Here is a 52,927-nt window from a genome sequence, read left to right on the forward strand (position 1 = left end):
CAAGTCGGGCTGATTTTTTCTGCCTTCGGCTGGACCTACGCCGCCATGCAAATCCCGGGTGGCTGGCTGGTAGACCGGGTGCCGCCGCGCATTCTCTACACGGCCGCCCTGCTGCTGTGGTCGATTGCCACCGTGATGCTCGGTTTCGCCGCCAGCTTTATCGCGCTGTTCGTGCTGCGCATGGCCGTGGGCGCGTTGGAGGCGCCGGCCTATCCCATCAACAGCCGTGTTGTCACCACCTGGTTTCCCGAGCGCGAGCGCGCCACGGCTATCGGCGTCTATACCTCCGGGCAATTCGTCGGCCTGGCGTTCCTCACTCCGGTACTGGCGTGGCTGCAGCACCAGTACGGCTGGCACATGGTGTTTGTGGTGACCGGTGGCGTCGGCATCCTGTGGGCCGCAATCTGGTACGCGGTGTACCGCGAGCCCAAAGATTTCAAAGGCGCCAACGAAGCCGAAATCCAACTGATCCGCGACGGTGGTGGGCTGGTGGACATGCAGGCTAAAACCGTCAAGGCACCCTTCAACTGGACCGACCTCGGCATCGTGCTGAGCAAACGCAAGCTGTGGGGCATCTACCTGGGCCAGTTTTGCCTGAACTCCACGCTGTGGTTCTTCCTGACCTGGTTCCCGACGTACCTGGTGAAATATCGCGGCATGGACTTTATCCAGTCTGGCTTGCTGGCCTCCTTGCCGTTCCTGGCCGCGTTTGTGGGCGTGCTGTGTTCGGGGGTGTTTTCCGATTGGCTGATTCGTCGTGGGGCGTCGGTGGGCTTTGCGCGCAAGTTGCCCATCATCAGCGGGCTGCTGATTTCCACGGCGATCATCGGGGCCAACTATGTGGACTCGACGGGGTGGGTTATCGCGTTTCTGGCGGTGGCGTTTTTCGGCAATGGCCTGGCGTCGATCACCTGGTCGTTGGTGTCGACCCTGGCGCCTGCCCGTCTGCTGGGGCTGACCGGCGGGGTGTTCAACTTCATCGGCAACCTGGCGGCAATTGCCACGCCTATCGTGATTGGCTTTCTGGCCAGTGGCTCGTCATTTGCGCCGGCCATTACCTACATTGCGGTCCTGGCGCTGCTTGGCGCGCTTTCCTACATATTGCTGGTCGGCAAAGTCGAGCGGATAGAACTGTAAAGAGGGCGACCTTCGGGTCGCCCTTTTTTCGTTCTACGGCACCGACATCTCGTTGCGAAATATATTGTGCGGGTCCCAGCGCTGCTTGGTACGGCGCAAGCGGCTTTCGATCATCAGATCGGGAAAGAAGATTTTGTACCACTGGGGGTTTTTGCCGTTGGCCGGATTACCGCCTGTGTAGGTCATGTCGAGGTCGGGGTAATTGATGTAGCAGCCTTCGAACGCATTGTTGAGCGGTACGCCTTGCGCATCGGCAAACGCATTGACGTACAGCCCTCGGATCCAGTCGGCATGGGCTTGATCCGCGGCCGCGCTGTCGTCGTGCCAGTAACACTGGGGTTGCCACTTGAGGAAGGACGAACGCTGGGCGGCCGACGACTCCTTGCGCACGGGCGCGCTGGCGGCGTTGATCTGGCCGCCGAAGGACTGAATCTGGATCAGGCTTTGTGTCAGGTGGTTGTCAGGGTCCGGCCAGGTCAGGGTAGTCCAGATGGCCTGTAGTACTTGGGGGCTGAACTCACCTTTCTGATAGGCCGACTTATAGCGCCCACGCTGATTGTCTCCCGAACCATTCAAGGTTTGCTGGCACACCAGCCAATCCAGGCGCCGCGCCGCAGCCTGGGCGGATGAGACTGAGTCGATGGGGCGCCCGCCGGCTGTGCCAGGCGGCAAATGGACCACATGAAACGGCACCAGCGACTCGGTGGCAGGTAAGCCGATGGCCGTGAGCATCTTGTCGACAAAATCATCGAAGGGCGCACGGTCGTTGAGCTCACCCTCCTTGTCCACATAATGGATGCCCAAGGTGATATTGCCTGTGTGCTCGTGGCGCATTTCCAGTTTGGTCGCCAGGCCCCAGGTGTCCGGGTTGCTCTGATGACTGGCGAACCATAGCTGGTAAGCCACCAGCAGATTGTTTAGTGCATCCTGGGTCAGTACTGACCAATCCCATTCCAACACCAGCCACAGTACTTCTTTGGGGGCCGGTGGCAGGTCCTTGAAGTAATAGCTGGTGATAATGCCAAATTGACCACCCCCCGCACCGCAGCACGCGGCGAACAGGTCCAATTCGTCCTGTTGGGTGCTGTCCCTGCTGACATGGCGCGGTTCGAGCCCTTTGCCTTGGCTGTCAGGCACCAGGATGTCGACCCCGCTGAGCCAGTCACACACCAGTCCATACTTGCGCGACAGCAGCCCATAGCCGCCACCGCAAATGTGTCCGCCCAGGCCCACGCTATAGCATGAGCCGCCGGGCAAGGTTTTGTTGGCCAGCTTGTACAACGCGTCATAGGCGTCCCAGTTCTGGCCGCCGGCCTCCAGGCGAAAGCGGTAGCGAAAAGGCTGCGTGCGGCTCAGCTCGGAACCGATCTGGCCGCTGGCATCGTAGACCACTCGGTTCAGCGCGCTGATATCCAGGATCGACAGCACCTCATCTGGACTGTCGGGCATCTTGTTGGCGACAAACCCTTCGTAGCGATGACCGCCGCTGCGTACGGTGATGCGTCCATTGGGCAGGGCCAATGCCTGGGCGGCGGCGTCCATGATGTCTTGCGGGCTGCGGCAAAGGTAAATCAGGTTGGCGCCATTGGACGAAGACTGGCCCTGCACATTGCCCAAGGGCCAGCGCAGATTGAAACCCTTTTGCAGGGTTGAGTGGCGACGGTCTGAAACGGTGATGAGATCAAATGCCATGATGTACTCCTGAGAGCCAAGAATGACTTCTGATGCGGCTAACTTAACGACCGAGGGGCAAGGACTGCGGGGCTTGCGAAGGTGGTTAGACGGCAAAGGGCACGAAGTGCGTTGAAAAAAGGAGGTGGGCGACATGCCCACCTCCTTTGAAGCCTAGCGTATAAGCTGCGGTCGTTGCGCCGTGCAACTTACTTGCGTGCGTTGCGCACACCTTCCGACAGCGCCGCGCACAGGGTCAGCACGCCATCAATGGCTTGCTGGTCGTTCTTGGCCGTGGCGATGTGATCGATCAGCGCCGAACCCACTACCACCCCGTCCGCCAAGCGTGCGATGGCCGCTGCCTGGTCCGGTGTGCGGATACCAAAGCCGATGCTGATAGGCAGGTCGGTATGGCGGCGCAGGCGGGCCACGGCTTCTTCGACGTGTTCCAGGGTGGCGGCACCCGCCCCGGTGACACCGGCGACCGACACGTAATACACAAACCCGGAGCTGCCATTGAGCACGGTAGGCAGGCGCACGTCATCGGTGGTCGGCGTGGTCAGGCGGATAAAGTCGATGCCTGCGGCCTGGGCCGGGTCGCACAGCTCGCCGTTGTGCTCGGGGGGCATGTCCACCACGATCAGGCCGTCGACGCCAGCTGCCTTGGCATCGGCAATGAACTGCGACACGCCGTATTTGTGGATCGGGTTGAAATAGCCCATCAACACCAGCGGCGTGTCGTTGTTGTCCTGGCGGAACTCGCGAACCATCTGCAGGGTTTTCAACAGGTTCTGCTTGGCGGCCAGTGCGCGGATATTGGCCAGCTGGATGGCCGGGCCATCGGCCATCGGGTCGGTGAAGGGCATGCCCAGCTCGATCACATCGGCGCCGGCGGCCGGCAAGCCCTTGAGGATCGCCAGCGAGGTGTCATAGCCGGGGTCGCCAGCGGTGACGAAGGTCACCAGGGCGGCGCGATTTTGTTCTTTAAGTTGCGCAAAGCGGGTTTGCAGGCGGCTCATCAGTGTTTCTCCTGCTTGGACTGTTCCATATGGTGCATCACGGTCTGCATGTCTTTGTCGCCACGGCCCGAGAGGTTGACCACCATCAGGTGATCTTTGGGCAAGTTTGGCGCGCGCTTGAATACTTCAGCCAGGGCGTGGGCGCTTTCCAGTGCCGGAATGATCCCTTCCAGGCGGCAGCATTTGTGGAAGGCTTGCAGGGCCTCATCGTCAGTCACCGAGGTGTACTGGACGCGGCCGATGTCATGCAACCAGGCGTGTTCCGGGCCGATGCCGGGGTAGTCCAGGCCTGCGGAAATCGAGTGGGCGTCGATGATCTGGCCGTCGTCGTCCTGCAGCAGGAAGGTGCGGTTGCCGTGCAGCACGCCCGGTACGCCGCCGTTGAGGCTGGCAGCGTGCTTGCCGGTTTCGATGCCATGGCCTGCGGCTTCAACACCGATGATCTCGACGCTGGTGTCATCCAGGAATGGGTGGAACAGGCCCATGGCGTTGGAACCGCCGCCGATGCACGCCACCAGGCTGTCCGGCAGGCGGCCTTCCTGGGCTTGCAACTGGGTGCGGGTCTCCTTGCCGATCACGGCCTGGAAGTCGCGCACCATCGCCGGGTATGGGTGTGGCCCGGCCACGGTACCGATCAGGTAGAAGGTGCTGTCGACATTGGTTACCCAGTCGCGCAGGGCTTCGTTCATGGCGTCTTTGAGGGTGCCGGTGCCGGCGACCACGGGGATGACCTCGGCGCCCAGCAGCTTCATGCGGAACACGTTGGCCTGCTGGCGCTCGATGTCGGTGGTGCCCATGTAGATCACGCATTGCAGGCCAAAGCGCGCCGCCACGGTTGCGGTGGCCACGCCGTGCATGCCGGCGCCGGTTTCGGCGATGATGCGTTTCTTGCCCATGCGCCGGGCCAGCAGGATCTGGCCGATGCAGTTGTTGATCTTGTGCGCGCCGGTGTGGTTGAGCTCTTCGCGCTTGAGGTAGATCTTGGCGCCGCCGCAGAACTCGGTCAGGCGTTCGGCAAAATACAGCGGGCTTGGGCGCCCGACATAATCGCGCTGAAAGTAGGCCAATTCTTCGTTAAACGCCGGATCTACCTTCGCCGCTTCGTATTCACGGGCCAGGTCGAGAATCAACGGCATCAGGGTTTCAGCGACGTAGCGGCCGCCGAACGCACCAAACAGGCCGTTGGCGTCAGGGCCGTTGCGTAGATCGGTCTGGGACTGAGTCATGGGACGCTCCAGGAAAAATGTGTTTAAAGGCAATGACGGTCACTCTACTCGTGACGCTCTGGCCTGAAAACCGATAAGATCGCCGTAACCTGTTAGGAAAACTCACAGATGAGCCGCGACCTCCCTCCCCTCAATGCTCTGCGCGCTTTTGAAGCCACCGCTCGCCTGAACAGCGTCAGCCAGGCTGCGGAGCTATTGCACGTAACCCATGGCGCGGTCAGCCGCCAGTTGAAAGTGCTGGAGGAGCACTTGGGCGTGAGCCTGTTCGTCAAAGATGGGCGCGGCCTTAAACTCACAGATGCCGGCGTCAGGCTACGAGATGCCAGCAGCGAGGCTTTCGAGCGGTTGCGCGACGTGTGCGCCGAACTCACCCAACGCGGCGCTGACGCGCCCTTCGTTCTTGGTTGTTCAGGCAGCTTGCTGGCGCGTTGGTTTATCCCTCGGCTGGGGCGGTTGAATGCCGACTTGCCGGATTTACGCTTGCACCTGTCGGCAGGCGAAGGCGATCTGGACCCGCGCCGCCCGGGGCTGGATGCCTTGCTGGTATTCGCTGAGCCGCCGTGGCCGGCGGATATGCAGGTGTATGAGCTGGCCAGCGAGCGCATCGGCCCGGTCTTGAGCCCCCGCTTCGCCGGTTTTGAACAACTGCGTCATGCCCCAGCGTCGGATCTGCTGGAGCAACCCTTGCTGCACACCACCTCAAGACCGCAAGCCTGGCCCAGTTGGGCACGGCAACACGGCCTAGAGCCCGGCGCGCTGAAACTCGGTCAGGGGTTTGAGCATTTGTATTATCTGCTGGAAGCGGCGGTTGCCGGCTTGGGAGTGGCAATTGCGCCAGAACCGCTGGTGGCAGAGGACCTGCGAGCGGGTCGCCTGGTGGCGCCTTGGGGGTTCAGTGAAACCCCGGCGCACCTGGCGTTGTGGCTACCCAAGCGCGCCGCAGACGGGCGCGCCGGGCAGTTGGCGCAATGGCTCAAGGCTGAGCTGTTGCGTCAACCGATGTAACCGGTCAATCAGTCACCGCGTTTGCACAGCAGATAAGCCGCCAGCAGGCCCAGCGCGCCAACGGCGACACCGGCGGTCGTCCAGGGGTGCTCTTGTGCGTAGTCACGGGTGGCAGCGCTGGTTTCGCGGATTTTGACTTTGCTTTCTTCGTAGGCGTCGCTGATCAGGTGGCGAGAGTGCTTGAGGGCGTTCTCGGCATTGCTTTTCAAGGCCTTCAGCGTTTTGCGCGACTCATCGGACGCGTCGTCCTTGAGGCTCTCCAGCGATTTGAGCAGGCTCGAAATCTCGGCTTCCATGCTTTCCAGCGACGCTTTGCGTAAAGAAGTGTTGGCCATGTGGACATCTCCTGAAGTGATTGAGTGGCGTGTGTAGATACCGACTGCGCCGGTTTCAGAAAGTGCAGTAATTCTGAACTTTCGCCTCCCAACGGTCGCCTGAAGCAGTACGCACATTCACTGCTAGTCTTGATTGACGACCTAAAGGAGAAACGCCATGAGTGATCATCACACGTACAAGAAAGTCGAACTGGTTGGCTCTTCCACCACCAGCATCGAAGACGCGATCAACAATGCCCTGGCTGAAGCCAACAAAAGCATCAAGCATCTGGAGTGGTTTGAGGTGACCGAAACCCGTGGTCACATCAAAGATGGCAAGGCTGCGCACTTCCAGGTCACGCTCAAAGTGGGATTCCGCATTGCCAGTAGTTGATCGGCAGAGTTGAACTTTGCCCGCTGGCCGATTGCCATAACCTGCGCTACAAACAACGGGTGCCGACGCGATGAGCGTCGGCACGCTCTTTTTGATCAGCGCAAGGAAAGTAACGGATGAAGAAGTTTCTGTTAGCGGTAGGGTTGTTGAGCATTGCGGGTACCGCTATGGCGGCGGGCAAGCCTTGTGAAGAGCTGAAAAGCGAAATCGCAGCGAAAATCGACGCCAACGGCGCTTCGGGGTATTCGCTGGAAGTGGTGGACAAAGGTGCTACGCCAAGTGACCAGAAAGTAGTTGGCACCTGCGAAGGTGGCACCAAGGAAATTGCCTACAAGCGCGGCTAACCCCGTGCTGTATAAGCGACGCACCTGTGGCGAGGGAGCTTGCTCCCGCTGTGCTGCGTAGCGGCCCCAAAAAATGGGAGCGCTGCGCACTCCAGCGGGAGCAAGCTCCCTCGCCACAGGTCTATCGTTTGACCATTCAGCCCTTCATTACTTGTGCAAGCAGCTCGTAGGAATGAATCCGGTCTGCGTGCTCATACAGGTCACTGGTAAAAATCAGCTCATCGGCACCGGTCTGCTCGATCAACACCTCCAACTTGCCGCGAATCTTCGCCGGGCTGCCCACCATGGCCAAGCCGAGGAAGCTACCGACCGCATCTTTTTCATGGGGCAACCACAGGCCGTCCATGGTTTTTACTGGAGGGCGCTGCACCAGGCTCTGGCCGCGCATCAAAGCGAGGATGCGCTGGTACACCGAGGTGGCCAGGTAATCGGCCTGCTCATCGGTGTCGGCCGCCACCAGCGGAATGCCGAGCATCACGTAGGGCTTGTCCAGCACGGCTGAAGGCTTGAAGTGATTGCGATACACGCGAATCGCCTCATGCATCAAGCGCGGTGCGAAATGGGAGGCGAAGGCGTAAGGCAAGCCACGCTCACCGGCCAATTGTGCGCTGAACAGGCTTGAACCCAGCAGCCACACCGGCACATTGGTGCCGGTGCCCGGTACCGCGATAACCCGTTGGTCGGGCGTACGCGGGCCGAGGTAGGCCATCAGCTCGGCCACATCTTGGGGGAAGTCATCGGCACTGCCGGAGCGTTCACGGCGCAGGGCGCGGGCGGTCATCTGGTCGGAACCGGGCGCGCGCCCCAGGCCCAGGTCAATACGACCGGGGTAGAGGCTTTCCAGCGTACCGAACTGCTCGGCGATCACCAGTGGCGCGTGGTTTGGCAACATCACCCCGCCAGACCCCACTCGAATAGTCGAGGTGCCCCCTGCCAGGTAACCGAGCAGTACCGAGGTGGCCGAACTGGCGATGCCGTCCATATTGTGGTGCTCAGCTACCCAGAAACGGTGGTAGCCGAACTTCTCCACATGCTGGGCCAGGTCCAGGGAATTGCGCAGCGACTGCGCCGGGCTGCCGTTGGCGCGTACGGGCACCAGGTCGAGGGTCGAGAACTTTACGTCGGACAGCGATTTCATAAGCCTGCTTCTCCAATGGGGGCGCAGGCTTTCTAGACGAACCAAAACCTGCTGCTTCATGTGCATGTTCTATGCAATGAGGGCATATACCCGAGATTCAATAGGCGGCTCTGAAATTTCCTACTGGATTGCTAGGTTTCTCTTACGAATGAACTTTGTTTTGACGTCTATCCTCAGAACCCTTACCGACGCAAAACCACCGTTCGAGGAGAAAGCTATGAGTATCGTTAAAAAGGCATCCGCGCATTGGGAAGGCGACCTGAAGACTGGCCTGGGCTCCATTTCCACGGAAACCGGCGTGCTGCGCGAAGCGCCCTACGGCTTCAAGGCCCGCTTTGAGGGCGGCAAGGGTACCAACCCTGAAGAATTGATCGGCGCGGCTCACGCCGGCTGTTTCTCCATGGCGTTTTCCATGATTCTCGGCGACGCCGGGCTCAAGGCTGACAGCATCGACACCCAGGCCGAAGTGACTCTGGACCAGGTCGAGGGCGGCTTTGCGATTACAGCAGTGCATCTGATCCTGAAAGCCAAAATCCCAGGCGCGAGCCAGGCGCAGTTCGATGAACTGAGCAAAAAGGCCAAGGAAGGGTGCCCGGTGTCCAAGGTGCTGAATGCGACCATCACCTTGGATGCCACGCTGGTCAACTGATACAGCGGTAATCCATGTGGGAGCGGGCCTGCTCGCGAATGCGGTGGATCAGCCGATATCTTCGGTGGCTGACACTCCGTATTCGCGAGCGAGCCCGCTCCCACATGTTTAGTTCTGCGTTAAATCAGAACTCGTGTTTGCAAAATGTGGTCGAATAGCCCATGCAGCCTAGGCGCACACTCGTGCGCAGCGCATTCAGGGAGCTCCACACATGAAACGTTTTGCCTTGGCAATCATCTGCGGTGTATTGGCCACTTCGGCCGTGGCCGCGCCAAAAGATTGTGAAGAGCTCAGGAAAGAAATCGAAGTGAAGATCCAGGCCAAGGCGATTCCGTCCTACACCCTGGAAATCATCACCGCCGAAGAAGCCAAGAACCATGACGAAGCCATGATTGTCGGCTCATGCGAAAACGGCACCAAGCGCATCATCTATCAAAAGAACAACGACTGACTCAGATGCAGTTCACGCTGCGCTCTTCGGCCAATAGCTGGCGGGTTGAGTCGTACAGCCGGATGTTGGGCGTGAACGCCAGTGAGCGCCCTTCCAGCACATAGCGCTGGCCGGCCTGAAAGTTGTTGTACTGCAGCGTCATGAAGCAGGTGCGATACATCATCTGGCTGAGGCCACCCAGGCCGCCGCCGGCGGGCACTTCAAAGTCAAAGCGCACCATCAGCTCGTGAGGGCCGGGAGGCATTTGAAAAAAGCGCCCGTCGTCGAGGTTTTTCCCGTCCAGACGCTGAGCCATTACCAACTTGGAACCCGGGGTGGGCGTGGTGAAATCGACCCAGGCCTGCTGCGGGTCCACGGGGGGGATGGGGGTCGAGGCGCAAGCGCTGAGGAATACAGCGGCGACGGGAAGCAAGAGCGGGCGCATGGCAAGTACTCAACACGAGAAGAGGCTTGAGTATAAACACGCCACGCCGTGGAAAAATCCCCTGCAAGCGCGATAGTCTGGCGAACCCATCATCCAGGAGCAGTCAGTGCATGATCAGGCGTTTTCTTCCAGGGCTGATGGTTGTGCTGCTCAGCGGCTGTTCCAGTGTCAGTTATTACAGCCAGTTGGCGAGTGGCCAGTGGCACCTGTTGCGGGCCCGGGAGCCGGTTGCCGAGGTCATCGCCGACCCTGCTCGCCCGCCACTGCTGCGCGAGCATCTGGCTCAATCGCAGAAAGCTCGAACCTTTGCCAGTGAACACCTGCATCTGCCGGACAATCAAAGTTACCGGCTCTATGCCGATATTGGCCGACCCTATGTGGTCTGGAATGTCTTCGCCACGCAGGAATTTTCCCTGTCGCCACAGAACCATTGCTTTCCCATCGCCGGTTGCGTCGCCTATCGCGGCTACTACAACCAGGGCGCGGCGCGGGGCGAGGCGGCGCTGTTGCGGCAACAGGGCATGGATGTGTCGATCGGCGGCGTGGAGGCCTATTCCACCCTGGGCTGGTTCAACGACCCGATCATGAGTTCGATGATGAGCTGGGGCGATGAGCGCCTCGCCACGCTGATCTTCCATGAGCTGGCCCACCAGCGCTTCTACATGAAGGACGACACCGAGTTCAACGAGTCCTATGCCAGTTTTGTCGAGCAGGAGGGCACGCGCCAATGGCGTGCGGCGCGGGGCCTGGCGCCTGTCGGCGATGCGGCGTTGAAGCAACGCGATCAATTTATCCGGCTGATTCTCGATACCCGTAGACGCCTGGAGGCGTTGTACGCGCAGCCGTTGGCAGCGGACGCGATGCGCCGGGCCAAAGTGGCGCAATTCGAGCAGTTGCGCAGCGAATACCGGCACCTGCGCGATAGCCAATGGGAGGGTGACAAGCGTTATGACGCCTGGATCAACCAGCCCATGAACAATGCCCGCCTGTTACCGTTTGGGTTGTATGACCAATGGGTGCCGGCGTTTGCGGCGTTGTTTGCGCAGGAAGGCGGGGATTGGGTGAGGTTTTATGCGGCGGTGGAGCGGTTGGGTGGGTTGCCGGTGGAGCAGCGTAAAGCGGCGTTGAGGCAGTTGGAGACGGTTGGCCGTTAGGGCCTCTTCGCAGGCAAGCCAGCTCCCACAGTTGACCGATTTTCAACATGAGGATGCGGTCAACTGTGGGAGCTGGCTTGCCTGCGAAATCGCTCTTAAGACCTCTGCAAAAACGCCTGATGCATCTGGTCCAGCGTCTCGAAATGCCAGGTCGGTGCCTCGGCACTCAGCTCTTCAAAACTACCAAACCCATACCCCACGGCGGCCGAATCCAGCCCATTACTGCGTGCGCCGATCAGGTCATGCTTGCGATCACCGATCATCAAGGTGGTGGCCGGGTCCAGCCGTTCCTCACGCATCAAATGCGCGATCAACTCGACCTTGTTGGTACGCGTGCCGTCCAGTTCGCTGCCGTAGATCACCTTGAAGTACTTGGCAAAGTCGAAATGCCGCGCGATCTCGCGGGCAAATTCCCACGGTTTGGAGGTGGCTACGTACAGCTGGCGCCCTTGGCTGTTCAGCTCTTCCAATAACGGCATGACGCCGTCGAACACGCGGTTTTCGTACAGGCCGGTGACCTTGAAGCGCTCACGGTAGAAATTCACCGCCTCCCATGCCTTGGCCTCGTCGAAGGCGTAAAACTGCATGAACGCCTGCAGCAAGGGCGGGCCGATGAAGTGTTCGAGTTTAGTCAGGTCGGGCTCATCAATGCCCAGTTTGGCCAGGGCGTACTGGATCGAACGGGTAATGCCCTCGCGTGGGTCGGTGAGGGTGCCGTCCAGGTCGAATAGGACGGTGGGGTGATGCAGGGTCATTGATCGAATCCTTCAGCCAGGTGCAGGTCTTTGAGCTTCACGTAGTTCGCAGCGCTGTAGGTGAAAAAGGCGCGTTCTTTGTCAGTCAATGCGCGAACCTGTTTGACCGGGCTGCCCACATATAAAAAGCCGCTGTCGAGTTTCTTGCCTGGCGGCACCAGGCTGCCGGCACCGATGATCACGTCGTCTTCAACCATGGCGCCATCCATCACGATACTGCCCATGCCGATCAGGACGCGGCTACCCACGGTGCAGCCATGCAGCATGACCTTATGGGCGATGGTCACATCGTCGCCGATCAGCAACGGGAAACCTTCAGGATTGAACGGCCCGGCATGGGTAATGTGCAGCACACAGCCGTCTTGCACGCTGGTGCGCGCACCGATGCGGATGCGGTGCATGTCGCCGCGAATCACTGTCAGCGGCCAAACCGAGCTGTCAGTGCCGATTTCGACATCGCCGATCACCACCGCCGAAATATCGACAAACGCCCCGGCGCCGAGGGTTGGCGTGTGGTTCTGATAGGTGCGAAGGGTCACGATAGCCTCTCTCTCTTCTGCTGATAGCTGCGGTGGGTGTTGATTGTAATTAAGATGGCCCCATCTTTGTTCTACATGTTTCTTCAGCCAAGGTGCCCACCGTGAGCGCGAACAACCCTCTTTTGCAGTCCTACGACCTGCCGCCGTTCTCGGCGATCCGTGCCGAGCACGTGCAGCCGGCCATCGAACAGATCCTCGCCGACAACCGCGTGGCAATCGCAGAGATCCTGCAAAGCCAGGGTAAAAATCCGACGTGGGCAGGCCTGGTCCTGGCCATGGATGAACTCAATGATCGCCTTGGCGCGGCCTGGAGCCCGGTCAGCCACCTCAATGCCGTGTGCAACAGCGCCGAACTGCGCGAAGCCTACGAGGCGTGCCTGCCGGCATTGAGCGCCTACTCCACCGAAATGGGCCAGAACCGTGAGCTGTTCCAGGCCTTCGAAGCCCTGGCCAACAGCCCGGAAGCTGCCGGTTTCGATGTGGCGCAAAAAACCATTCTGGAACACTCCCTGCGTGACTTCCGCCTGTCGGGTATTGATTTGCCGCCGGAGCAGCAAAAACGCTACGCCGAGGTGCAGAGCAAGCTGTCCGAGTTGGGCAGCAAATTCTCCAACCAGTTGCTGGACGCCACCCAGGCCTGGACCAAGCACGTCACTGATGAGGCGACACTTGCCGGCCTGACTGATTCGGCCAAGGCGCAAATGGCTGCCGCCGCCCAGGCCAAGGGCCTCGACGGCTGGCTGATCACGTTGGAATTCCCCAGCTACTACGCCGTCATGACCTACGCCCAGGACCGCGCCCTGCGTGAAGAGGTGTACGCCGCCTACTGCACCCGTGCCTCGGACCAAGGCCCGAATGCCGGTCAGAACGATAACGGCCCGGTGATGGAACAGATCCTCGACCTGCGTCAGGAACTGGCCAAATTGTTGGGTTATGCATCGTTCTCCGAGCTGAGCCTGGCCACCAAGATGGCCGAATCCAGCGACCAGGTGCTGAGCTTCCTGCGCGACCTGGCCAAGCGCAGCAAGCCGTTCGCCGCCCAGGACCTGCAGCAACTCAAGGCCTACGCCGCCGAGCAAGGCTGCGCCGATCTGCAGAGCTGGGACAGCGGTTTCTACGGCGAAAAACTGCGTGAGCAGCGCTACAGCGTGTCCCAGGAAGCGCTGCGCGCCTACTTTCCCATCGACAAAGTGCTGGGCGGCCTGTTTGCCATTGTGCAGCGCCTGTACGGCATCGAGATCGCTGAGCTTAAAGGCTTCGACACCTGGCACCCGGATGTGCGCTTGTTCGAGATCAAGGAGAATGGCGAGCACGTCGGACGTTTCTTCTTCGACCTGTATGCCCGCGCCAACAAGCGTGGCGGTGCCTGGATGGACGGTGCCCGTGACCGCCGCCGTACCCTTGATGGCGTGCTGCAAAGCCCCGTCGCCAACCTGGTGTGCAACTTCACCCCGGCTGACAGCGGCAAGCCTGCCCTGCTGACCCATGATGAAGTCACCACTCTGTTCCACGAATTCGGCCACGGCCTGCATCACCTGCTCACCCGCGTGGAGCACGCCGGCGTATCCGGTATCAACGGTGTGGCGTGGGACGCGGTGGAACTGCCGAGCCAATTCATGGAGAACTGGTGCTGGGAGCCTGAAGGCCTGGCGCTGATCTCCGGCCACTACGAAACCGGCGAGCCCCTGCCCCAGGACCTGCTGGAAAAAATGCTCGCGGCGAAAAACTTCCAGTCCGGCCTGATGATGGTGCGTCAGCTGGAGTTCTCGCTGTTCGACTTTGAACTGCACGCCACCCATGGCGATGGTCGCAGCGTGGCCCAGGTACTTGAAGGCGTGCGCGATGAAGTCTCGGTCATGCGTCCACCGGCCTACAACCGCTTCCCCAACAGCTTCGCTCACATCTTCGCCGGCGGTTATGCGGCGGGTTACTACAGCTACAAATGGGCGGAAGTGCTGTCGGCGGACGCGTTCTCCAAGTTTGAGGAAGACGGCGTGCTCAACGCCCAGACCGGGCGTGCCTTCCGTGAAGCCATCCTGGCCCGTGGCGGCTCCCAGGCGCCGATGGTGCTGTTCGTCGATTTCCGCGGACGCGCGCCGTCGATTGACGCACTCTTGCGCCACAGCGGTTTGAGTGAGGACGCGGCAGCATGAGTGAAGGGCCTGTGATTACCAAAAAGCAATTTATCGCCGGGGCGGTCTGCCCGGCGTGCAGCGAGCCGGACAAGTTGAAGATGTGGACCGAAGACAGCGTGCCGCACCGCGAATGCGTGGCCTGCGGGTATACCGATACGCTGAATGATCAAGGCCTGTCGGTGCCCAAGGAATTGGGCACTAGGGTCAATACTTCCGCGTTGAAAGCGCCGGCCGATCCTAAGGTGCAAGCGGTGCAGTTCTTCCCGAACCCCAAGCTCAAGAAAGTCTAGCGCTCGTAAGCAATCTGAAAATGTGGGAGCGGGCTTGCTCGCGAAGACGGTATGTCAGTCATGGAATGATTGCCTGACCACCGCCTTCGCGAGCAAGCCCGCTCCCACTTTTTTTGCCCGCGTTTTGTCTCATATCCCAGCAGAATTGTTTCTGGGAATGATTAGCCTGCTATCATTTGTAACTGTTGATTGCCGCTGCAAGCTATCCTTTGCATCGGTTGGATCCAATGCGCCAGCTCAAAAAGACAAGCCACTCTCCAGAAGCGGCTGCCAAACCCGTGACCACATGATGAGGTGTACCCATGTCTGATCAAGATCAAGACAACCCCCGGCGTGACTTTTTACGCAAATCCTTGACCTTGATCCCGGTGGTCACGGTTGCCAGCACCGGCCTTGGCGGTTCGATGTTGATGGCCACGCCGGAACCGGCCCAGGCCGAGCCGGCCAAACCCGCGGTCAGCGACAAAGCCTACGAGCCAAGCTATTTCACGGCCGAGGAATGGGCGTTTATCAACGCCGCCGTCGAGCGCTTGATTCCCGCTGACGCCCAAGGCCCAGGTGCCCTGGAAGCTGGCGCGCCGGAATACATCGACCGCCAGATGAACACCCCTTACGCCAGTGGCGCCCTGTGGTTCATGCAAGGCCCGTTCAACGCTGATGCGGCGCCGGAGATGGGCTGGCAAAGTAAATTGGTACCCAAGGAGATCTATCGCCTCGGCATTGCTGCTACGGATGCTTGGTCGAAAGCGTTCAACGGCAAAGCTTTTGCTGCGCAAGACAGCGCTACCCGAGACGATATGCTGAGACGCCTGGAGGCTGGTGGCAGTGAAGTTGCTGCGCACTTCGACGCCGTGCCGCCCAAGATGTTCTTCAACCTTTTGCTGCAAAACACCAAGGAAGGTTTCTTCTGCGACCCTATCCACGGCGGTAATAAAGGCATGGTCGGCTGGACCATGATCGGCTTCCCCGGCGCCCGCGCCGATTTCATGGATTGGGTGGAACGCAACGAGCAATACCCCTTCCCGGCTGTTTCCATTCGCGGAGAGAGGGCGTAAACGTGGCGACCATCATGAAGAAAGTGGATGCTGTGATTGTGGGCTTCGGCTGGACGGGCGCGATCATGGCCAAAGAGCTGACAGAAGCGGGCCTCAACGTGGTAGCGCTGGAGCGCGGCCCGATGCAGGACACTTACCCAGACGGCAACTATCCCCAAGTCATCGATGAATTGACCTACAGCGTGCGTAAGAAGCTGTTCCAGGACATCTCCAAAGAAACAGTGACCATTCGCCACAGCGTGAATGACGTCGCCCTGCCCAATCGTCAGTTGGGCGCGTTCTTGCCGGGTAATGGCGTTGGTGGTGCGGGGCTGCACTGGTCGGGCGTGCATTTTCGCGTTGATCCCATCGAACTGCGCATGCGCAGCCATTACGAAGAGCGCTACGGGAAGAACTTCATTCCCAAGGACATGACCATCCAGGACTTCGGCGTCAGCTATGAAGAGCTGGAGCCGTTTTTCGACTATGCGGAAAAAGTCTTTGGCACCTCCGGCCAAGCCTGGACGGTCAAGGGCCAACTGGTCGGTGAAGGCCGTGGCGGCAACCCCTACGCGCCGGATCGCTCCAACCCGTTCCCGCTGGAGGCGCAGAAAAATACTGTCTCCGCCCAGCTGTTTCAGAAAGCGGCGACCGACGTAGGTTACAAACCATACAACCTGCCTTCGGCCAATACGTCGGGGCCGTATACCAACCCCTACGGTGCGCAGATGGGCCCGTGCAACTTCTGCGGGTTTTGCAGTGGCTACGTGTGCTACATGTACTCCAAGGCTTCGCCGAACGTGAACATCCTGCCGGCCTTGCGGCAGGTGCCCAACTTCGAGCTGCGGCCCAATTCCCACGTGCTCAAGGTCAACCTCGACAGCACCAAGAAGAAAGCCACCGGCGTGACCTACATCGACGCCCAGGGCCGCGAGTGTGAACAACCGGCTGACCTGGTGATTCTTGGCGCCTTCCAGTTCCATAACGTGCGCCTGATGCTGCTGTCCGGCATCGGCAAACCCTACGACCCGATTACCAACGAGGGTGTGGTAGGCCGCAACTTCGCCTACCAGAACATGGGCACCATCAAGGCGTTCTTCGACAAGGACACCCACACCAACAACTTTATCGGCGCGGGCGGCAATGGTGTGGCCATCGACGACTTCAACGCCGACAACTTTGACCATGGCCCCCACGGCTTCGTGGGTGGTTCGCCGATGTGGGTCAACCAGGCGGGCAGCCGGCCGATTGCCGGTACGTCCAACCCGCCGGGTACGCCGGCCTGGGGCAGTGCCTGGAAGCGCGCCACCGCCGATTATTACACCCATCAGGTCTCAATGGATTCTCACGGTGCCCATCAATCCTACCGGAGCAACTACCTGGATCTGGACCCGGTTTACCGCGATGCCTACGGCCTGCCGCTGCTGCGCATGACCTTCGACTGGCAAGAAAACGACATCAAGATGAACCGCTTCATGATGGAAAAAATGGGCAAAGTGGCCCAGGCCATGAACCCCAAGGCCATCGCCGTGCTGGGTAAAAAGGTTGGTGAGCATTTCAATACCGCCTCCTACCAGACCACCCACCTCAACGGCGGCGCGATCATGGGCACCGACCCGAAAACCAGTGCGTTGAACCGCTACTTGCAGAGCTGGGATGTGCACAACGTCTTTGTCCCTGGTGCTTCCGCTTTCCCACAAGGCTTGGGCTACAACCCGACCGGCCTGGTGGCAGCGTTGACCTATTGGTCGGCACGAGCGATTCGCGAGCAGTACCTCAAAAACCCCGGCCCACTGGTTCAGGCATAAGGAGCGATGACCATGAAAGCACTCGTTATCGCCTCCCTGGCGCTGTTCAGCAGCTGCTCGATCAGCGCCGCCGAAACCGATCTGATCAAGCAGGGTGAATACCTGGCGCGCGCCGGCGACTGTGTCGCCTGCCATACCGCCAAGGGTGGAAAGCCCTTCGCTGGCGGCCTGCCGATGGAAACGCCCATTGGCGTGATCTACTCCACCAACATCACCCCGGACAAAACCGGTCTGGGCGACTACAGCTTCGAGGATTTCGACAAGGCCGTGCGCCATGGCGTCGCCAAGAACGGTAGTACGCTTTACCCGGCGATGCCCTACCCGTCTTACGCACGTGTCAGCGACAGCGATATGCAAGCGCTGTATGCGTACTTCATGAAGGGTGTCGAACCGGTTGCCCAGGAAAACAAGGACAGCGATATTCCCTGGCCCCTGAGCATGCGTTGGCCGTTGGCGGCCTGGCGCTGGATGTTTGCCCCGGCAGTCGAGGCGCATCAGCCGCAAGCCGCTGCCGACCCGGTGATTGATCGCGGTGCCTACCTGGTGGAAGGTCTCGGACATTGCGGCGCCTGCCATACGCCGCGTGCCCTGACCATGCAGGAAAAAGCCCTGAGTGCCACTGACGGCAGCGCTTTCCTCTCTGGCAGTGCGCCGTTGGAAGGCTGGATTGCCAAAAGCCTGCGCGGCGACCACAAGGACGGCCTCGGCAGCTGGAGCGAAGAGCAACTGGTGCAGTTTCTCAAGACCGGCCGCAGTGACCGCAGTGCGGTGTTCGGCGGTATGAGCGATGTTGTCGTCCATAGCATGCAGTACATGTCGGAAGATGACCTGACCGCTATCGCGCGATACCTCAAGAGCCTGCCGGCGGTCGATCCCAAGGACCAGCCGCACCAGTACGACAAGCAGGTAGCCGAAGCGCTCTGGAAAGGTGATGACAGCAAGCCGGGCGCCTCGGTGTATATCGACAACTGCGCGGCCTGCCACCGCACCGACGGCCATGGCTATACGCGGGTATTCCCGGCGCTGGCGGGCAACCCGGTGTTGCAGACGGCAGATGCCACGTCGTTGATCAACATTGTGTTGAACGGCGGCACCTTGCCGGCCACCCATGCGGCGCCGTCAACCTTCACCATGCCGGCGTTCGCCTGGCGTCTGTCGGACCAGGAAGTGGCGGATGTGGTCAGTTTTATCCGTGGCAGCTGGGGCAACCAGGGCGCGCCGGTCAAGGCGAGCGATGTGGCGGACCTGCGCAAAAACGATCTGCACACCACCTCGGGCGATGACCTGGGGCAGGTGACGCAAAAGCACTGATAAGCTCGCTGGCCGCCCAACGGCACTGGTCAGAAACCTCGCGCCTCGATACTGTATATAAAAACAGTATCGAGGCGTTTTCATGTCTACTGCGCTGCCGCCCCGTGGCCGGGGTACGGCCACCAATCTGCATAATCGCTTTGCACCCACCGTCAGCGTGGCCGAGGACGACGGTTGGTACCAGGAAGTACCGCCGACCCAAGGCACCGAAGTGCGTATCGAAACGGCCAAGACCATCATCACGCGCAACAACTCGCCGGACTTGCCGTTTGATCGGTCCATCAACCCGTATCGTGGTTGTGAACATGGTTGCATCTACTGCTATGCGCGGCCCAGCCATGCCTATTGGGACATGTCGCCCGGGCTGGACTTTGAAACCAGATTGATTGCCAAGAGCAATGCGGCCGATGTGCTGGAACAGCAGCTGTCGAAGCCGGGCTACGTGTGTGCGCCGATCAACCTGGGCTCCAATACCGATCCGTACCAGCCAATCGAGCGCGAATACCGGATCACCCGGCAAACCCTTGAAGTACTGCTGCGCTACCGCCACCCGGTGACTATCATCACCAAGGGCTCGCTGATCCTGCGCGACCTCGACCTGCTGACCGAGTTGGCCCGCCAGCGGCTGGTGGCGGTGATGATCAGCCTTACCAGCCTGGACGACGAGCTCAAGCGCATCCTGGAACCGCGCACGGCGGCCCCCAAGGCACGGCTGCGGGCGATTCGGGTAATGCGCGACGCAGGTATCCCGGTGGGCGTGCTTTGTTCGCCAATGATCCCGATGATCAACGACAGCGAGCTGGAGAGCCTGCTTACCGAAGCTCACGCGGCCGGCGCACAAAGCGCGGCGTATATGATGCTGCGCCTGCCGTTGGAGGTGGCGCCGTTGTTCGAGGAGTGGCTGGCGGCCCATTACCCCCAGCGAGCCGCCCATGTGATGAGCCTGGTGCGTCAAGTACGCGGGGGTGAGGTGTATGACAGCCGGTTTGGCGTGCGTATGCGCGGTGAAGGGCCGTTTGCCGATTTGCTGGCGCAGCGTTTCAGCAAGGCGATCAAGCGTCTGGGGCTGAATCGGCGGGAAGGGTTCAACCTTGATTGCACGGCGTTTTGCCCACCGGGCAGGCAGATGGCTTTGTTGTAGACTGAGGGAGAGACGTGCACCTTTGCTGTAGGAATAGTCGCTTTTTGACATCACTGAAACCCGCGTTCTAGAGCGGTTCATTCAGTTTGAGTTAAGTTTCGACGGTTACCTTGTTCAGCGAGTGACTGATGAGTCGGCGGCCTGGCCGGTGCTTGTTTTACAACTATTTCACCGCCATGGCGTCGAACTGACCTGAACCCTCCCCTGCATTGATCAAGAGGATGAATCATGAGTGACAAGGATAAACAGCCGTTGGCTGCGTCGGCTTCAGCCCCTCAGGTGGCGGAATCCGCCGATGCAGCGCTGCAGCATATCGTTGACGGCTTTTTGCATTTCCATCACGACGTCTTCCCCCAGCAGGAAGAACTCTTCAAGAAACTCGCCACCGCCCAGAGCCCACGGGCGATGTTCATCACCTGCGCCGACTCGCGCATCGTGCCCGAGCTGATCACCCAGAGCTCCCCAGGCGACCTGTTCGTGACCCGTAACGTCGGTAACGTGGTGCCGCCCTACGGCCAGATGAACGGCGGTGTTTCCACGGCTATCGAATACGCTGTGCTCGCCCTTGGCGTACAGCACATCATCGTGTGCGGGCATTCGGACTGCGGCGCCATGCGTGCCGTGCTCAACCCCGACAGTCTGGAAAAGATGCCAACGGTCAAGGCCTGGTTGCGTCACGCCGAGGTCGCCAAGACCATGGTCCATGACAACTGCGACTGCGCCAACGAAGGCGAGAGCATGGCGGTGCTAACCGAAGAAAACGTCATCGCCCAACTGCAACATTTGCGTACCCACCCTTCCGTGGCTTCGCGCATGGCCAATGGTCATTTGTTTATCCATGGTTGGATCTACAACATCGAGACCAGCGAAATTCGGGCCTACGATGCGGACAAAGCGGCGTTCCGACCGCTGAACGGCACCGAGCCGATCCCTTCAGCGACGCCTAAAGCGCGCTTCTAAAACACTTCCCTGCCGGGTAATGCGGTGGCTGCCATGGATGCAGCCAGGCTTTACCGCGCCCGGCGAATGCCTCGGGAGAGTCATCATGCGTGCTGCTCAATTGAAAGCTGTATTGCCACGGGAGCTGCTTGCCTCGGTGGTTGTTTTTCTGGTCGCCTTGCCACTGTGCATGGGCATCGCGATTGCGTCCGGCATGCCGCCGGCCAAGGGCCTGATCACTGGCATCATCGGCGGCCTGGTGGTGGGCTGGTTGGCCGGCTCGCCGCTGCAGGTCAGCGGCCCGGCGGCGGGTCTGGCGGTGCTGGTGTTCGAGCTGGTGCGCCAGCACGGCATGCTGATGCTGGGGCCGATCCTGTTGCTGGCCGGCTTCCTGCAATTGGTGGCCGGGCGTTTGCGCCTGGGCTGCTGGTTTCGCGTCACCGCGCCGGCGGTGGTCTACGGCATGTTGGCCGGGATTGGCGTGTTGATCGTGCTGTCGCAGGTTCATGTGATGCTCGACGGCGCGCCCAAGCCATCAGGGCTGGATAACCTGGCCGGCTTCCCGGCAGCGCTGGCTGCAGCAATTCCTACCTTCGGCGGCGGGCTCGGCTGGCAGGCTGGCGTACTCGGTTTGTCGACGATGTTGGTGATGTACCTGTGGGACAAATTCCGCCCGCAACAACTGCGGTTTGTGCCTGGCGCGTTGCTTGGCGTGGGCCTGGCGACTGTTGCCAGCCTGGTGCTGGCGTTGCAGGTCAAGCGCGTGGAAGTCCCGGAAAACCTGGCGGACGCTATCGACTGGCTGCGCCCCAGCGACTTGCTGAACCTGGCAGATCCACAGTTGCTGATCGCGGCATTCGCCGTGGCGTTTATTGCCAGTGCCGAAACCCTGCTGTCTGCCGCGGCGGTGGACCGCATGCACAGTGGTCAACGTTCCGATTTCGACAAGGAATTGTCGGCCCAAGGTGTGGGCAACATGCTCTGCGGCCTGGTGGGAGCATTGCCCATGACCGGCGTGATCGTGCGCAGCTCGGCTAACGTCCAGGCCGGGGCAACCACGCGTCTGTCGGCGATGTTCCATGGCCTGTGGCTGCTGGGTTTCGTGCTCTTGCTGTCGAGCGTGCTGCAGAGCATTCCGGTCGCGAGCCTGGCGGGTGTGCTGGTGTACACCGGCATCAAGCTGGTAGACGTCAAGGCGTTCAAGGCGCTGGGCCGCTATGGGCGGATGCCGATGTTCACCTATGCGGCCACCGCGCTGGCAATCATCTTCACCGATTTGCTGACCGGTGTGCTGGTAGGGTTTGGGCTTACATTGGTGAAGCTGGCTTTCAAGGCGTCGCGCCTGAAAGTCAGCCTGATCGACCTGCCTCAGGAAGGTGAGATGGAGCTGCGTTTGACGGGGGCGGCGACCTTTCTGAAGGTGCCGGCGTTGACTCAGGTGTTGTCGGCGGTACCTGCGGGGACCACCCTGCATGTGCCGTTGAGCAACTTGAGTTACATCGACCACTCTTGCCTGGAGTTGCTGGAAGAATGGGGCCGGGCCAATGCGGCCAAGGGCTCGACGTTGGTGATCGAGGCTCGCGGTTTGAAGCGTCGGCTGGAAGGTCGGGTGAGAACGACAGTGGGGATCGGCTCAGCGCCTGCCTGACCCCCTCAAAAAACTGTGGGAGCCGGGCTTGCCCGCGATGGCGGTGGCTCAGTCAACTAATCTGTTGGCTGATACTCCACCAATCGCGGGCAAGCCCGGCTCCCACAGTTGATCTTTGTAAGCCGGACGATTTACGCAGGTTGATCCAGCGACAGCTCAACCCCAAGCTGGCGCGACAGGCACGGCCAGCGCTTCCAGGACGCTTCGGTCTGCGGGCTCTTGAGCTGTTCGCGATAGGCCTCGACCGACTCCAACGCAAAGCTTTCCTCGTTAAGCATCTCATCCACCGCCAGGTGCACGGCTTCATCCAATTGGTTGGCGAAGTCTTCACCGATCAGTTGGTGGGCGATCACGTTGGCCACGGTGGTATCCGCTGGAATCAGCGGCTGGCCAAAATGCTTGATATACAGATCGTTCACTTCTTCGACCAGGCGATGCGCCAGGTAGGCCTCATCCAGCAGGCCATCAAGGCCGTCGTGGCCGGCCAGAATCGCTGGCGGCTGCAGGAAAAAATGTTCAGCGATTTTCAGTACCGGTTTGATCTGGCTTTCAATCCCGGCCTCACGGGCCACGTCATTGGCGGCGTCGAGCAAGTCAGGAACCAGGTCGATGTAGGCGGTCACAAAGCGCGTCATGACGATATTGCGATCCTCGTCAGCCAGGGAAATGGCCGAGTGCAGGTGCGGCAATTGTTGTTCCAGCTGAATGGCAAGCTGGCCGGTGCTGGCTTCGTGTTGATGGGCACGGGAAATCTGCTCGCGCAATGCGGCGGTGTTCATGAAGGCTCCAGTGAAGCAGGCGTAGGAAAAGGGAGAAGATAAGGTAGTTCGTTTATACGAGCGCCTAAGACGCATTTGTCATAATTATTTCATGGTTATAGGCAGGGGTTATATCGAAATGCCATCGTTCGTCGGATAAACGATTCCGCCGCCCATTTTACGGGCTCCGTCTGTCTGTTTCTATTCATTTGCCCCCACACATTGCGGGGTTGCTACGGCTGTCTATACTCGATTTTGTACGCAATTAGCTGATGACGCCCAACTGCATGACGCAGGCAAGGCTTGGCGGTTGTAAGCAGTATGGAAGCCGCTCCCTTCGCCGCAGGTGCAAACCGGCGGGATAACAAGAAACATAAAGGGGAACCCGCAATGACGCGACATCCACACGTTTGGATGGGCCTCCTGTTGTGGTCGGTATTCGGCCAGGCGCACGCCGCCTGGACTACGAATATGGCGCCAGGGGCTACTGAAGTCAGCCACGCTGTGTTTGACCTGCACATGACCATTTTCTGGATCTGTGTGGTAATCGGCATCGTCGTGTTTGGCGCGATGTTCTGGTCGATGATCCTGCACCGCCGGTCCACGGGCCAGGTAGCGGCGAAGTTCCACGAAAGTACCACCGTGGAAATCCTCTGGACCGTGGTGCCCTTGCTGATCCTGGTGGCCATGGCCATTCCGGCCACCAAGACCCTGATCAACATCTACGACAGCAGTGAGTCGGATATCGATATCCAGGTCACCGGCTATCAGTGGAAGTGGCACTACAAATACCTGGGCCAGGATGTGGAGTTCTTCAGCAACCTGGCCACACCCGCCGAGCAGATCCATAACCAGGCCACCAAGGGCGAGCACTACCTGTTGGAAGTCGACCAGCCGCTGGTATTGCCGGTGGGCGCCAAGGTGCGCTTTCTGGTGACCGCCGCCGATGTGATTCACTCCTGGTGGGTGCCGGCCTTTGCGGTCAAGCGCGATGCTATCCCTGGCTTCGTCAACGAGGCCTGGACCCGCGTCGAGAAGCCCGGCATCTACCGTGGTCAGTGCGCCGAACTGTGTGGCAAGGACCATGGCTTCATGCCCATCGTGGTGGAGGTCAAGTCCAAGACCGACTACGACACCTGGCTGGGCGAGCGCAAGGAAGAGGCCGCCAAGCTCAAGGAGCTGACCTCCAAGGAGTGGACGCTGGACGAACTGGTGGCCCGTGGCGACAAGGTCTATCACACCACTTGCGTGGCCTGTCACCAGGCTGAGGGCCAAGGCTTGCCACCGATGTTCCCAGCGCTCAAAGGCTCGAAAATCGCCACGGGGCCGGCCAAAGACCATCTGAGCATCGTGTATCACGGCAAGCCCGGCACCGCGATGGCAGCTTTCGGCAAGCAGCTCTCGGAAGTGGATATCGCCGCTGTGGTGACCTATGAGCGTAACGCCTGGGGCAATAACAAAGGCGACATGGTCACGCCCAAAGACGTGCTGGCTCTGAAACAGGCGGAAAGCAAATGACGACTTTCATTGCCAATGCCCTGAATCGTCCCGCTCACTCGCTTGCAGGAGAACGGCCATGAGCACTGTGATCGACCATGGTCATGCCGACCACGCCCACGGCCCCGCCAAGGGCCTGATGCGCTGGGTGCTGACCACCAACCACAAAGACATCGGCACCATGTACCTGTGGTTCGCCTTCACCATGTTCCTGCTCGGCGGCTCGTTCGCCATGGTGATCCGCGCCGAGTTGTTTCAGCCTGGCCTGCAGATCGTGCAGCCGGCGTTCTTCAACCAGATGACCACCATGCACGGCCTGATCATGGTATTCGGCGCGGTGATGCCGGCGTTTGTCGGCCTGGCCAACTGGATGATCCCGCTGATGATCGGCGCGCCGGACATGGCCCTGCCGCGCATGAACAATTTCAGCTTCTGGCTGCTGCCGGCGGCGTTCCTGCTGCTGGTGTCCACCTTGTTCACGCCCGGCGGCGGGCCGAATTTCGGCTGGACCTTCTACGCCCCACTCTCCACCACCTATGCCCCGGAAAGCGTGACGTTCTTTATCTTTGCCATCCACCTGATGGGCATCAGTTCGATCATGGGCGCGATCAACGTGGTCGCCACCATCCTCAACCTGCGTGCGCCGGGCATGACCCTGATGAAAATGCCGCTGTTCGTGTGGACCTGGCTGATCACCGCGTTCCTGCTGATCGCGGTGATGCCGGTCCTGGCGGGTTGCGTGACCATGATGCTGATGGATATCCACTTCGGCACTAGCTTCTTCAGTGCGGCCGGTGGTGGCGATCCCGTGCTGTTCCAGCATGTGTTCTGGTTCTTCGGGCATCCCGAGGTGTACATCATGATCCTGCCGGCCTTTGGCGCGGTGAGCTCGATCATCCCCACTTTCTCGCGCAAGCCGCTGTTCGGTTACACCTCGATGGTCTACGCCACCGCGAGCATCGCGTTCCTGTCGTTCATCGTGTGGGCGCACCACATGTTCGTGGTGGGCATTCCGCTGGTGGGCGAGCTGTTCTTCATGTACGCCACCTTGCTGATCGCCGTGCCTACGGGCGTGAAGGTGTTCAACTGGGTCAGCACCATGTGGCAAGGCTCACTGACGTTCGAAACGCCGATGTTGTTTGCGGTGGCCTTTGTGATCCTGTTCACCATCGGCGGCTTCTCCGGGCTGATGCTGGCGATTGCCCCGGCGGACTTCCAGTACCACGACACCTACTTTGTGGTGGCGCATTTCCATTACGTACTGGTGCCCGGCGCGATCTTCGGGATCTTCGCTTCGGCTTACTACTGGCTGCCGAAATGGACCGGCCACATGTACGACGAAACCTTGGGCAAGTTGCACTTCTGGTTGTCTTTCGTGGGCATGAACATGGCGTTCTTCCCCATGCACTTTGTGGGGCTGGCCGGTATGCCGCGCCGGGTGCCGGACTACAACCTGCAGTTCGCTGACTTCAATATGGTCTCGTCCATTGGTGCCTTCATGTTCGGCGCCACGCAGATCTTCTTTCTGTTCATTGTCATCAAGTGCATCCGTGGCGGCCCGCCTGCGCCGGCCAAACCGTGGGATGGCGCCGAAGGCCTGGAATGGAGCGTGCCCTCGCCGGCGCCGTATCACACCTTCACCACGCCGCCGGAGGTCAAATGAAGCCCTCCCTATACTCCCCCTGTGGGAGCGGGCTTGCCCGCGATGGCGGTATGTCAGGCGCTGAATCTACCTGCGTTGAGATCCTCATCGCAGGCAAGCCAGCTCCCACAGAAAGTCCAAAGCCAGGTGGGCGCCATGGCTGACTCAGTCCCGCTCAAGCGCCTGGTCACCCGCCTGCTGATTTTGGTGTTGGCGATGTTCGCCTTCGGCTTCGCCCTGGTGCCGATCTACGACGTGATGTGCAAGGCGTTCGGCATCAACGGCAAGACCGCCGGGCAGTACGAGGGTGAGCAAATGGTTGACCCCTCGCGCCAGGTGCGGGTGCAGTTTCTGTCCACCAACGCCATCGACATGGTCTGGGAATTTCACTCCAAGGCCGATGAGATTGTGGTCAACCCCGGAGCAGTCAACGAGATGCTGTTCGTGGCCTACAACCCCACTGATAAGCCGATGACCGCCCAGGCAATACCCAGTATTTCCCCGGCCGAAGCGGCGATGTACTTCCACAAGACCGAATGCTTTTGCTTCACCCAGCAAGTGTTGCAGCCCGGTGAGCGCATTGAGATGCCCGTACGTTTCATCGTCGACCGCGCGATGCCCAAGGATGTGAAGCATTTGACCCTGGCGTACACGCTGTTCGATATCACTGCGCGCCAGCCGCCCGTGGCCGTCAGGACCGGGGGCTAGCTACTGTTTGCCCCCTCAATCAGGAGAGCGAATACATGTCGACTCATGATACGTACTACGTACCAGCGCAAAGCAAATGGCCAATAATTGCCACGATTGGCCTGCTGGTCACCGTGTATGGCCTGGCCGTGTGGTTCAACGACTTGAAGGCCGCGCGCCCCGAATCCCACGGGCCGTGGGTCTTTTTCGTCGGCGGTTTGTTGCTGGCCTACATGCTGTTTGGCTGGTTTGGCGCGGTGATCAAGGAAAGTCGCGCCGGGCTGTACAGCGCCCAGATGGACCGCTCGTTCCGCTGGGGCATGACCTGGTTCATCTTTTCGGAGGTGATGTTCTTCATCGCCTTTTTTGGTGCGCTGTTCTACGTGCGCGTCTGGGCTGGGCCTTGGTTGGCGGGCGAGGGGCCCAAGGGCATTGCCCATATGCTGTGGCCGAACTTCGAGTTTGCCTGGCCCCTGCTGAACAACCCCGACCCCAAGCTCTACCCAGCGCCCAAAGGCACCATCAGCCCCTGGGGCCTGCCATTGGTCAACACCATCCTGCTGGTGAGTTCCAGCGTGACCATCACCATTGCCCACCATGCCCTGCGCAAAGGCCATCGTGGTGCACTGAAACTCTGGTTGGCGATCACCGTGCTGCTGGGCCTGGCGTTTCTTGGGTTCCAGGCCGAGGAATACATCCACGCCTACAAAGAGTTGGGCCTCACCCTGGGTTCGGGCGTGTACGGCGCGACGTTCTTCATGCTCACGGGCTTTCACGGCGCCCACGTGACCATCGGCACCATCATTCTGTTTGTGATGCTGATGCGCATCCTGCGCGGGCATTTCAATGCCGAGCACCAGTTCGGTTTCGAGGCGGCCAGTTGGTATTGGCACTTTGTGGACGTGGTGTGGATCGGGCTGTTTTTCTTTGTCTATGTGCTGTGACGCCGGTTACCACGGCGCATGAGAGACCAATTGGCCGCTGAAAAAACCCCAGGCGATCAAGCCCACGGTGATCACGGCCAGCGTGACACGCACGGTCAAGGCGGTGACGAGGCGGTTGGAGTTGCCCTCGTCCTTGACCAGGAAGAACAAGCCACTGAACAGGCTCACGACGGTCGCGATCAGCATCAGGGCAATGGCGGCTTTGAGCATGGTCTGGCTCCGGGCTAATTGGGGAGGGGCGATGAGATCGAGTATAGCCAGTGCCATGCAACGCTTTCGTCCGGGCATCGCGCCGACGCTGGTGGTACTGGTGTTGCTGCCATTGATGGTGGGCCTGGGGTTTTGGCAATTGTCCCGCGGGCACGAAAAGCAACTATTGGTAGACCGTTATGCCGAGCGCCGCGCCGCCGATCCGGTCAGCAGTGCGCAGCTCAATGACATGGCTGATCCAGCCTTCCGTCGTGTTCACCTTCGCGGGCAACTGGATGGTGAACACAGCGTATTGCTGGATAACCGCATGCGTGACGGCAAGGCCGGTGTCGAGTTGCTGCAACCCTTTCATGATCAGGCCAGCGGCCTGTGGCTGTTGCTCAATCGCGGCTGGCTGCCCTGGCCGGACCGGCGTATCGCGCCCGCCTTTACTACTCCTGAACAGACGCTGAACCTCGACGCCTGGGTGTACGTCGCCCCCGGCGAGACCTTCCAACTGCATGCCGACCCGGCCAGCACGCAATGGCCGCGCCTGCTTACCGCGCTGCGCCCTGCCGCCCTGTGGGGCGAACTGGGGCGCAGTGGTTTTGCTTATGAATTGCGTGCCGAAGCGGGCCCCGGTACCTACGAAACCACCTGGCCCGTCGTCGCCATGGGCCCGGAAAAACACCTGGCCTACGCTGTGCAATGGTTCGCCATGGCCGTGGCGTTGCTGGCGCTTTACCTCTACCTCGGATGGCATAACAAAAAGGAGAAGCCCCATGGGAGCGGCCATGAATCCACCCAGCACACCTGACACGCCTGATCGGCGCAAGGGGCGCTGGCAGCTGATTTTGATCTTGATGATGGTGATCGGCCCGATGGCGCTGGCCACCTTCATGTATAAATTGCAGTTCTGGGTGCCGGACAGCCGCAGCTATCACGGCGAACTGATCGGCAACGGCCAGACCCGTGCCGACATCGGCGTGCAGGCCAATGAACAGCGCTGGCAACTGCTGGTCACCGCCCCCACCGCCTGTGCCGCTGATTGCCAGCAACTGGTGTACCTGGCGCGCCAGCTGCAGATCAGCCTTGGCCGGGATGCATCCCGTGCCAGCCATGCCCTGGCCGGCGCGCAACCGTTGAGCAGCGAATACGAGGCCAAGCTCAAGGCCGAATATCCACAGCTGCAGCGCTACCCGCTGGATGTGTCGACCTTTACCAGGAACGCTGCCGCGCCCGGCGAGGCACAACTGTGGATCGTCGACCCCCACGGCAATCTGGTGCTGCGCTACGACGCCAAGGTCAAGGGCAAGGACTTGCTCAACGACCTGCGCCTGCTGCTGAAACTGTCGAACATCGGATAAGGGCACCCTCATGGCCAAGCCTGGATTTCGCCTCGCGCTGTTTGCCACGTTACTGGCGTTGTTTGTCGTGCTGCTCGGTGCCTATACCCGCCTGACCCACGCCGGCCTCGGCTGCCCGGACTGGCCGGGCTGCTATGGCTTTATCAGCGTGCCGCAAAGCGAAGCCCAACTGGCCCATGCCGAGTTGCACTTTCCCGACACGCCGGTGGAGGCCGACAAAGGCTGGGCCGAGATGACCCATCGCTACTTCGCGGGCAGCCTGGGCCTGTTGATCGCGCTGCTGGCGGCGCGTTCGTGGCGTCATCGACGCGATCCGGGCCAGCCGGTGAAGCTACCGCTGTTCCTGCTGGCGGTGGTGTTCGCCCAAGCGGCGTTCGGCATGTGGACCGTGACCTTGAAGCTCTGGCCACAGGTGGTCACAGGGCATCTTTTGGGCGGCTTTGCGACCTTGAGCCTGCTGTTTCTGCTGACCCTGCGGCTGTCCGGCGTACTACCGGCGCTGGTCGTGCCCAAGCGCCTGCAATATTGGGCGACGGCGGGCCTGGTGCTGGTGATCGGGCAGATCGCCCTGGGCGGCTGGGTCAGCTCCAACTACGCGGCGGTGGCCTGTGTCGATTTGCCCACCTGCCATGGCCAATGGTGGCCGACGGCAGACTTCGCCAATGGTTTTCACCTGACCCAGCACATCGGCCCCAATTACCTGGGGGGCCAGCTCGACAGCGAAGCGCGCACTGCCATCCACCTGACGCATCGCATCGGCGCCGTGCTGGTCACGCTGGTGCTGCTCGGTTTGGCTTGGCAACTGCGGGCAGTGGGGATGACGCGCCTGGCCGGCCTGCTGTTGATCGCCCTGGCTGCGCAGATCTGCCTGGGGGTGAGCAACGTGGCGTTCGGCCTGCCGCTGCCGGTGGCGGTCGCGCACAACGCTGGCGGGGCAGCGTTGTTGTTGACGCTGGTGCTGGTCAATTATCACGCGCGCACCAGCCTGGTTCGGGTGCGTCACCCGCGTCTGTTCGGCTGGCGTTTTATCCCGCGCAAACAGGTGTCGGGCCTTATCACCCTTAAAGGAGAGCTGCCATGGCGACCGTGATCGGCGCACGTCGCGACCGGGCGATCTGGCGTGACTATTTGGAGCTGACCAAGCCCAAAGTAGTGGTGCTGATGCTGATTACTTCGCTGGTGGGCATGTTCCTTGCCACCCGCGCCGGGGTGCCCTGGGCAGTGCTGGTGTTCGGCAACCTCGGCATTGCCCTGTGTGCCGGCGGCGCGGCTGCGGTGAACCATGTGGTCGATCGACGGATTGATGCCGTGATGGCGCGCACTCATAAGCGGCCGATGGCTGAGGGGCGTGTCTCGCCGATGGCGGCGTTAGCGTTTGCGTTGTTCCTGGCTATTGCAGGATTGGCCCTGCTGCTGGCGTTCACCAACCCGCTGGCGGCCTGGTTGACCTTGGCTTCGCTGCTGGGTTATGCGGTGATCTACACCGGCTTTCTCAAGCGAGCAACGCCGCAGAATATCGTCATCGGCGGTCTGGCCGGTGCGGCGCCGCCGCTGTTGGGCTGGGTGGCTGTTACTGGACATGTGAGTGCCGAACCCTTGCTGCTGGTGCTGATTATCTTCGCCTGGACCCCGCCACACTTCTGGGCCCTGGCCATTCACCGCAAAGAGGAATACGCCAAGGCCGACATCCCGATGCTGCCGGTCACCCATGGCGAACACTACACCAAGGTGCATATCCTGCTGTACACCTTCGCCCTGCTGGCGGTGAGCCTGATGCCCTACGTTATCCATATGAGCGGGCTGCTCTACCTGGGCTGTGCGCTGGTATTGGGCGCGCGCTTTCTGCAATGGGCCTGGGTGTTGTACCGTGGCAGCCAGCCGCACGCGGCGATCAACACGTTCAAGTACTCTATCTGGTACTTGCTGCTGCTGTTTATCGCCCTGCTCGTAGACCACTACTTATTGTTGAACCTATGACTCGAACTCAAAAAACCGTCTTCATCCTTGTGGCCCTGGTGGCGTTGATCATGGGCCTGACCGTCAACAAAGTGCTCTCGGGCAAAGGCCAGGGCGATCCCACTGCGCTGATCGACGCCGGCATCATTCTGCTGCCGCAAAGCCGCCAGTTGCCAGCGGTGACCATGACCGACCAGGAAGGCCAGCCGGTGGTGGTCAATGAGTTGAAGGGCAAGTGGAGCCTGCTGTTTTTCGGTTACACCTTCTGCCCGGATATCTGCCCGACCACCCTCGCCCAGCTTCGCCAGATCAAGAGTGAGCTGCCCAAAGAGGCTGTGGACAAGTTGCAGGTGATCCTGGTCAGCGTCGATCCACACCGCGATACCCCGGCGCAGCTCAAGCAGTACCTGGGTTACTTCGACCCACAGTTCCAAGGCCTGACTGGCGCTAACGTGGAGGATGTGCAGAAGGTCTCGAATGCGGTGAGCATTCCCTTCATTCCGGCGGATACCAGCAAGCCCAACTACACCGTCGACCACAGCGGTAACCTGGCACTGATCGGCCCGGATGGTACTCAGCGTGGGTTTATTCGCGCGCCGTTGAACAACCAGAAACTGGTGGCGCAGTTGCCAGGGTTGCTACAGCGCAAATAGAGTCAAGGCGAAACAAGTGTGGGAGCTGGCTTGCTCGCGAAAGCAGGGTGTCAGTCGCCGAAAATATTGACTGAACTACCGCATTCGCGAGCAAGCCCGCTCCCACATTTATTGATCTCCATTAAGCAGGAGATCGGTCTATCAGGTCGAAATCAGAACGCCGGCTTGATCGCGCCTTTGTACTTCTCTTCGATGAATTTCTTCACTTCAGGCGTGTGCAGGGCTGCAACCAGCTTCTTCACCGCGTCCGCATCCTTGTTGTCTTCGCGGGTTACCAGGATGTTCACGTAAGGCGAATCGCTGCCTTCGATCACCAGGGCATCCTTGGATGGGTCAAGCTTGGCTTCCAGGGCGTAGTTGGTGTTGATCAGCGCCAGGTCGACCTGGGTCAGCACGCGCGGCAGGGTGGCGGCTTCCAGTTCGCGGAATTTCAGGTTTTTATCGTTGCCGGTGATGTCCTTGATGGTCGACAGGATGTTGGTCGGGTCCTTCAGGGTGATCAGGCCGTTCTTGGCCAGCAGCAACAGCGCACGGCCGCCGTTGGTGGCGTCGTTCGGGATCACCACGTTGGCGCCGTCAGGCAGGTCGGCCAGTTTTTTGTACTTGCTGGAGTAAGCGCCCAGAGGTTCCAGATGCACAGCGCCGACGCTCACCAGGTGAGTGCCTTTGGCCTTGTTGAATTCATCCAGGTACGGCTGGTGCTGGAAGAAGTTGGCATCCAGGCGCTTTTCAGCCACCTGTACGTTCGGCTGCACGTAGTCGGTGAAGACTTTGACCTTCAGATCCACGCCTTCTTTGGCCAGGGCAGGCTTCACGAATTCGAGGATTTCGGCGTGAGGCACCGGCGAAGCAGCGACCGTAATGGTCTCGGCGTGGGCGGAAAACGCAGCCACGGCGGCGAAAGCAACCAGTAGTTTTTTCATCCAGCAAGCTCCTTGTTCGGGCATCTGCCGGCTATGTGCCGGCAATGGCCGTTATTTACGAGAAAAGTGCACCACCAGCCGGTCGCCGACGGTTTGCAGAATTTGCACCAGAATCAACAGCATCACCACAGTGACCACCATCACATCGGTCTGGAAGCGCTGGTAGCCAAAACGGATTGCCAGGTCGCCCAGGCCGCCAGCACCGACCACACCAGCCATCGCGGTGTAGGAAACCAGTGTAATCGCCGTCACCGTAATCGCCGCGAAGATGCCAGGGCGGGCCTCGGGCAATAGGGCATTGGTGATGATCTGGCGGGTGGTGGCGCCCATGGCCTGGGTGGCTTCGATGATGCCACGGTCCACTTCGCGCAGGGCAGTTTCCACCAGGCGCGCAAAGAATGGCGTAGCGCCGACGACCAGTGGTGGGATCGCACCGGCAACACCCAGCGACGTGCCGGTGATCAGTACCGTGAACGGAATCATCACGATCAACAGGATGATGAACGGCAGCGAGCGCAAGATATTCACGATCAACGACAACAGTGCATACAGGCCTTTTTGTTCGAACAGCTGGCGCGGGCTGGTCAGGAACAACAGCACGCCCAGGGGCAGCCCCAGTAGCACGGTGAAGAACAGCGAGCCGAACAGCATGGTCATGGTGTCGCCGGTGGCGAGCCAGATTTCAGACCAGTCGATATTGGCGAAGAAACTCAGGAAAACGTCCATCAGCGCAGGACCTCCATGTGAACGTCGGCGGCGGTGAAGCGTGCAAACGCGGCTTCCATGTCACCGCCGGTGACGGCGAGGGTCAGTTGCCCGTAAGGGATGTCTTTGATGCGGTCGATACGACCGGCAAGGATGCTGTAGTCCACCCCGGTTTCCCGTGCGACGGTACCCAGCAGTGGCGCGTAGGTCGCGTCCCCTTGGAACGTCAGGCGCACGATACGGCCTGGCACATGGGCAAAGTCGTCGCGCTGCTCGCCTTCGTCCACCTGTTCGGCTTCTTGTACGAAGCGTTTGGTGGTCGGGTGCTTGGGGTGCAGGAACACGTCGGCCACCGAGCCTTGCTCGACGATCACCCCGGCGTCCATCACGGCGACCTGGTCGCATACGCGGCGGATCACGTCCATTTCATGGGTGATCAACACGATGGTCAGGTTCAACTCGCGGTTGATCTCGGCCAGCAGTTGCAGGACCGATGCCGTGGTTTGCGGGTCGAGGGCGCTGGTGGCTTCGTCGCACAGCAGGATTTTTGGCTTGGTCGCCAGGGCTCGGGCGATGCCGACGCGCTGTTTCTGGCCACCGGACAACTGCGCCGGGTACTTCTTGGCGTGGTCCGACAAGCCGACGCGGGCGAGCAGCTCAGCCACGCGTTGGTCGATTTCCTTGCGCGACAGTTCACCGGCGAGCGTCAGCGGCAGCGCGACGTTGTCGGCCACGGTCTTGGACGCCAGCAAGTTGAAGTGCTGGAAGATCATCCCGACCTGCTGGCGAAAGCGCCGCAGGCCGTTGGCGTCCAGCGCAGTGACTTCTTCGCCATCCACCTTGATCTGGCCGCCACTGGGCTCTTCCAGACGGTTGATCAGGCGCAACAGGGTGCTTTTACCGGCACCCGAGTGGCCAATCAGGCCAAACACCTGGCCGTTCTCGACGCGCAGGCTGGTGGGGTGCAGGGCGGGGATATCCTTACCGGCGACGCGGTAGGTTTTATGGACGTTTTGAAACTCGATCACGTAGCGAACCTTGTGGGGCGCATTGAAAAGGGATCAGCGGTTAGCCGGGCGCGCATTTTAGCCTGTCCGTCTAGTGTTTCTTAGCATTTATTTCGTATCCATCCAGCGATTTGGCAATAACGAGACCAAAGGTCATAAAAAAGGAACGGTGCAAAACCCAGTCAGTCACTACTTAAGCAACTCGATTTCCCAGGTGCCGTGCCTGGGGTTTTGCTCAAACGAGCCGGGGACCGCTCTGGCCACTTTGAATAAGGAGTTTTGACTGATGAGTACCAAGAAGCCAGCCACCCCGCCGAAGAGTGAACTCGCGGGCACTGATACCCTGGACCGTGGCAACACCAACGCCAAGCTGCAGGCGTTGGAAGAATTCCGTTCCGATGCAACCGGCCAGGCCCTGCGCACCAACCAGGGCGTGAAAATTTCCGATAACCAGAACAGCCTGAAAGTCGGCGCCCGCGGCCCGTCGCTGCTGGAAGACTTCATCATGCGTGAAAAGATCACGCACTTCGACCATGAGCGCATCCCGGAGCGCATCGTGCATGCCCGTGGTACGGGGGCCCATGGCTATTTCCAGAGTTACGGCGACCATTCGGCGCTGACCAAGGCAGGTTTCCTGCGCACGCCTGAGCATAAAACCCCGGTGTTCGCGCGTTTTTCCACGGTGCAGGGCCCGCGTGGCTCCGGCGACACCGTGCGTGACGTTCGCGGTTTTGCCGTGAAGTTCTTCACCGACGAAGGCAACTTCGACCTGGTGGGCAACAACATGCCGGTGTTCTTCATCCAGGATGCGATCAAATTTCCTGACTTCGTCCACGCGGTGAAACCCGAGCCTCATAACGAGATTCCTACCGGCGGTTCGGCCCACGATACGTTCTGGGACTTTGTTTCGCTGCAACCGGAATCCGCGCACATGGTGATCTGGGCCATGTCCGACCGCGCCATTCCAAAAAGCCTGCGCGCCATGCAGGGCTTTGGGGTACACACCTTCCGTTTGATCAATACCGAAGGTAAGTCCAGCTTCGTGAAGTTCCACTGGCGTCCAAAAGTCGGCACCTGCTCGCTGGTATGGGATGAGGCGCAAAAGCTGGCCGGTAAAGATACGGACTACCACCGTCGTGACCTGTGGGAAGCGATTGAAAGCGGCGATTACCCCGAGTGGGAGCTGGGCGTACAGATCGTGGCCGAAGAAGACGAGCACACGTTTGATTTCGACTTGCTCGACCCGACCAAGATCATTCCAGAAGAACTGGTACCGATCACGCCGCTGGGCAAAATGGTGCTCAACCGTAACCCGGACAACTTCTTCGCTGAAGTCGAGCAGGTTGCGTTCTGCCCGGGCCACATCGTGCCGGGCATCGACTTCACCAACGACCCATTGCTGCAGGGCCGTCTGTTTTCCTACACCGATACCCAGATCAGCCGACTGGGCGGGCCGAACTTTCATGAGATTCCAATTAACCGGCCTGTCGTGCCTTTTCATAACGGCCAGCGCGACGCTCAGCATCGCACCGTGATTGATAAGGGTCGTGCGTCCTACGAGCCAAACTCTATTGATGGTGGTTGGCCGAAAGAAACCCCTGCTGGTCCTACCGATGGTGGCTTTGAGTCCTACTACGAGCGCGTCGATGCCAACAAAGTGCGTGAGCGCAGCGAATCCTTCGGTGACCATTTCTCCCAGGCGACGCTGTTCTACAACAGCATGAGCCACCACGAGAAAGAGCACATTATCGCGGCCTACAGTTTTGAGCTGGGCAAGGTGGAGCGCGAGTTCATCCGTGCGCGCCAGGTCAACGAGATCCTGGCCAATATCGACCTGGAGCTGGCCAAGCGCGTTGCGCAGAACCTGGGCTTGCCAGCGCCGACCAAGGGCACCGTGCCTGCCCGTGAAACGTCGTTGAAAGAATCGCCAGCCTTGAGCCAGGTGAATTTGCTATCGGGCGATATCAAAACGCGCAAAGTGGCGATTCTGGCAGCCAACGGCGTTGATGGTGCGGCCATTGACGCGTTAAAAGCCGCGCTTGAAGCTGAAGGCGCCCATGCCAAGTTGCTGGGGCCTACTTCGGCACCTGTGACCACCGCGCAGGGCAAGACGCTGCCGGTCGACGCCTCGATGGAAGGCATGCCGTCCATTGCCTTCGACGCAGTGTTTATCCCGGGTGGCAAAGAGTCCGTGAAGGCGCTGAGCGGTGATGGCTTGGCGTTGCATTACATACTGGAAGCCTACAAACACCTGAAGGCGATTGCGGTAGCCAGCGATGTGAAGCCGTTGCTGGACCTGCTGAAACTGGAGGCGGATGCGGGGTTGATCGTGGGCGCGGATGCCAAGGCGTTCAAGGCCTTCTTCGCGGCGATTGCCCAGCATCGGGTGTGGGAGCGTGAGCCGAAATCCAAGGCGATTCCGGCTTAACTTATCGGTTGTTTGTTAGATCGTCATCGTAGGCAAGCCAGCTCCCACACCGCTCAAATGTGGGAGCTGGCATGCCTGCGATGCTTTTAATCCGCCTTGCGCGGAATCAGCACAACCTGCGCCGGAATATGTTTCAGGATTTGCCGGTGAATCTTCAGGTCATACCCCGAATCAATCCGCTTGACCCGCTTGGTCAGTAACGTGGCCAGCCACGGGTAATCCTGGGTGCGTGGCACCTGGATGCTGACATCGCACTGGTAATTCACCACATCGGTGGCGATTGCGTCCAACTGATGGCGCATGTCTTCAACATCCGCAAGGTTTAGCGCCACGGTGGTGCTCGGCGCTGCGGGGTCGATGACCTTGGCGGCAGGCTTGGCCTCAGCGGCTTTCAACGCAGCTTCTGCCTGGTCCAATTCGGCTTTGCGCGCATGGCTGATGGCGCTGTTGACGCCACCGGTCAGCGCAGGCGCCTTGGGCATCAGGGCGCGGGCACGGCTCAGGGCCGTGGCGGCCGCGTTGACGTCGCCTTTTTGCAGCACGATCTGGCTGCGCTGCAGGTAGGCTTCGGCCAATTGACGCTGGTAGGCCTCTAGTGCCGGGTCGCTGGGCGATTGGGCCTGTAGTGCAGCCAGTTGGTCTTCGGCGGTGGCCAATTCGCTGCTGGCCAGGTTTTGTTCCAGCTGCGCGATGGCCGCAGCCCGCGGATCCGGAGCCTGGGGGGCAGCGGGCGGCGTACTTTGGCAGGCGCCCAGCAGCAGTGAAAATGCGGCAAGGAGCAGATAACGGGAGGTGAACGGCTTCATTCCTGCGACTCTCTATTTGCGCAAAAAGCGAGCAAGTCTACACCCCTCGACGGGGCAGGACAAAACTCAGCAGAAACAGGGCGGCCGCCGTAACCACAATCGACGGCCCGGCCGGTGTGTCCTTGAACCAGGACAGCGCCAGGCCACCACACACTGCAAGCATCCCCAGGAGGCTGGCGCCGATCGCCATCTGCTCCGGAGAGCGAGCGTGGCGCTGGGCGGCGGCGGCTGGAATGATCAGCAGCGACGTGATCAACAATACGCCGACAATCTTCATCGCGACAGCAATCACCACGGCGATGAGCAACATCAAGGCCATACGCAGGCCTGCGACGGGCAAGCCTTCTACCTTGGCCAGTTCTTCATGCACGGTGATCGCCAGCAACGGGCGCCACAGGGCCACCAGCAACACCAGCACCGCAGCGCTGCCGCCGAGGATCCAGGCCAGGTCGGTCGGGCTGATCGCCAGCAGGTCGCCGAACAGGTAGGCCATCAGGTCGATGCGCACTTCATGCATGAAGCTCAGCACCACCAGGCCCAGGGACAAGGTGCTGGGCGCGAGGATGCCCAGCAGGGTGTCGGAGGCCAGTGGCTGGCGTTGCTGCAGGGTCACCAGCAGCACGGCTAGCAGCAGGCAGCCGACGGTCACGGCGATGGCCGGGCTTACATCCAGCAGAAAGCCCATGGCCACGCCCAGCAAGGCGGCATGGGACAAGGTGTCGCCGAAATAGGCCATGCGTCGCCAGACCACGAACGAGCCCAATGGGCCCGCCACCAGTGCCAAAGCCAAGCCTGCCAGCAGGGCGTAGAGCAGAAAATCAGCCATGCTTGCAGCTATCTCCATGAACGTGGGGGGTATCGACGACGGCGCCATGCAGGTCATGGGCGTGGTCATGGTGGTGATGGTAGATCGCCAGGCTCTGGGCGTTCTTGCCGAACAGTTCCACGAACGCCGGGTCGCCACTGACCTGTTCCGGGTGGCCGGAGCAGCATACGTGGCGGTTGAGGCAGACCACTTGGTCGGTGGTGCTCATGACCAGGTGCAAGTCGTGGGAGACCATCAGTACGCCGCAACCATGGCGGTCGCGCAGGCGGGTGATCAGGCTGTACAGCTCGGCCTGGCCGGCGACATCGACGCCTTGCACGGGCTCATCGAGTACCAGCAACTCGGGCTCGCGCAGCAAGGCGCGGGCCAGCAGCACGCGCTGCATTTCGCCACCGGAGATGCTTTGCACCGGGTTGTCGATGACGTGTTCGGCGCCGACTTCCTTAAGCGCAGCCTGGGCGCGGGCGCGGTCTACGCCAGGCACCAGGCGCAGGAAGCGCAATACGGAGAGCGGCAATGTCGGGTCCACATGCAGCTTTTGCGGCATATAGCCCACGCGCAGCTTGGGCTTGCGCCAAACCGTGCCGCTGTGGGGCTTGAGCAGCCCGAGCACGGCGCGCACCAAGGTGGTTTTGCCGGCGCCGTTGGGGCCGATCAGGGTGACGATTTGCCCCGGTTCCACGCTCAGTGCGATGTTCTCCAGCACGTTTTGCCCGGCGAACGTGACCCCGACCTGCTCCAGGCGGATTAACGCATTGCTCATCAAACCCCCTGGCAGCCTGCGCACAGGCCGACCACTTCGACCGTTTGCCCTTCGACCTTGAAGCCGACGTCGGCAGAGCTTTTGATAATGGCGTCGCTGATGCTTTTTTGTTCAAGCTCAATGGCGGCGTGGCACTCGCGGCAGATCAGGAACTGGCCCTGATGCGCGTGCTCCGGGTGGTTGCAACCGACAAAGGCGTTAAGCGAGGCGATACGGTGCACCAGGCCGTTTTCCAGCAGGAAATCCAACGCACGGTAAACGGTGGGCGGCGCGGCGCGGCGGCCGTCCTGCTCGCTGAGGACGCCGAGAATGTCGTACGCGCCCAAAGGCTTGTGGCTCTGCCACACCAGCTCCAGCACCCGGCGACGCAAGGCGGTCAGGCGCAAGCCTTTCTTTGCGCACAGGGTGTCGGCCTCTGACAATGCGGTGTGCACGCAGTGAGAGTGGTCGTGGGGACGGCTGGCAAGCGGTGTTTTAGGCATGAGCGGCGACAGATATTTGATAGAGACGTTATTATGTTACCCGTTCCTACGCCATCGAGTGGTCATCGTGTCCCGACTTTTTCCCGTTTTTGTCGTATTTGTCACCAGTTTGTTCGTTGCGGGTGCCGCTCAGGCCGAGGTCAAGGTGCTGACGAGCATCAAGCCCTTGCAACTGATTGCCGCTGCCGTGCAGGACGGCTTGGCTGTTCCGGAGGTATTGCTGCCGCCGGGGGCGTCGCCGCACAACTTCGCTTTGCGCCCATCCGACGTACGGCGTGTGCAGTCGGTGGACCTGCTGTACTGGATCGGGCCGGACATGGAAACGTTTTTGCCGCGTGTGCTCAAAGGCCGTACGGCGCCAACGGTGGCCGTGCAGGACCTGCCAGGCATGAAACTGCGCATCTTCGGCGAAGATAGCCACTCTCATGCCGATGAAGCCGACGAACATGACCACGATCACCGCCCAGGCAGTGTGGATGCGCACCTGTGGCTGTCCACGGTCAATGCACGTGTGATCGCCACTCGGATGGCGGCCGATCTTAGCGCTGCCGACCCAGCCAATGCCGAGCGTTATCAGAGCAATGCGAAGGCCTTCGAAGAACGCCTGAACGCGCTGGATGCGCGCCTGAAGCAGCGTTTGGCGGGCGTTGATGGCAAACCTTATTTCGTGTTTCACGAAGCCTTTGACTACTTCGAAGAGGCGTACGGTTTGAAGCATGCTGGCGTGTTCAGCGTGGCCGCCGAAGTGCAGCCGGGCGCGCAGCACGTAGCGGCGATGCGCGCGCGTTTGCAGGAAGTGGGCAAGACTTGCGTGTTCAGCGAGCCGCCGTTGCGACCTCGCTTGGCCGAAACCCTGGTGGCCGGGTTGCCGGTAAAGTTGGCTGAATTGGATGCGTTGGGTGGCTATACGCCCGCTACCGCGCAGGGTTATGAGCAGGTACTGGAAAAGCTCGGCAATGACCTGGCCGGCTGCCTGGAGTCGCTCTAACACGCAACACAAAACCCCTGTGGGAGTGGGCTTGCCCGCGATAGCGCAGTGTCAGTCGATACTGCTATTGCAGGCAAGCCAGCTCCCACATTGACGGAGTCGGTCTTTTAAAGTGCGAACGGCAGGTGGACCGTGACCTGTTGACGCTGCGCCAAGCGGTGCTCGAACTCAGCCGGGTCATGAATCAACACATCCTGCCCGGCAAATGATTCGGCCGCGATCAGCCGGGACAGCCAGAACCGTACGCACGCCACGCGCAGCATGGTCGGCCATAGCTCGGCTTCCTTCGCGGTAAACCCCCGTAGCCCCGCGTAAGCGCCCAGCAGCGCCCGGGCACGGTGACCGTCAATCACGCCATCGGCATCCGAGCACCAGTCATTCAAGGCGATGGCCACGTCGTAGAGCATCGGCCCCGAACAGGCGTTGTAGAAGTCGATCAGGCCTGTCAGGTGCGTGCCTTCAAACATCGCGTTATCGCGAAACAGATCGGCGTGCACATTCGCCCGCGGCAGGCCGAGAATGTCGGCCTTGTGGGCGTCGATCTCGGCCAGCGCATCGCGCAATAGGCGTTGCTGGGCCTCGTTGAGGTGCGAAATGAGTTGCGCGCCCTCGCAGAGCATCCAATCCAGGCCGCGGTCGGTCTTGCGTTCAAGTACCTTTTCGCCCTGGGTGGCCAAGTGCAGGTGGCCGAGCAGTTCGCCAACCTGGGTGCAATGCTGTGCATTGGCCTCCTTGATGTGCTTGCCCGCCAGGCGCGGTTGCAGCAAGGCCGGTTTGCCCTTGAGTTCGCGCAAAGCGATGCCGTCGGTGGTACGCAGGGCGTACGGCACAGGCAGGTCGGCGTCGTGGAGCACGTCGAGCAGTTCGATGAAGAACGGCATTTCTGCCACCGGGCCACGCTCAACCAGGGTCAGGACGAACTCGCCCTGCTCCAGGCTGATAAAGAAATTGGTGTTTTCGCTGCCGGCGGCAATCCCCTGGAAATCAAGCAGGCGGCCGAGCCCATAAGGGGCGAGAAAGGTTTCTAGCTCGGGCCGAGCCAGGGGGGTGAACACAGACATGGTTAAAACTGCCGTTACGGGCGCTGCGGTGGGCAGCGCCGGTTAAAATTAAGAAATCATTTCCATTCGAAGATCTTCCATGACGGGATCAGCATATCCGGCTGGTCAGAGCGGATGAAATTCGCGTCGGTGCCGTCCGCACGTACCAGAAAGTACGGTGGTGCGCCCTTCGGGGTGACCTTGATCGCGTACAGAAAGCCGTTTTGGCGGTATTCCTGGATGGTTTTGTCGCCTTCCGTGCGAATGGTAACTTCCGGATCACCTCCAGGGGCACTGTCTGCCGCCATGACAGCCATCGGAGCGAGTGCAATCAAACCGGTCAACAGCAGGCGATTGAATGTACGCATGATAACCTTGTCCCTTTGTTTTCATTGGTCCGGCTATTCTAGCGCCTGACCCGCCGAAAAGGTTGATCCTGCTCATGAGCCAAGCGCCCCTCGTCCTGGTGGACGGTTCTTCTTATCTGTATCGCGCCTTCCACGCGCTGCCACCGCTGACCACCTCCAAAGGCCTGCCCACCGGTGCGGTCAAGGGCGTGTTGAACATGCTCAAAAGCCTGCGCAAGCAGTACCCGGACAGCCCATTTGCGGTGGTTTTCGACGCCAAGGGTGGGACTTTTCGCGATGAGATGTACGCCGAATACAAAGCCAACCGCCCGAGCATGCCCGATGACATGCGCCTGCAGATCGAGCCGCTGCATCAAAGCGTGATCGCTCTTGGCTTCCCGTTGCTGTGCGTCGAGGGCGTCGAGGCCGATGACGTGATCGGTACCCTGGCCCGCAGCAGCGCGGCCGCCAGCCGCCCGGTGGTGATCTCGACCGGTGACAAAGACATGGCGCAGCTGGTGGACGGCCACATTACCTTGGTCAACACCATGACCGGTAGCTCGATGGACATCGAGGGCGTTAAGGAGAAATTCGGCGTCGCTCCGGAGCAGATCATTGACTATCTGGCGTTGATGGGTGACTCGTCCGACAACATTCCCGGCGTTCCGGGCATTGGCCCCAAGACCGCCTCCGGCTTGCTGGTAGGGGTCAATGGCGGCCTCAAAGAGCTTTATGAGCAGCTGGATATTGTGCCGACCCTGCCTATCCGTGGGGCCAAGACCCTGCCGGCCAAGCTGGAGGAGCACAAGGAGATGGCATTCCTGTCCTATCAGTTGGCGACGATCAAGATCGATGTGCCGCTGGATATCGGGCTGGATGACTTGCACCTGATCGAACCGGATCGCGAAAAGCTGCTGGAGCTGTACACGCTGCTTGAGTTCAAGAGCTGGTACGACGAAATCCAGCGCGATGCCAAGCGTGTCGAGCTCAAGTCGGCGAGCGAGGTTGCGCCTGCCGCCGAAATGCCGGTCGAGGCTGTTGTATCAGTACCGGTAGAGGCGGTTTACACCACTATTCTGGACCAGGCTACCTTCGACGTGTGGCTGAAAAAACTCCACGATGCGCCGTTGTTTGCTTTCGACACCGAAACCACCGGCATCGACGCCCAGCAGGCGCAATTGGTCGGGGTCTCGTTTGCTGTGCAGCCCCATGAAGCCGCCTACATCCCGCTGACCCATTCCTATATCGGCGCGCCGGATCAATTGGACCGCGACACCGTTCTGCTGGCCCTGAAACCGCTGCTGGAAGACCCGACCAAACTCAAGGTGGGCCAGCACGCCAAGTTCGACATGAACATCCTGGCCAACTGCGCCATTGGTGGCGACCCTGCACAGGGCATTACCGTACGCGGCATCGCCTTCGACACCATGCTCGAATCCTACGTGCTCAATTCCACCGCGACCCGGCACGATATGGACAGTCTGGCGAAGAAGTACCTGGACCACGACACGGTCAGCTTCCAGGACATCGCCGGCAAAGGGGCCAAGCAACTCACGTTCGATCAGATCGCCCTTGAGCAAGCCGGCCCCTACGCGGCCGAAGATGCCGACGTGACCTTGCGCCTGCATCAGCACTTGTACGCGCAACTGGCGGCGATCCCGAGCCTGGTCAGTGTGCTGACGGACATCGAGATGCCGCTGGTGCCGGTGCTGGCACGCATCGAGCGCCAGGGCGCACTGGTAGACAAGGATCTGCTCGGCATCCAGAGCATCGAGCTGGGTAACAAAATGGTCGAGCTGGAGCGCCAGGCGTACGAGATCGCCGGTGAAGAATTCAACCTGGGCTCGCCCAAGCAGCTCGGGGCGATCCTGTACGAGAAGCTCGGCATGCCGGTGCTGAAAAAAACCGGCAAGGGCCAGGCATCCACCGCTGAGGAAGTGTTGGCCAAACTGGCCGAAGATGATTTTCCGTTGCCCAAGGTACTGATGCAGTACCGCAGCATGAGCAAGCTCAAAAGTACCTACACCGACCGCCTGCCGGAACAGATCAACCCGCGTACCGGGCGTATTCATACCTCTTACCATCAGGCCGTCGCGGCGACCGGGCGCTTGTCCTCCAGCGATCCGAACCTGCAGAACATTCCGGTGCGTACCGCCGAGGGGCGGCGCATTCGCCAGGCGTTTGTCGCGCCCAAGGGCTACAAGCTGCTGGCGGCGGACTATTCGCAGATCGAGCTGCGGATCATGGCGCATTTGTCCAAGGACGAAGGCTTGATGAACGCCTTCCGCAATGACCTGGACGTGCACACGGCCACGGCGGCCGAAGTATTCAAGGTCGAGTTGAATGAGGTCACGTCCAACCAGCGCCGCAGCGCCAAGGCGATCAACTTTGGCCTGATTTACGGCATGGGTGCCCAGAAGCTGGGTAAGGACATCGGTGTCGATACCAAGACCGCCAAGGCTTACATTGATGTGTACTTCGCTCGCTATCCAGGGGTGCGCGAATATATGGAGCGCACCCGCGCCCAGGCGGCGGATCAGGGGTATGTCGAAACCTTCTTCGGGCGGCGCCTGTACTTGCCGGATATCAACTCCAACAAGCCCCAGGAGCGCGCGGCGGCCGAGCGCACAGCGATCAACGCGCCGATGCAGGGCACGGCGGCGGACATCATCAAGAAAGCCATGGTGCGGGTGGATAACTGGCTGACCGAGTCGGGCCTGGATGCCAAGGTCATCCTTCAAGTGCACGACGAATTGGTGCTGGAGGTGCGTGAAGACTTGGTCGCGCAGGTCAGCGAGAAGATTCGCGAGCATATGAGCGCAGCGGCTCAGTTGGACGTGCCGTTGGTGGTGGACGTAGGCGTGGGCGATAACTGGGACGAGGCGCACTGATTCCGCGGCTTCGCCATCACCGTCAGTGGTGGCGAAGCGGTTTAGATCGGAAACCGTCGTCAGTTATTTCCAATAGTTTTTTGAGCCTGTCGGAACTTAACCTGTGAACTGCCACTCAGAGTTACTGAATGGGTGGTGAAGCCCTTCAATGCTCCTATGTTGTGTTAAGTGTTGGCAGATAATTCTGGACCCCGCCCTAGCGGTCCGGAACTTGAACCCCGAACTTCCCCTCCCCAAAAGAAGTCCGGGGTTTTTTTTGCCCGCAGAAAAGTCACTCGGCGATTTCTGCGCCCTTGTCCGCCAATTCCATCCAGCCGGCCAGTACGGTGTAGGCTTCTTCCAGGCCCATGCGCTTGGGGGCAGAGAACAGCTGAATCGTGATGGTATCGCCCCAGCCCTTACGGATTTCGGACTGCACTTTGAGCAGCGTGTTCTTGGCTGCGCCGTAGGTGAGCTTGTCGGCCTTGGTCAGCAAAATGTGCATCGGCATGCCGCTGGCGACAGCCCAGTCGAGCATCAGCAAGTCGAAGTCGGTCATTGGATGACGGATATCCATCATCAGAATCAAACCCTTCAAACTCTCGCGACCGCCCAGGTAAGCCTCAAGGTGACGCTGCCAATGCAGCTTCAGCGGGATAGGTACTTTTGCATAACCGTAGCCCGGCAGGTCGACCAGACGCCGATCATCGTCTAGCTTGAAGAAATTGAGTAGTTGCGTGCGGCCCGGGGTTTTCGAGGTGCGCGCCAGGCTGGCGTGAGTCAGGGTGTTCAGTGCGCTGGATTTACCGGCGTTGGAACGGCCGGCAAAGGCGACTTCAAAGCCCTCGTCATCGGGGCATTGGTCCACTTTGGCGGCGCTGAGCATGAAGGTGGACTGTTGGCACAGGCCGAGGATGGGGTTCTTGAGTTGCATGAGATTTCCGATGTGGGCGGTGCCGAGAAAGGGTGCGGCAAGCGGTGTCGTTTCCGTTTCAGTAGCGCCAGTATATAATGCCGCAGATTTTGTGTGTGCTTTGTCCCAGCGAAGGATGAGGTTCACGGGAGCGAAAGACCTTTATTGCGCATTAGAACGCAAAACGCTCTCAAACCCTGAATAGGTCGATGTATGGACCGACGGTTGCTCGCTTCTGCTGCCCTGATTCCGCTTTACGGCGCTCAGGCTACACAGGATCAACCGAGTTTGCATGGTCAGGCTGACGCAGTGCGTGACCCAGGGTTTCAAGGCAATGCCGCCGCGTGGTTTGTGCATGGACTGCAGTACTGAGGATTACCAGGCCGTCATTGATTTGATGGTGAGTAAACCCGGTAGATAACTCTTAAACCCTTAGCCGTAGTTGGATTAGCTGATGAACAAACTGATCGTGAGTCTGCTGTTGACCTTGGGCATCACAGGCGCTGCCGTCGCTGCAGAGGGCCCCGTCAAAGGTGATGCCACTGCCGGTCAAGCGAAGGCCGCCGTGTGTGGTGCCTGCCACGGCCCGGATGGTAACAGCCCGGCGCCGAACTTCCCCAAACTGGCCGGCCAGGGTGAGCGTTACCTGAGCAAGCAGATGCACGACATCAAGGACGGCAAGCGCACGGTGCTGGAAATGACCGGCCTGCTGACCAATCTCAACGATCAGGACCTGGCGGACCTCGCGGCGTATTTTGCCAGCCAGAAGGGTAGCGTGGGAGCTGCCGATCCTAAATTGGTCGCCCGCGGAGAACAGTTGTTCCGTGGCGGTAACCTGGAAAAAGGCTTGCCCGCCTGCACCGGTTGCCACTCGCCCAATGGCGCAGGCAACGCTGCCGCAGGCTTCCCGCACCTGAGCGGCCAGCATGCCACCTACATCGCCAAACAGTTGACCGACTTCCGCAAAGAAGAAGCCGGCCGGGCCAACGATGGGGACGCCATGACCATGCGCACCATCGCTCGCAAGCTGAGCGACGAAGACATCGCAGCCCTCTCCAGTTATATCCAGGGCCTGCACTGACGGGGCTGGGCGTTAACGCTCGATTAATCCCGCGATGCAAGCATAAAAAGGGTGGCTCAGGCCGCCCTTTTTTGTGGCCGCTGCCGTTACACTAACGAACTCATGTCCGCGTAGACCTGTCACAACAAAGGTCGCGTGAGGCGACTTTATTTGTCCAGGAGTAAAGCATGCGTAATCTGATCCTCAGCGCCGCTCTCGTCACTGCCAGCCTCTTCGGCATGACCGCTCAAGCTGCCGATGTGCCGCTTGAAGCCGGTAAAACCTATGTTGAACTGGCTAACCCGGTTCCGGTTGCGGTACCCGGCAAGATCGAGGTGGTGGAGCTGTTCTGGTACGGCTGCCCGCATTGCTACGCCTTCGAGCCGACTATCAACCCATGGGCTGAAAAGCTGCCCAAGGACGTTAACTTCCGTCGCATTCCTGCCATGTTCGGTGGCCCATGGGACGCCCACGGCCAACTGTTCCTGACCCTGGAAGCCATGGGTGTTGAGCACAAGGTCCACAACGCTGTCTTCGAAGCGATCCAGAAACAAGGCAAGCGCCTGACCAAGCCGGACGAAATGGCTGACTTCGTTGCTACTCAAGGTGTCGACAAGGACAAGTTCCTGGCGACCTTTAACTCCTTCGCTATCCAGGGCCAGATCAAACAGGCCAAGGAACTCGCGCAGAAGTACGGCGTGCAAGGCGTTCCAACTCTGATCGTCAACGGCAAATACCGTTTCGACCTGGGCAGCACCGGTGGTCCTGAAGCGACCCTGAACGTTGCTGACCAACTGATTGCCAAAGAACGCGCTGCCAAGTAAGGGGCTCGCCATGCGCCGCTGGGGTACCGAGCGTGTCGTTGGCCTGCATGAACCGCAGGTCAACGAGCATCACCTGGAGTCCACGGGCCTGCCGGCAGACAGCCGCTTGCGCCTGCTCAGCTTCAATATCCAGGTGGGCAACAGTACCGAGAAGTATCGGCACTACCTCACGCGTGGCTGGCAGCATCTGCTGCCCCACAAGGGGCGTACCGGTAACCTGCAGAAAATCGGCGACCTGCTAAGTGACTTCGACTTGGTCGCCCTGCAGGAAGCCGACGGCGGCAGCCTGCGCTCCGGCTATATCAACCAGGTGGAACACCTGGCTCAGTTGGGGGCTTTTCCATACTGGTATCAGCAACTCAACCGTAATCTAGGGCGCCTGGCACAGCACAGCAACGGCGTGCTCAGCCGTCTCAAACCCACTGCAATTGAAGATCACCCCCTGCCAGGCCCCAAAGGGCGCGGGGCGATTCTTGTGCGTTTTGGCGAAGGTCCGGAAGCCTTGGTGGTGGTGATGATGCATCTGGCCCTCGGGGGGCGTACGCGCAACCTGCAACTGGCCTACGTGCGTGAATTGATTGGCAACTATAAGCATCAGGTGCTCATGGGTGACATGAACACCCATGCCAACGACCTGCTGCAGAATTCTCCGCTGCGCGACCTTGGGTTATTGGCGCCGCAAGTCGAAGCCACGTTTCCCAGCTGGCGCCCGCAGCGCTGTCTTGACCATATCCTGCTCAGCCCAAGCCTCACACTGGAAAGTGTGCAGGTGCTAGCGCAGCCCATTTCCGATCACCTGCCGGTCGCGGTAGAGATTCGTCTGCCGGGTTCGCTCACGGCTGATGCATTACCCGCGTTGAGCCCAGGCCCTCGCGGACCCCTTGCATGAGCGACGACGCCCAGCGCTGGAAAGAGAAATACCTCCAGAGCATCGAGCAGCAAGACAAACTCGAACGCCGCTGGGCTGCCCGCCTCGATTTGCTGCGCCGCGGGCTGGTGCGCAGCACGCTGGCCGCCGAAGGCACCGACCGCGCCGTCGATCAATGCATGAAGGAAATGCGCGATGTCGTGCGCACGAACGACATGGATGCTGCCCTCGCCGCTTTACTGCCGCGCCTGGAAAAGGCCGTGCTGGATTCGGAGCAGCGCCGCGAAACCCGTGTCGACCAGATCAGCACCGCGCTCACCGCCTTGGTCACCCAGTTGCAAAAGCTGTCGTTGCCCCGCGAGGTGGCTCGCCCGCTGAAAACCTTCGCCAAGCAACTCGATGGTCGCGTGGCACAAGCGCGGGAGATACCCCTGCTACTCAGTGAGCTGAGCAGCCTGCAGGGGCAGGCGCTGAATAATCTGGAGCCTGAAGGCGATACCGCACGCCCAGGCCCGGGCCTGTTGCAACGCCTGTTCGGTAGTAAGGAGGCCGCCAGTGAAGCATTGCCGGTTGACGCTGAGCCACTGCCGGCAATGCAATTGGCAGCGCCAAAGCCTGCAGCGCCCAAACCCGCACCCGAACCGGAAGAACCTGCGCAATCGGAAGAGCTGACCCAAGCCTTGCGTGCCTTTGCACCGCTGTCACCCACACCCGTGGCCTTGAAGGCTGCGCCTGTTGCCGCGGCCGAAGGGCAAGAGGTCGCCAGCGAAACGCCGGTATTCGACGCTCCAGAGCTGCCGTCGATTGCGCCTGCGCAATTACCGGAGCCCGACGTGCAGGCGCCACCGGTTGCGGAGCCTGCTCACGAAAGCGCACTCGCTGCCTTTATCGAACCGCCGCCGGCTCCAGTCGAAACACCGGATGAGACCACCATCGGCAGCCTGTCGCTGCCCCCTGTGCTGGAAAGCCCCGAGCCCGACGAACTGCAACCGGACGGCGCCTACGCCCTGCCCGATTCTCCTGAACCGTCCTACAGCTCGGTGGCCAAGCACATTGAAGGCACTTTGCTCGGCCTGCTGGAAGATCTTTCCCTGCCCGAACGTCACCAGCCCCAGGCCGAGGCGATGCGTGAGCGTCTCGCCCATGGTTTGAATTGGTACGAACTGCTGCCGATCCTGGATGACCTGGCCGTGCTGATGCTGGCGGTCACCGACAGTGGCCAGCATGAGTTCGAGGCTTATCTCAAGCAGCTCAACGAGCGTCTCGAGGCATTCCAGGGTCATCTGCAGGTCGCCAGCGAGGGCCACGCCGACAGCAGCCTGGCCGCACGGGAGCTGGACACACAGATTCGCGAGCAGGTCGACGGCCTGCAAAGCAGCGTGCAGGACGCCGCCGACCTGGACAGCCTCAAGCAGGTGCTCGAAAGCCATCTTGAGGGCTTGCTCGGCACCATGGATGAACACCAGCAACAGCGTGACCTGCGCGAACAGGAAGTGGCCGCGCGCCTCAAAGGCCTGGCTGAACGCGTGGCCCATATGGAGCAGGAGGCCCAGGGCTACCGCGAGCACCTGGAGGTGCAGCGCCAGAAGGCCTTGATCGATCCGCTCACCGGGCTGCCCAACCGTGCGGCGTGGAGCGAACGCCTCGATTACGAGGTCAACGCCTGGCATCAGCGGGGTAACAGCCTGTCGCTGGCTATGCTCGACCTGGACCACTTCAAGCGCATCAACGACGGCTACGGTCACCTGGCAGGGGACAAAGTCTTGAAGATCATCGCCAATGTGCTGAGCAAGCGCCTGCGGCCGACGGACTTCATCGCGCGTTTTGGGGGTGAAGAGTTTGTGCTGCTCATGCCCGACTCAGCTTTGGCGGATGCCCTGGCCGTAGGTGAAGTATTGCGTGAGGCCATTGCAGCGTGCCCGTTCCACTTCAAGGGCGAGCCGGTAACGATCACGGTGTCCATGGGCGTGGCGCAGTTTCAGGCCGGCGAGCGCAGTGACCTGGCGCTCAAGCGTGCCGACGAGGCACTCTACAGGGCAAAGGCTGCGGGGCGTAATCAGGTGCAGGCGGCATAAAAGATGTTCCATTTTGTGATTTGACCGCCTAGCCATGAACCTTACGTTACACTGTTGCATTATCGTCTTTCAGTGTAATGCCTCTCGCCATGAAATCCTTGTATATCGCTTTAGCGTTTCTTCTGCTCGCCGGCTGCGCCAGTGGCCCGCGCCTGAACACCAGCCATCCTTCGGTTAACCACGACAACCGCGTGCAGTTCGTTGTGGTGCATTACACCTCGACCAACCTTGAACGTTCCCTGGCGCTGTTGACCCATGGCCAGGTCAGCAGCCATTACCTGATCGGCGACGACGCCTCCGGCACCATCTACAAGCTGGTGGATGAAAGCCAGCGCGCCTGGCACGCCGGGGAAAGCGAGTGGATGGGGCGCACCTGGCTCAACTCCAGCTCCATCGGCATAGAGATCGTCAACCCAGGGTTCAGTGATACGCCGACGGGGCGTGTGTGGTACCCGTATTCCGAAGCGCAGGTGCAGTCGCTGATCGTGCTGCTCAAGGACATCAGCAAGCGCAATGGCATCGACCCCAAGAACATCATCGGGCACAGCGACATTGCCCCACTGCGCAAGCTGGACCCAGGCCCGTTGTTCCCTTGGAAACGCTTGGCGGCAGAAGGTCTGGCCGTGTGGCCGGATGCCCAGGCAGTGGCCCGGTTCCAGGTGCAGTACGCCGCGCAGTTGCCGAGCATTACCTGGTTCCAGGAAGAGCTGGTGCGCCTGGGCTACCAGACGCCGCAGACCGGTGAGCTGGATGTGGCCACAAGGCACGTCATCGCTGCGTTCCAGATGCGCTTTCGCCCGTCATTGTTTGACGGCACCCCAGATGCTGAAAGCGCCGCGATCCTGAGGGCCTTGAATCACCGCTGATGGTGTACAGGTAGGAGCGAGCAAGCTCGCTCCTATGTATGGACTCGCCCTCCACTGTCAACCCGCTTTTCAAACATTGGTACCCGGTTGCATCTATGTATCAGGCCTATCCGAGGAAGCTCCAAACAGCTTCTGGCCAACATTGGATCAGCTCGCGATCTGCCCATTACAAAAAGGCCTCAAGGGCCGGTAGGAGCGCAGGCATCAATTCGCGACGGTCTGACCAGGGGTCAATGTTCGTTAGCACGGGTTGGAGCGGCTAAACGCCCCGGTGGCAGAACTCTGTAAATCAGTGGCTCATCGCAGCCTCCTGACTATTGCCTGGCTGACGTCGATAAGTTTGGTCGTTTTGCAAGAGCCGCCAGAGGATACGCAGGTTACGGTTGGCCAAACGCACTGCCGCCTCCTTGCGCCCTAGGCGAGATACCCAACGCTGTAGCCGCTGGTCGTCTGGCTGTTCTGAATCCGGTCGCACCTGTCTTAACACGGCGTGGGCACCCTGGACCGCCAGGCTGCGCAAATACGCATCCCCCTTCTTGCTCATCTTGCCGAGCCGGACTTTTTCTCCGCTACTGTGCTGGCTAGGCACCAGCCCGAAGTAGGCGGCGAACTGTCGAGCATTGGCGAAGCGTTCAGGCTCAGTCTGCTTGGCCAGCAGCGCTGTGGCTATGATCGGACCGACTCCGCGCACCGTCATCAATCGCTTGGCTGTCTCATCGTTCTTCGCCGCTGTTTCGAGCCGACCGGTCAACACGTTGACGCGGTCGCCCAAATGAACCCATTCAACTAACAGTTCGGCGATTAGTTCGCGCAGCAAATCGGGTAATGGCTGAGTGGCGTCTTCCAGTATTCGCGGGATACGTTGGCTGATGGCCATTTCGCCTTGGGGCATGGATACTCCCTGCTCCAGCAGTAAG

General features: G+C 60.4%; 53 protein-coding genes and 1 pseudogene (1 of these 54 running past the window's edge). 33 read left to right on the forward strand and 21 right to left on the reverse strand.

Going from position 1 to position 52,927, the window contains the following annotated elements; genetic code table 11:
- Nucleotides 1-1,137: the 3' portion of an MFS transporter gene (locus JJD66_RS01570; protein WP_200647472.1), read on the forward strand. It extends 168 nt beyond the left edge of the window; the window shows 1,137 of its 1,305 coding nt (coding positions 169-1,305); its start codon lies beyond the left edge, outside the window; the stop codon is at nt 1,135-1,137.
- 33 nt (nt 1,138-1,170) lie between these two features.
- On the opposite strand, the gene JJD66_RS01575 is transcribed toward JJD66_RS01570, so the two are convergent.
- The 3 genes from JJD66_RS01575 to trpB all read right to left on the reverse strand — a co-directional run bounded on the left by JJD66_RS01575 (nt 1,171) and on the right by trpB (nt 5,053).
- Complete coding sequence (locus tag JJD66_RS01575; protein ID WP_200647473.1) at nt 1,171-2,829, reverse strand: FAD-dependent oxidoreductase; 1,659 nt, start codon at nt 2,827-2,829, stop codon at nt 1,171-1,173.
- Nucleotides 2,830-3,017: 188 nt separating this feature from the next.
- Complete coding sequence (gene trpA / locus JJD66_RS01580; protein ID WP_116668698.1) at nt 3,018-3,827, reverse strand: tryptophan synthase subunit alpha; 810 nt, start codon at nt 3,825-3,827, stop codon at nt 3,018-3,020.
- Nucleotides 3,827-5,053, reverse strand: coding sequence for a tryptophan synthase subunit beta (gene trpB, locus JJD66_RS01585; RefSeq protein ID WP_003187301.1), 1,227 nt, complete (start codon nt 5,051-5,053; stop codon nt 3,827-3,829). Before trpB ends, trpA begins: the two co-directional genes overlap by 1 nt.
- 108 nt (nt 5,054-5,161) lie before the next feature.
- On the opposite strand from trpB, the gene JJD66_RS01590 reads away from it, so the two are divergent.
- Nucleotides 5,162-6,058, forward strand: a complete 897-nt coding sequence (locus tag JJD66_RS01590; protein WP_200647474.1) for a LysR family transcriptional regulator — start codon at nt 5,162-5,164, stop codon at nt 6,056-6,058.
- Between the two features lie 8 nt (nt 6,059-6,066).
- Here the strand turns inward: JJD66_RS01590 and JJD66_RS01595 are convergent, their stop codons facing one another.
- Complete coding sequence (locus tag JJD66_RS01595) at nt 6,067-6,393, reverse strand: DUF883 family protein (RefSeq protein WP_003187304.1); 327 nt, start codon at nt 6,391-6,393, stop codon at nt 6,067-6,069.
- A 157-nt stretch (nt 6,394-6,550) separates the two neighbouring features.
- Here JJD66_RS01595 and JJD66_RS01600 point away from each other — a divergent pair, with 157 nt between their 5' ends.
- Nucleotides 6,551-6,766, forward strand: a complete 216-nt coding sequence (locus JJD66_RS01600) for a dodecin (RefSeq protein ID WP_005783406.1) — start codon at nt 6,551-6,553, stop codon at nt 6,764-6,766.
- A gap of 116 nt (nt 6,767-6,882) precedes the next feature.
- Nucleotides 6,883-7,110, forward strand: a complete 228-nt coding sequence (locus tag JJD66_RS01605) for a DUF1161 domain-containing protein (RefSeq protein ID WP_034129210.1) — start codon at nt 6,883-6,885, stop codon at nt 7,108-7,110.
- A 136-nt stretch (nt 7,111-7,246) separates the two neighbouring features.
- On the opposite strand, the gene JJD66_RS01610 is transcribed toward JJD66_RS01605, so the two are convergent.
- On the reverse strand, nt 7,247-8,248 hold the full coding sequence (locus tag JJD66_RS01610; protein WP_200647475.1) for an LLM class flavin-dependent oxidoreductase: 1,002 nt from the start codon (nt 8,246-8,248) through the stop codon (nt 7,247-7,249).
- A 217-nt stretch (nt 8,249-8,465) separates the two neighbouring features.
- Here JJD66_RS01610 and JJD66_RS01615 point away from each other — a divergent pair, with 217 nt between their 5' ends.
- On the forward strand, nt 8,466-8,897 hold the full coding sequence (locus JJD66_RS01615) for an OsmC family protein (protein ID WP_003187311.1): 432 nt from the start codon (nt 8,466-8,468) through the stop codon (nt 8,895-8,897).
- Nucleotides 8,898-9,108: 211 nt separating this feature from the next.
- On the forward strand, nt 9,109-9,348 hold the full coding sequence (locus JJD66_RS01620) for a DUF1161 domain-containing protein (protein ID WP_003187312.1): 240 nt from the start codon (nt 9,109-9,111) through the stop codon (nt 9,346-9,348).
- Nucleotide 9,349: 1 nt separating this feature from the next.
- On the opposite strand, the gene JJD66_RS01625 is transcribed toward JJD66_RS01620, so the two are convergent.
- Nucleotides 9,350-9,772, reverse strand: coding sequence for a PA0061/PA0062 family lipoprotein (locus JJD66_RS01625; RefSeq protein WP_200647476.1), 423 nt, complete (start codon nt 9,770-9,772; stop codon nt 9,350-9,352).
- A gap of 110 nt (nt 9,773-9,882) precedes the next feature.
- Between JJD66_RS01625 and JJD66_RS01630 the strand changes: the two genes are divergently transcribed.
- Nucleotides 9,883-10,926, forward strand: coding sequence for an aminopeptidase (locus JJD66_RS01630; RefSeq protein ID WP_200647477.1), 1,044 nt, complete (start codon nt 9,883-9,885; stop codon nt 10,924-10,926).
- Nucleotides 10,927-11,021: 95 nt separating this feature from the next.
- Here JJD66_RS01630 and JJD66_RS01635 read toward each other — a convergent pair whose 3' ends face one another.
- Together JJD66_RS01635 and JJD66_RS01640 are read right to left on the reverse strand one after the other, a co-directional pair.
- Nucleotides 11,022-11,681 carry an HAD family hydrolase gene (locus JJD66_RS01635; RefSeq protein ID WP_057975186.1) on the reverse strand — a complete coding sequence of 220 codons (660 nt, stop codon included), beginning with the start codon at nt 11,679-11,681 and terminating at the stop codon, nt 11,022-11,024.
- Nucleotides 11,678-12,220: a gamma carbonic anhydrase family protein gene (locus JJD66_RS01640; RefSeq protein WP_198715744.1), complete on the reverse strand. Its 543-nt coding sequence runs from the start codon at nt 12,218-12,220 to the stop codon at nt 11,678-11,680. Before JJD66_RS01640 ends, JJD66_RS01635 begins: the two co-directional genes overlap by 4 nt.
- Nucleotides 12,221-12,321: 101 nt before the next feature.
- Between JJD66_RS01640 and prlC the strand changes: the two genes are divergently transcribed.
- The 8 genes from prlC to JJD66_RS01680 all read left to right on the forward strand — a co-directional run bounded on the left by prlC (nt 12,322) and on the right by JJD66_RS01680 (nt 22,526).
- The gene (gene prlC / locus JJD66_RS01645) at nt 12,322-14,373 is read left to right on the forward strand and encodes an oligopeptidase A (protein WP_200647478.1); all 2,052 of its coding nucleotides are present in this window, start codon (nt 12,322-12,324) and stop codon (nt 14,371-14,373) included.
- Nucleotides 14,370-14,645, forward strand: coding sequence for a YheV family putative zinc ribbon protein (locus tag JJD66_RS01650; RefSeq protein ID WP_105225283.1), 276 nt, complete (start codon nt 14,370-14,372; stop codon nt 14,643-14,645). Before prlC ends, JJD66_RS01650 begins: the two co-directional genes overlap by 4 nt.
- 302 nt (nt 14,646-14,947) lie before the next feature.
- The gene (locus JJD66_RS01655; protein WP_003187325.1) at nt 14,948-15,700 is read left to right on the forward strand and encodes a gluconate 2-dehydrogenase subunit 3 family protein; all 753 of its coding nucleotides are present in this window, start codon (nt 14,948-14,950) and stop codon (nt 15,698-15,700) included.
- A 2-nt stretch (nt 15,701-15,702) separates the two neighbouring features.
- On the forward strand, nt 15,703-17,487 hold the full coding sequence (locus JJD66_RS01660; protein WP_032894333.1) for a GMC family oxidoreductase: 1,785 nt from the start codon (nt 15,703-15,705) through the stop codon (nt 17,485-17,487).
- A gap of 12 nt (nt 17,488-17,499) precedes the next feature.
- Nucleotides 17,500-18,798 (forward strand): cytochrome c, encoded by a 1,299-nt coding sequence (locus JJD66_RS01665; protein WP_198715742.1) that lies wholly within the window; start codon nt 17,500-17,502, stop codon nt 18,796-18,798.
- A gap of 82 nt (nt 18,799-18,880) precedes the next feature.
- Nucleotides 18,881-19,939 carry a PA0069 family radical SAM protein gene (locus JJD66_RS01670; protein WP_105225287.1) on the forward strand — a complete coding sequence of 353 codons (1,059 nt, stop codon included), beginning with the start codon at nt 18,881-18,883 and terminating at the stop codon, nt 19,937-19,939.
- A 228-nt stretch (nt 19,940-20,167) separates the two neighbouring features.
- The gene (locus JJD66_RS01675; RefSeq protein WP_003187331.1) at nt 20,168-20,899 is read left to right on the forward strand and encodes a carbonic anhydrase; all 732 of its coding nucleotides are present in this window, start codon (nt 20,168-20,170) and stop codon (nt 20,897-20,899) included.
- Between the two features lie 85 nt (nt 20,900-20,984).
- On the forward strand, nt 20,985-22,526 hold the full coding sequence (locus JJD66_RS01680; protein WP_105225288.1) for a SulP family inorganic anion transporter: 1,542 nt from the start codon (nt 20,985-20,987) through the stop codon (nt 22,524-22,526).
- A gap of 131 nt (nt 22,527-22,657) precedes the next feature.
- On the opposite strand, the gene JJD66_RS01685 is transcribed toward JJD66_RS01680, so the two are convergent.
- Nucleotides 22,658-23,305, reverse strand: a complete 648-nt coding sequence (locus JJD66_RS01685; protein ID WP_105225289.1) for a hypothetical protein — start codon at nt 23,303-23,305, stop codon at nt 22,658-22,660.
- Nucleotides 23,306-23,674: 369 nt separating this feature from the next.
- On the opposite strand from JJD66_RS01685, the gene coxB reads away from it, so the two are divergent.
- The 4 genes from coxB (at nt 23,675) to JJD66_RS01705 (ending at nt 28,054) form a co-directional block, all read left to right on the forward strand.
- Nucleotides 23,675-24,802, forward strand: a complete 1,128-nt coding sequence (coxB, locus tag JJD66_RS01690; protein ID WP_200647479.1) for a cytochrome c oxidase subunit II — start codon at nt 23,675-23,677, stop codon at nt 24,800-24,802.
- A gap of 58 nt (nt 24,803-24,860) precedes the next feature.
- Entirely contained in the window at nt 24,861-26,444 is a 1,584-nt protein-coding gene (gene ctaD / locus JJD66_RS01695; RefSeq protein WP_003187339.1) for a cytochrome c oxidase subunit I, read from the forward strand.
- A 135-nt stretch (nt 26,445-26,579) separates the two neighbouring features.
- Nucleotides 26,580-27,131, forward strand: coding sequence for a cytochrome c oxidase assembly protein (locus JJD66_RS01700; protein ID WP_003187340.1), 552 nt, complete (start codon nt 26,580-26,582; stop codon nt 27,129-27,131).
- Nucleotides 27,132-27,166: 35 nt separating this feature from the next.
- Nucleotides 27,167-28,054 carry a cytochrome c oxidase subunit 3 gene (locus JJD66_RS01705; RefSeq protein WP_105225290.1) on the forward strand — a complete coding sequence of 296 codons (888 nt, stop codon included), beginning with the start codon at nt 27,167-27,169 and terminating at the stop codon, nt 28,052-28,054.
- Between the two features lie 6 nt (nt 28,055-28,060).
- Here the strand turns inward: JJD66_RS01705 and JJD66_RS01710 are convergent, their stop codons facing one another.
- On the reverse strand, nt 28,061-28,264 hold the full coding sequence (locus JJD66_RS01710; protein WP_003187345.1) for a twin transmembrane helix small protein: 204 nt from the start codon (nt 28,262-28,264) through the stop codon (nt 28,061-28,063).
- Between the two features lie 31 nt (nt 28,265-28,295).
- On the opposite strand from JJD66_RS01710, the gene JJD66_RS01715 reads away from it, so the two are divergent.
- From JJD66_RS01715 to JJD66_RS01735, 5 genes are read left to right on the forward strand one after another with little or no spacing between them, the layout of a single operon-like run.
- Complete coding sequence (locus tag JJD66_RS01715) at nt 28,296-29,060, forward strand: SURF1 family protein (protein WP_200647480.1); 765 nt, start codon at nt 28,296-28,298, stop codon at nt 29,058-29,060.
- Complete coding sequence (locus JJD66_RS01720) at nt 29,026-29,610, forward strand: hypothetical protein (protein ID WP_200647481.1); 585 nt, start codon at nt 29,026-29,028, stop codon at nt 29,608-29,610. Before JJD66_RS01715 ends, JJD66_RS01720 begins: the two co-directional genes overlap by 35 nt.
- A 10-nt stretch (nt 29,611-29,620) precedes the next feature.
- Nucleotides 29,621-30,700: a COX15/CtaA family protein gene (locus JJD66_RS01725; RefSeq protein ID WP_127880290.1), complete on the forward strand. Its 1,080-nt coding sequence runs from the start codon at nt 29,621-29,623 to the stop codon at nt 30,698-30,700.
- A complete protein-coding gene (cyoE, locus tag JJD66_RS01730; RefSeq protein ID WP_198715740.1) occupies nt 30,688-31,587 on the forward strand; it encodes a heme o synthase in 900 nt (299 codons plus the stop codon). Before JJD66_RS01725 ends, cyoE begins: the two co-directional genes overlap by 13 nt.
- Nucleotides 31,584-32,219: an SCO family protein gene (locus tag JJD66_RS01735; protein ID WP_056790646.1), complete on the forward strand. Its 636-nt coding sequence runs from the start codon at nt 31,584-31,586 to the stop codon at nt 32,217-32,219. The genes cyoE and JJD66_RS01735 overlap by 4 nt, the downstream gene beginning before the upstream one ends.
- Nucleotides 32,220-32,371: 152 nt before the next feature.
- Here the strand turns inward: JJD66_RS01735 and JJD66_RS01740 are convergent, their stop codons facing one another.
- Genes JJD66_RS01740 through JJD66_RS01750 form a run of 3 tightly spaced genes read right to left on the reverse strand, consistent with a single transcriptional unit; the run spans nt 32,372 to nt 34,875 of the window.
- On the reverse strand, nt 32,372-33,142 hold the full coding sequence (locus JJD66_RS01740; protein ID WP_003187353.1) for a MetQ/NlpA family ABC transporter substrate-binding protein: 771 nt from the start codon (nt 33,140-33,142) through the stop codon (nt 32,372-32,374).
- A gap of 51 nt (nt 33,143-33,193) precedes the next feature.
- The gene (locus JJD66_RS01745) at nt 33,194-33,868 is read right to left on the reverse strand and encodes a methionine ABC transporter permease (RefSeq protein WP_003187354.1); all 675 of its coding nucleotides are present in this window, start codon (nt 33,866-33,868) and stop codon (nt 33,194-33,196) included.
- Entirely contained in the window at nt 33,868-34,875 is a 1,008-nt protein-coding gene (locus JJD66_RS01750) for a methionine ABC transporter ATP-binding protein (RefSeq protein WP_034129230.1), read from the reverse strand. The genes JJD66_RS01745 and JJD66_RS01750 overlap by 1 nt, the downstream gene beginning before the upstream one ends.
- A gap of 265 nt (nt 34,876-35,140) precedes the next feature.
- On the opposite strand from JJD66_RS01750, the gene katE reads away from it, so the two are divergent.
- Nucleotides 35,141-37,282, forward strand: coding sequence for a catalase HPII (katE, locus tag JJD66_RS01755; protein WP_200647482.1), 2,142 nt, complete (start codon nt 35,141-35,143; stop codon nt 37,280-37,282).
- Between the two features lie 86 nt (nt 37,283-37,368).
- On the opposite strand, the gene JJD66_RS01760 is transcribed toward katE, so the two are convergent.
- The 4 genes from JJD66_RS01760 to zur are packed head-to-tail and all read right to left on the reverse strand — an operon-like array spanning nt 37,369 to nt 40,159.
- Nucleotides 37,369-38,088, reverse strand: a complete 720-nt coding sequence (locus tag JJD66_RS01760; RefSeq protein WP_105225297.1) for a PA5502 family lipoprotein — start codon at nt 38,086-38,088, stop codon at nt 37,369-37,371.
- Nucleotides 38,089-38,125: 37 nt separating this feature from the next.
- On the reverse strand, nt 38,126-38,914 hold the full coding sequence (znuB, locus tag JJD66_RS01765; protein ID WP_034129232.1) for a zinc ABC transporter permease subunit ZnuB: 789 nt from the start codon (nt 38,912-38,914) through the stop codon (nt 38,126-38,128).
- Nucleotides 38,907-39,677 (reverse strand): zinc ABC transporter ATP-binding protein ZnuC, encoded by a 771-nt coding sequence (gene znuC, locus JJD66_RS01770; protein WP_003187361.1) that lies wholly within the window; start codon nt 39,675-39,677, stop codon nt 38,907-38,909. Before znuC ends, znuB begins: the two co-directional genes overlap by 8 nt.
- The gene (zur, locus tag JJD66_RS01775) at nt 39,677-40,159 is read right to left on the reverse strand and encodes a zinc uptake transcriptional repressor Zur (RefSeq protein WP_014716336.1); all 483 of its coding nucleotides are present in this window, start codon (nt 40,157-40,159) and stop codon (nt 39,677-39,679) included. Before zur ends, znuC begins: the two co-directional genes overlap by 1 nt.
- Nucleotides 40,160-40,217: 58 nt before the next feature.
- Here zur and JJD66_RS01780 point away from each other — a divergent pair, with 58 nt between their 5' ends.
- Nucleotides 40,218-41,147: a zinc ABC transporter substrate-binding protein gene (locus tag JJD66_RS01780; RefSeq protein WP_200647491.1), complete on the forward strand. Its 930-nt coding sequence runs from the start codon at nt 40,218-40,220 to the stop codon at nt 41,145-41,147.
- 107 nt (nt 41,148-41,254) lie between these two features.
- On the opposite strand, the gene JJD66_RS01785 is transcribed toward JJD66_RS01780, so the two are convergent.
- A complete protein-coding gene (locus JJD66_RS01785) occupies nt 41,255-42,208 on the reverse strand; it encodes a homoserine kinase (protein WP_105225299.1) in 954 nt (317 codons plus the stop codon).
- 56 nt (nt 42,209-42,264) lie between these two features.
- Nucleotides 42,265-42,555: a DUF2782 domain-containing protein gene (locus JJD66_RS01790; protein WP_200647483.1), complete on the reverse strand. Its 291-nt coding sequence runs from the start codon at nt 42,553-42,555 to the stop codon at nt 42,265-42,267.
- A gap of 74 nt (nt 42,556-42,629) precedes the next feature.
- On the opposite strand from JJD66_RS01790, the gene polA reads away from it, so the two are divergent.
- The gene (gene polA, locus JJD66_RS01795; RefSeq protein WP_200647484.1) at nt 42,630-45,425 is read left to right on the forward strand and encodes a DNA polymerase I; all 2,796 of its coding nucleotides are present in this window, start codon (nt 42,630-42,632) and stop codon (nt 45,423-45,425) included.
- 271 nt (nt 45,426-45,696) lie between these two features.
- Here polA and yihA read toward each other — a convergent pair whose 3' ends face one another.
- Nucleotides 45,697-46,338 (reverse strand): ribosome biogenesis GTP-binding protein YihA/YsxC, encoded by a 642-nt coding sequence (gene yihA, locus JJD66_RS01800; protein ID WP_003187369.1) that lies wholly within the window; start codon nt 46,336-46,338, stop codon nt 45,697-45,699.
- A gap of 192 nt (nt 46,339-46,530) precedes the next feature.
- On the opposite strand from yihA, the pseudogene JJD66_RS27950 reads away from it, so the two are divergent.
- The 6 genes and pseudogenes from JJD66_RS27950 to JJD66_RS01825 all read left to right on the forward strand — a co-directional run bounded on the left by JJD66_RS27950 (nt 46,531) and on the right by JJD66_RS01825 (nt 52,010).
- Nucleotides 46,531-46,738: pseudogene (locus JJD66_RS27950) on the forward strand (cytochrome).
- Between the two features lie 33 nt (nt 46,739-46,771).
- Nucleotides 46,772-47,398, forward strand: a complete 627-nt coding sequence (locus JJD66_RS01805) for a c-type cytochrome (RefSeq protein WP_014716340.1) — start codon at nt 46,772-46,774, stop codon at nt 47,396-47,398.
- A 167-nt stretch (nt 47,399-47,565) separates the two neighbouring features.
- Nucleotides 47,566-48,201, forward strand: coding sequence for a thiol:disulfide interchange protein DsbA (gene dsbA, locus JJD66_RS01810; protein ID WP_003187375.1), 636 nt, complete (start codon nt 47,566-47,568; stop codon nt 48,199-48,201).
- A 10-nt stretch (nt 48,202-48,211) separates the two neighbouring features.
- On the forward strand, nt 48,212-49,090 hold the full coding sequence (locus JJD66_RS01815; RefSeq protein ID WP_003187377.1) for an endonuclease/exonuclease/phosphatase family protein: 879 nt from the start codon (nt 48,212-48,214) through the stop codon (nt 49,088-49,090).
- Nucleotides 49,087-51,144, forward strand: coding sequence for a diguanylate cyclase (locus tag JJD66_RS01820; protein ID WP_200647485.1), 2,058 nt, complete (start codon nt 49,087-49,089; stop codon nt 51,142-51,144). The genes JJD66_RS01815 and JJD66_RS01820 overlap by 4 nt, the downstream gene beginning before the upstream one ends.
- 89 nt (nt 51,145-51,233) lie before the next feature.
- A complete protein-coding gene (locus tag JJD66_RS01825) occupies nt 51,234-52,010 on the forward strand; it encodes an N-acetylmuramoyl-L-alanine amidase (protein WP_200647486.1) in 777 nt (258 codons plus the stop codon).
- Between the two features lie 289 nt (nt 52,011-52,299).
- On the opposite strand, the gene JJD66_RS01830 is transcribed toward JJD66_RS01825, so the two are convergent.
- A partial coding sequence (locus JJD66_RS01830; RefSeq protein WP_200647487.1) for an IS110 family transposase occupies nt 52,300-52,927 on the reverse strand: 628 nt, incomplete at its 5' end.

The organism is Pseudomonas sp. MF6751, from assembly GCF_016613265.1.
In the GTDB taxonomy this organism is placed as follows: domain Bacteria; phylum Pseudomonadota; class Gammaproteobacteria; order Pseudomonadales; family Pseudomonadaceae; genus Aquipseudomonas; species Aquipseudomonas fluorescens_BV.

Coding starts and splice junctions, on each gene's coding strand:
- JJD66_RS01620 (WP_003187312.1), top strand. CDS start 9,109: ATGAAACGTTTTGCCTTGGCAATCATCTGCGGTGTATTGGCCACTTCG.
- JJD66_RS01700 (WP_003187340.1), top strand. CDS start 26,580: ATGGCTGACTCAGTCCCGCTCAAGCGCCTGGTCACCCGCCTGCTGATT.
- katE (WP_200647482.1), top strand. CDS start 35,141: ATGAGTACCAAGAAGCCAGCCACCCCGCCGAAGAGTGAACTCGCGGGC.
- JJD66_RS01685 (WP_105225289.1), bottom strand. CDS start 23,305: ATGAACACCGCCGCATTGCGCGAGCAGATTTCCCGTGCCCATCAACAC.
- JJD66_RS01790 (WP_200647483.1), bottom strand. CDS start 42,555: ATGCGTACATTCAATCGCCTGCTGTTGACCGGTTTGATTGCACTCGCT.
- cyoE (WP_198715740.1), top strand. CDS start 30,688: ATGGCGACCGTGATCGGCGCACGTCGCGACCGGGCGATCTGGCGTGAC.
- JJD66_RS01760 (WP_105225297.1), bottom strand. CDS start 38,088: ATGAAGCCGTTCACCTCCCGTTATCTGCTCCTTGCCGCATTTTCACTG.
- coxB (WP_200647479.1), top strand. CDS start 23,675: ATGACGCGACATCCACACGTTTGGATGGGCCTCCTGTTGTGGTCGGTA.
- zur (WP_014716336.1), bottom strand. CDS start 40,159: ATGCCTAAAACACCGCTTGCCAGCCGTCCCCACGACCACTCTCACTGC.
- yihA (WP_003187369.1), bottom strand. CDS start 46,338: ATGCAACTCAAGAACCCCATCCTCGGCCTGTGCCAACAGTCCACCTTC.
- JJD66_RS01720 (WP_200647481.1), top strand. CDS start 29,026: ATGGGAGCGGCCATGAATCCACCCAGCACACCTGACACGCCTGATCGG.
- JJD66_RS01785 (WP_105225299.1), bottom strand. CDS start 42,208: ATGTCTGTGTTCACCCCCCTGGCTCGGCCCGAGCTAGAAACCTTTCTC.
- JJD66_RS01715 (WP_200647480.1), top strand. CDS start 28,296: ATGAGATCGAGTATAGCCAGTGCCATGCAACGCTTTCGTCCGGGCATC.
- JJD66_RS01735 (WP_056790646.1), top strand. CDS start 31,584: ATGACTCGAACTCAAAAAACCGTCTTCATCCTTGTGGCCCTGGTGGCG.
- JJD66_RS01650 (WP_105225283.1), top strand. CDS start 14,370: ATGAGTGAAGGGCCTGTGATTACCAAAAAGCAATTTATCGCCGGGGCG.
- JJD66_RS01590 (WP_200647474.1), top strand. CDS start 5,162: ATGAGCCGCGACCTCCCTCCCCTCAATGCTCTGCGCGCTTTTGAAGCC.
- ctaD (WP_003187339.1), top strand. CDS start 24,861: ATGAGCACTGTGATCGACCATGGTCATGCCGACCACGCCCACGGCCCC.
- dsbA (WP_003187375.1), top strand. CDS start 47,566: ATGCGTAATCTGATCCTCAGCGCCGCTCTCGTCACTGCCAGCCTCTTC.
- JJD66_RS01610 (WP_200647475.1), bottom strand. CDS start 8,248: ATGAAATCGCTGTCCGACGTAAAGTTCTCGACCCTCGACCTGGTGCCC.
- JJD66_RS01615 (WP_003187311.1), top strand. CDS start 8,466: ATGAGTATCGTTAAAAAGGCATCCGCGCATTGGGAAGGCGACCTGAAG.
- trpA (WP_116668698.1), bottom strand. CDS start 3,827: ATGAGCCGCCTGCAAACCCGCTTTGCGCAACTTAAAGAACAAAATCGC.
- JJD66_RS01635 (WP_057975186.1), bottom strand. CDS start 11,681: ATGACCCTGCATCACCCCACCGTCCTATTCGACCTGGACGGCACCCTC.
- JJD66_RS01820 (WP_200647485.1), top strand. CDS start 49,087: ATGAGCGACGACGCCCAGCGCTGGAAAGAGAAATACCTCCAGAGCATC.
- JJD66_RS01675 (WP_003187331.1), top strand. CDS start 20,168: ATGAGTGACAAGGATAAACAGCCGTTGGCTGCGTCGGCTTCAGCCCCT.
- JJD66_RS01745 (WP_003187354.1), bottom strand. CDS start 33,868: ATGGACGTTTTCCTGAGTTTCTTCGCCAATATCGACTGGTCTGAAATC.
- trpB (WP_003187301.1), bottom strand. CDS start 5,053: ATGACTCAGTCCCAGACCGATCTACGCAACGGCCCTGACGCCAACGGC.
- JJD66_RS01815 (WP_003187377.1), top strand. CDS start 48,212: ATGCGCCGCTGGGGTACCGAGCGTGTCGTTGGCCTGCATGAACCGCAG.
- polA (WP_200647484.1), top strand. CDS start 42,630: ATGAGCCAAGCGCCCCTCGTCCTGGTGGACGGTTCTTCTTATCTGTAT.
- JJD66_RS01725 (WP_127880290.1), top strand. CDS start 29,621: ATGGCCAAGCCTGGATTTCGCCTCGCGCTGTTTGCCACGTTACTGGCG.
- JJD66_RS01805 (WP_014716340.1), top strand. CDS start 46,772: ATGAACAAACTGATCGTGAGTCTGCTGTTGACCTTGGGCATCACAGGC.
- JJD66_RS01625 (WP_200647476.1), bottom strand. CDS start 9,772: ATGCGCCCGCTCTTGCTTCCCGTCGCCGCTGTATTCCTCAGCGCTTGC.
- JJD66_RS01595 (WP_003187304.1), bottom strand. CDS start 6,393: ATGGCCAACACTTCTTTACGCAAAGCGTCGCTGGAAAGCATGGAAGCC.
- JJD66_RS01705 (WP_105225290.1), top strand. CDS start 27,167: ATGTCGACTCATGATACGTACTACGTACCAGCGCAAAGCAAATGGCCA.
- JJD66_RS01605 (WP_034129210.1), top strand. CDS start 6,883: ATGAAGAAGTTTCTGTTAGCGGTAGGGTTGTTGAGCATTGCGGGTACC.
- JJD66_RS01740 (WP_003187353.1), bottom strand. CDS start 33,142: ATGAAAAAACTACTGGTTGCTTTCGCCGCCGTGGCTGCGTTTTCCGCC.
- JJD66_RS01825 (WP_200647486.1), top strand. CDS start 51,234: ATGAAATCCTTGTATATCGCTTTAGCGTTTCTTCTGCTCGCCGGCTGC.
- JJD66_RS01665 (WP_198715742.1), top strand. CDS start 17,500: ATGAAAGCACTCGTTATCGCCTCCCTGGCGCTGTTCAGCAGCTGCTCG.
- JJD66_RS01680 (WP_105225288.1), top strand. CDS start 20,985: ATGCGTGCTGCTCAATTGAAAGCTGTATTGCCACGGGAGCTGCTTGCC.
- znuC (WP_003187361.1), bottom strand. CDS start 39,677: ATGAGCAATGCGTTAATCCGCCTGGAGCAGGTCGGGGTCACGTTCGCC.
- JJD66_RS01600 (WP_005783406.1), top strand. CDS start 6,551: ATGAGTGATCATCACACGTACAAGAAAGTCGAACTGGTTGGCTCTTCC.
- JJD66_RS01575 (WP_200647473.1), bottom strand. CDS start 2,829: ATGGCATTTGATCTCATCACCGTTTCAGACCGTCGCCACTCAACCCTG.
- JJD66_RS01655 (WP_003187325.1), top strand. CDS start 14,948: ATGTCTGATCAAGATCAAGACAACCCCCGGCGTGACTTTTTACGCAAA.
- JJD66_RS01630 (WP_200647477.1), top strand. CDS start 9,883: ATGATCAGGCGTTTTCTTCCAGGGCTGATGGTTGTGCTGCTCAGCGGC.
- JJD66_RS01670 (WP_105225287.1), top strand. CDS start 18,881: ATGTCTACTGCGCTGCCGCCCCGTGGCCGGGGTACGGCCACCAATCTG.
- JJD66_RS01710 (WP_003187345.1), bottom strand. CDS start 28,264: ATGCTCAAAGCCGCCATTGCCCTGATGCTGATCGCGACCGTCGTGAGC.
- znuB (WP_034129232.1), bottom strand. CDS start 38,914: ATGGCTGATTTTCTGCTCTACGCCCTGCTGGCAGGCTTGGCTTTGGCA.